Annotated in this window: 48 protein-coding genes and 1 pseudogene (1 of these 49 cut by a window edge); 13 read left to right on the top strand and 36 right to left on the bottom strand. The window is 61.6% G+C overall.

Features of this window, described 5'->3' with window-relative positions:
* The 4 genes from F753_RS43620 to F753_RS43605 all read left to right on the top strand — a co-directional run.
* The coding region (locus tag F753_RS43620) for an ATP-binding protein (RefSeq protein WP_023446464.1) at positions 1-2226 on the top strand (2226 nt) is incomplete at its 5' end.
* Entirely contained in the window at positions 2226-2699 is a 474-nt protein-coding gene (locus F753_RS43615; RefSeq protein ID WP_023446463.1) for a response regulator, read from the top strand. The genes F753_RS43620 and F753_RS43615, both read left to right, overlap by 1 nt.
* A 66-nt stretch (positions 2700-2765) precedes the next feature.
* On the top strand, positions 2766-5171 hold the full coding sequence (locus F753_RS43610; protein WP_023446462.1) for a response regulator: 2406 nt from the start codon (positions 2766-2768) through the stop codon (positions 5169-5171).
* Positions 5164-5718 (top strand): biliverdin-producing heme oxygenase, encoded by a 555-nt coding sequence (locus F753_RS43605; RefSeq protein WP_023446461.1) that lies wholly within the window; start codon positions 5164-5166, stop codon positions 5716-5718. The genes F753_RS43610 and F753_RS43605 overlap by 8 nt, the downstream gene beginning before the upstream one ends.
* Positions 5719-5785: 67 nt before the next feature.
* On the opposite strand, the gene glmS is transcribed toward F753_RS43605, so the two are convergent.
* From glmS to rpmH, 21 genes are all read right to left on the bottom strand, one after another.
* Positions 5786-7636, bottom strand: coding sequence for a glutamine--fructose-6-phosphate transaminase (isomerizing) (gene glmS, locus F753_RS43600; RefSeq protein WP_023446460.1), 1851 nt, complete (start codon positions 7634-7636; stop codon positions 5786-5788).
* 2 nt (positions 7637-7638) lie between these two features.
* Positions 7639-8421: a DeoR/GlpR family DNA-binding transcription regulator gene (locus tag F753_RS43595; RefSeq protein ID WP_023446459.1), complete on the bottom strand. Its 783-nt coding sequence runs from the start codon at positions 8419-8421 to the stop codon at positions 7639-7641.
* Positions 8422-8551: 130 nt separating this feature from the next.
* A complete protein-coding gene (glmU, locus tag F753_RS43590) occupies positions 8552-9913 on the bottom strand; it encodes a bifunctional UDP-N-acetylglucosamine diphosphorylase/glucosamine-1-phosphate N-acetyltransferase GlmU (protein WP_023446458.1) in 1362 nt (453 codons plus the stop codon).
* Between the two features lie 142 nt (positions 9914-10055).
* Entirely contained in the window at positions 10056-10484 is a 429-nt protein-coding gene (locus F753_RS43585) for a F0F1 ATP synthase subunit epsilon (RefSeq protein ID WP_003303687.1), read from the bottom strand.
* 74 nt (positions 10485-10558) lie between these two features.
* Positions 10559-11935 (bottom strand): F0F1 ATP synthase subunit beta, encoded by a 1377-nt coding sequence (atpD, locus tag F753_RS43580; RefSeq protein WP_003303688.1) that lies wholly within the window; start codon positions 11933-11935, stop codon positions 10559-10561.
* Between the two features lie 30 nt (positions 11936-11965).
* Complete coding sequence (gene atpG / locus F753_RS43575; protein WP_014822269.1) at positions 11966-12832, bottom strand: F0F1 ATP synthase subunit gamma; 867 nt, start codon at positions 12830-12832, stop codon at positions 11966-11968.
* 50 nt (positions 12833-12882) lie between these two features.
* Positions 12883-14427, bottom strand: coding sequence for a F0F1 ATP synthase subunit alpha (gene atpA, locus F753_RS43570; RefSeq protein WP_003291823.1), 1545 nt, complete (start codon positions 14425-14427; stop codon positions 12883-12885).
* A 15-nt stretch (positions 14428-14442) separates the two neighbouring features.
* Positions 14443-14979, bottom strand: coding sequence for a F0F1 ATP synthase subunit delta (locus tag F753_RS43565; protein ID WP_003291824.1), 537 nt, complete (start codon positions 14977-14979; stop codon positions 14443-14445).
* A gap of 12 nt (positions 14980-14991) precedes the next feature.
* A complete protein-coding gene (locus F753_RS43560) occupies positions 14992-15462 on the bottom strand; it encodes a F0F1 ATP synthase subunit B (RefSeq protein ID WP_014822271.1) in 471 nt (156 codons plus the stop codon).
* A gap of 92 nt (positions 15463-15554) precedes the next feature.
* A complete protein-coding gene (gene atpE / locus F753_RS43555; protein WP_003290909.1) occupies positions 15555-15782 on the bottom strand; it encodes a F0F1 ATP synthase subunit C in 228 nt (75 codons plus the stop codon).
* A gap of 57 nt (positions 15783-15839) precedes the next feature.
* The gene (gene atpB / locus F753_RS43550) at positions 15840-16694 is read right to left on the bottom strand and encodes a F0F1 ATP synthase subunit A (RefSeq protein ID WP_023446456.1); all 855 of its coding nucleotides are present in this window, start codon (positions 16692-16694) and stop codon (positions 15840-15842) included.
* Between the two features lie 14 nt (positions 16695-16708).
* Positions 16709-17113, bottom strand: coding sequence for a F0F1 ATP synthase subunit I (locus F753_RS43545; protein ID WP_371104282.1), 405 nt, complete (start codon positions 17111-17113; stop codon positions 16709-16711).
* Between the two features lie 127 nt (positions 17114-17240).
* The gene (locus tag F753_RS43540) at positions 17241-18113 is read right to left on the bottom strand and encodes a ParB/RepB/Spo0J family partition protein (RefSeq protein WP_014822274.1); all 873 of its coding nucleotides are present in this window, start codon (positions 18111-18113) and stop codon (positions 17241-17243) included.
* 9 nt (positions 18114-18122) lie between these two features.
* Entirely contained in the window at positions 18123-18911 is a 789-nt protein-coding gene (locus F753_RS43535; RefSeq protein WP_014822275.1) for a ParA family protein, read from the bottom strand.
* Positions 18912-18929: 18 nt separating this feature from the next.
* Entirely contained in the window at positions 18930-19577 is a 648-nt protein-coding gene (gene rsmG / locus F753_RS43530; RefSeq protein ID WP_014822276.1) for a 16S rRNA (guanine(527)-N(7))-methyltransferase RsmG, read from the bottom strand.
* Positions 19577-21469 carry a tRNA uridine-5-carboxymethylaminomethyl(34) synthesis enzyme MnmG gene (gene mnmG, locus F753_RS43525; protein ID WP_023446455.1) on the bottom strand — a complete coding sequence of 631 codons (1893 nt, stop codon included), beginning with the start codon at positions 21467-21469 and terminating at the stop codon, positions 19577-19579. Before mnmG ends, rsmG begins: the two co-directional genes overlap by 1 nt.
* A 485-nt stretch (positions 21470-21954) precedes the next feature.
* Complete coding sequence (gene mnmE / locus F753_RS43520; RefSeq protein WP_023446454.1) at positions 21955-23322, bottom strand: tRNA uridine-5-carboxymethylaminomethyl(34) synthesis GTPase MnmE; 1368 nt, start codon at positions 23320-23322, stop codon at positions 21955-21957.
* 72 nt (positions 23323-23394) lie between these two features.
* Positions 23395-25065, bottom strand: a complete 1671-nt coding sequence (yidC, locus tag F753_RS43515; RefSeq protein WP_023446453.1) for a membrane protein insertase YidC — start codon at positions 25063-25065, stop codon at positions 23395-23397.
* 2 nt (positions 25066-25067) lie between these two features.
* Positions 25068-25313 carry a membrane protein insertion efficiency factor YidD gene (gene yidD, locus F753_RS43510; protein WP_023446452.1) on the bottom strand — a complete coding sequence of 82 codons (246 nt, stop codon included), beginning with the start codon at positions 25311-25313 and terminating at the stop codon, positions 25068-25070.
* Positions 25306-25701 carry a ribonuclease P protein component gene (rnpA, locus tag F753_RS43505; RefSeq protein ID WP_023446451.1) on the bottom strand — a complete coding sequence of 132 codons (396 nt, stop codon included), beginning with the start codon at positions 25699-25701 and terminating at the stop codon, positions 25306-25308. Before rnpA ends, yidD begins: the two co-directional genes overlap by 8 nt.
* Before the next feature lie 14 nt (positions 25702-25715).
* Positions 25716-25850: a 50S ribosomal protein L34 gene (gene rpmH / locus F753_RS43500; RefSeq protein WP_003290924.1), complete on the bottom strand. Its 135-nt coding sequence runs from the start codon at positions 25848-25850 to the stop codon at positions 25716-25718.
* Between the two features lie 515 nt (positions 25851-26365).
* Between rpmH and dnaA the strand changes: the two genes are divergently transcribed.
* Genes dnaA through gyrB form a run of 4 tightly spaced genes read left to right on the top strand, consistent with a single transcriptional unit; the run spans position 26366 to position 32481 of the window.
* Positions 26366-27811, top strand: coding sequence for a chromosomal replication initiator protein DnaA (gene dnaA / locus F753_RS0125200; RefSeq protein ID WP_031298177.1), 1446 nt, complete (start codon positions 26366-26368; stop codon positions 27809-27811).
* 33 nt (positions 27812-27844) lie between these two features.
* The gene (gene dnaN / locus F753_RS43495; RefSeq protein ID WP_023446449.1) at positions 27845-28948 is read left to right on the top strand and encodes a DNA polymerase III subunit beta; all 1104 of its coding nucleotides are present in this window, start codon (positions 27845-27847) and stop codon (positions 28946-28948) included.
* A gap of 9 nt (positions 28949-28957) precedes the next feature.
* Positions 28958-30070 (top strand): DNA replication/repair protein RecF, encoded by a 1113-nt coding sequence (gene recF, locus F753_RS43490; RefSeq protein WP_014818480.1) that lies wholly within the window; start codon positions 28958-28960, stop codon positions 30068-30070.
* Positions 30067-32481, top strand: coding sequence for a DNA topoisomerase (ATP-hydrolyzing) subunit B (gene gyrB / locus F753_RS43485; RefSeq protein ID WP_023446448.1), 2415 nt, complete (start codon positions 30067-30069; stop codon positions 32479-32481). The genes recF and gyrB overlap by 4 nt, the downstream gene beginning before the upstream one ends.
* A gap of 285 nt (positions 32482-32766) precedes the next feature.
* Here the strand turns inward: gyrB and F753_RS49625 are convergent.
* Positions 32767-33141 (bottom strand): annotated as a pseudogene (locus F753_RS49625) (Mu transposase domain-containing protein); the annotation flags it as partial.
* A 238-nt stretch (positions 33142-33379) separates the two neighbouring features.
* A protein-coding gene (locus tag F753_RS43480; RefSeq protein WP_156924045.1) for an IS3 family transposase occupies positions 33380-34530 on the bottom strand; the annotation gives its coding sequence in 2 pieces (ribosomal slippage) (positions 33380-34287 and positions 34287-34530; 1152 coding nt in all).
* Positions 34531-34566: 36 nt separating this feature from the next.
* Here F753_RS43480 and F753_RS50325 point away from each other — a divergent pair.
* Complete coding sequence (locus F753_RS50325) at positions 34567-34770, top strand: OST-HTH/LOTUS domain-containing protein (protein ID WP_209320153.1); 204 nt, start codon at positions 34567-34569, stop codon at positions 34768-34770.
* Positions 34771-35425: 655 nt separating this feature from the next.
* Positions 35426-36988: an alkyl hydroperoxide reductase subunit F gene (gene ahpF / locus F753_RS43470; protein ID WP_023446446.1), complete on the top strand. Its 1563-nt coding sequence runs from the start codon at positions 35426-35428 to the stop codon at positions 36986-36988.
* 66 nt (positions 36989-37054) lie between these two features.
* Here ahpF and F753_RS43465 read toward each other — a convergent pair whose 3' ends face one another.
* Genes F753_RS43465 through glyQ form a run of 5 tightly spaced genes read right to left on the bottom strand, consistent with a single transcriptional unit; the run spans position 37055 to position 42778 of the window.
* Positions 37055-38434 (bottom strand): GGDEF domain-containing protein, encoded by a 1380-nt coding sequence (locus tag F753_RS43465; protein ID WP_023446445.1) that lies wholly within the window; start codon positions 38432-38434, stop codon positions 37055-37057.
* Positions 38435-38486: 52 nt separating this feature from the next.
* Entirely contained in the window at positions 38487-39236 is a 750-nt protein-coding gene (locus tag F753_RS43460) for a lysophospholipid acyltransferase family protein (protein WP_023446444.1), read from the bottom strand.
* Positions 39233-39775 (bottom strand): D-glycero-beta-D-manno-heptose 1,7-bisphosphate 7-phosphatase, encoded by a 543-nt coding sequence (gene gmhB, locus F753_RS43455; RefSeq protein ID WP_023446443.1) that lies wholly within the window; start codon positions 39773-39775, stop codon positions 39233-39235. Before gmhB ends, F753_RS43460 begins: the two co-directional genes overlap by 4 nt.
* A 4-nt stretch (positions 39776-39779) precedes the next feature.
* Positions 39780-41834 (bottom strand): glycine--tRNA ligase subunit beta, encoded by a 2055-nt coding sequence (glyS, locus tag F753_RS43450; RefSeq protein ID WP_023446442.1) that lies wholly within the window; start codon positions 41832-41834, stop codon positions 39780-39782.
* Positions 41831-42778, bottom strand: coding sequence for a glycine--tRNA ligase subunit alpha (gene glyQ, locus F753_RS43445; RefSeq protein ID WP_003284253.1), 948 nt, complete (start codon positions 42776-42778; stop codon positions 41831-41833). The genes glyS and glyQ overlap by 4 nt, the downstream gene beginning before the upstream one ends.
* Before the next feature lie 107 nt (positions 42779-42885).
* On the opposite strand from glyQ, the gene F753_RS43440 reads away from it, so the two are divergent.
* The 3 genes from F753_RS43440 (at position 42886) to F753_RS43430 (ending at position 44738) form a co-directional block, all read left to right on the top strand.
* Complete coding sequence (locus F753_RS43440) at positions 42886-43458, top strand: DNA-3-methyladenine glycosylase I (protein WP_023446441.1); 573 nt, start codon at positions 42886-42888, stop codon at positions 43456-43458.
* 92 nt (positions 43459-43550) lie between these two features.
* Entirely contained in the window at positions 43551-44438 is an 888-nt protein-coding gene (locus F753_RS43435) for a lysophospholipid acyltransferase (protein WP_014818497.1), read from the top strand.
* Positions 44439-44471: 33 nt separating this feature from the next.
* Complete coding sequence (locus F753_RS43430; RefSeq protein WP_023446440.1) at positions 44472-44738, top strand: PilZ domain-containing protein; 267 nt, start codon at positions 44472-44474, stop codon at positions 44736-44738.
* Between the two features lie 22 nt (positions 44739-44760).
* On the opposite strand, the gene F753_RS43425 is transcribed toward F753_RS43430, so the two are convergent.
* The 8 genes from F753_RS43425 to fmt form a co-directional block, all read right to left on the bottom strand.
* A complete protein-coding gene (locus F753_RS43425; protein WP_023446439.1) occupies positions 44761-45078 on the bottom strand; it encodes a tetratricopeptide repeat protein in 318 nt (105 codons plus the stop codon).
* A 145-nt stretch (positions 45079-45223) separates the two neighbouring features.
* The gene (gene ehuA, locus F753_RS43420; RefSeq protein WP_023446438.1) at positions 45224-46060 is read right to left on the bottom strand and encodes an ectoine/hydroxyectoine ABC transporter ATP-binding protein EhuA; all 837 of its coding nucleotides are present in this window, start codon (positions 46058-46060) and stop codon (positions 45224-45226) included.
* Complete coding sequence (gene ehuD, locus F753_RS43415; protein ID WP_023446437.1) at positions 46057-46716, bottom strand: ectoine/hydroxyectoine ABC transporter permease subunit EhuD; 660 nt, start codon at positions 46714-46716, stop codon at positions 46057-46059. The genes ehuA and ehuD overlap by 4 nt, the downstream gene beginning before the upstream one ends.
* Positions 46713-47372, bottom strand: a complete 660-nt coding sequence (ehuC, locus tag F753_RS43410) for an ectoine/hydroxyectoine ABC transporter permease subunit EhuC (RefSeq protein WP_023446436.1) — start codon at positions 47370-47372, stop codon at positions 46713-46715. Before ehuC ends, ehuD begins: the two co-directional genes overlap by 4 nt.
* A 120-nt stretch (positions 47373-47492) precedes the next feature.
* Positions 47493-48350, bottom strand: a complete 858-nt coding sequence (ehuB, locus tag F753_RS43405) for an ectoine/hydroxyectoine ABC transporter substrate-binding protein EhuB (RefSeq protein WP_023446435.1) — start codon at positions 48348-48350, stop codon at positions 47493-47495.
* Between the two features lie 334 nt (positions 48351-48684).
* The gene (gene trkA / locus F753_RS43400) at positions 48685-50058 is read right to left on the bottom strand and encodes a Trk system potassium transporter TrkA (protein WP_014818504.1); all 1374 of its coding nucleotides are present in this window, start codon (positions 50056-50058) and stop codon (positions 48685-48687) included.
* Positions 50059-50133: 75 nt separating this feature from the next.
* A complete protein-coding gene (rsmB, locus tag F753_RS43395) occupies positions 50134-51456 on the bottom strand; it encodes a 16S rRNA (cytosine(967)-C(5))-methyltransferase RsmB (protein ID WP_023446434.1) in 1323 nt (440 codons plus the stop codon).
* A protein-coding gene (fmt, locus tag F753_RS43390) for a methionyl-tRNA formyltransferase (RefSeq protein WP_023446433.1) crosses the window boundary here: on the bottom strand, positions 51453-52200 show its 3' portion. 197 nt of this gene lie beyond the right edge of the window; 748 of the gene's 945 nt are visible here — the last part of the coding sequence; its start codon lies beyond the right edge, outside the window; it ends in the stop codon at positions 51453-51455. The genes rsmB and fmt overlap by 4 nt, the downstream gene beginning before the upstream one ends.

Raw genomic sequence — 52200 nt, 5'->3', positions numbered from 1 at the left:
GGCGCCGGGGAGCCGATCCATATCCCCGGTAGCATCCAGCCCCACGGCTTCCTGCTGGTGGTCAGCGAACCCAAGCTACACGTGCAGCAGGCCAGCGAAAACGTTCAGCACTGGCTCGGAATCGACGCTCGTTCACTGCTCGGCCAACCACTGTCGGACCTGTTGCCCACCGCGCGCATTGAAGCCGGTCTCGAGGCACTGAGCGCAGACGATCACAATCCCTTTCACCTGAGCGATGTGAGCATCGGCCTGGCCGGAGCCGCCGGCCAGACGTTCGCCCTGCTCGGCCATCGCCATCGCGGACAGCTGATCCTCGAATTCGAACGCGCGGAGAACCCCGCCCAGGCCTACGACACTCTGTATCCGCTTATGCGCACCTTCGTCGCCCAGCTGCAGGACAGCCGCGAACTCGAAGCGCTCTGTCAGCTGGCGGTTCGGGAAGTCAAACGCATCACCGGGTTTGGCCGGGTCAAGGCCTATCGCTTTGATGCCGAAGACAATGGCGTGGTGCTGGCCGAAGCGGCAGACCCCGGCTATCCGAGCTATCTGGGTCTGTGCTTTCCGGCAGCCGACATCCCGCAACAGGCGCGCCGGCTGTATCGCGAGAACCTGATCCGGGTGATTCAGGACGCTAACTATCAACCCTCGCCGCTGATACCGGCGCTCAACCCAGGCTCCGGCGCGCCGCTGGACCTGAGCTTTGCCGCTTTGCGCAGCGTTTCCCCGGTGCATCTGCAGTACATGCGCAACATGGGCACGCTGGCGTCGATGTCGATTTCCATCGTCATCCGCGATCGGCTGTGGGGGCTGATCTCCTGCCATGATGCCGAACCGCGAGCAGTCACTTACCAGACGCGCACCGCCTGCGAGCTGCTCGGTCGTATCCTCTCACTGCAGATCGAGGCACGGGAAAGCGAGACCCTCGCGCAACGCAAGCTGGACCTGCGCCACCAGATCGTCCATCTGCTTGCGGCGATGGCCGATCGCGACAGCGTGGTCGAGGGTTTCCGCCACCTCCCCGAGGTCGTGCTGGGGTTCGCCGGTGCCGACGGCGCGGCGATCATCTCCGCCGACAAGTGCGAAACCGTCGGCGACACGCCGGACCATGAACAGATCCTGCAGCTGGCGCAGTGGCTGGGCGAACGGCGCGACGAACTGGTGTTTCACAGTGACTGCATCAGCCGCGACATTCCCGACATGCCGGCGCTCGCCGAGCACTGTGCCGGGGTCATGGCCATCTCCATCTCCCGCCTGCACGCGCACTATCTGATCTGGTTTCGCCACGAGCAGATAAAGACCGTCAACTGGGCCGGTCAGCCGGAAAAACAGATCGACCGTCAGAGCGGCGCGCTCAGTCCGCGGCACAGCTTCGAACAATGGCAGGAAACCCTGCGCGGTTATGCGCAGCCCTGGGATCAGGTGGTGATCGAAGGCGCGCTGGAATTGCGCAACGCGGTGCTCGGCATTGTCTTGCGCAAAGCCGAGGAGATGGCCCAGCTGGCCGGCGAACTGCGCGCCAGCAACAAGGAGCTGGAGGCCTTCTCCTACAGCGTTTCCCACGACCTGCGCGCTCCGCTGCGGCATATCGCCGGCTACACCGAGCTGCTCAGCGAGATGGAAAGCAAGCAACTGAGCGAACGCGGTATGCGCTTTCTCGACAACATTGCCGACGCCGCGCGCTTTGCCGGCACGCTGGTGGACAACCTGCTGAGCTTCTCGCAAATGGGCCGCTCCGCATTGCGGCTGTCGGATGTCGACCTCGGTGCATTGGTCGCCTCGATTCGCGAGGAGCTGGCGCCTGACTGCGAAGGTCGGCAGATCGAATGGCACCTGCTGCCGATGCCGATCGTCGTCGCCGATGCCGCCTTCATTCACATGGTGCTGCGCAACCTGATCGACAACGCGGTCAAGTACAGCCGCACCCGTGAGGTGGCCGTCATTGAAGTGGGTGCCGAGCAACGCGCCGGCGAGGTGGTGGTCTATGTGCGCGATAACGGCGTCGGCTTCGACATGCAGTACTCGAACAAGCTGTTCGGCGTGTTCCAGCGCTTGCACCGCATGGAGGAGTTCGAAGGCACCGGCATCGGCCTGGCGAGCGTGCGCCGCATCATCGAGCGCCACGATGGCCAGGTCTGGGCCGAAGGCCAGCTGGACAAGGGCGCCACGTTCTACTTCTCACTCCCCAAACTGTCCTACACATCGTCCCTCCTGGACCGAGACATCTGATGCTGAAACCGATACTGCTGGTCGAAGACAACCCCCACGACCTGGAACTCACCCTGATCGCGCTGGAGCGCAGCCAGCTGGCCAATGAAGTGGTGATCATGCGTGACGGCGCCGAGGCGCTGAACTACCTGCAGCGCACCGGCGCCTACGCCGATCGCGCCGATGGCAATCCGGCAGTGCTGCTGCTGGACCTGAAGCTGCCCAAGGTCGACGGTCTGGAAGTGCTCAAGACCGTCCGCGAGACCGCCGAGCTGCGCAGCATTCCGGTGGTCATGCTGACTTCGTCGCGGGAAGAACCCGACCTGATGAAAGCCTATGAGCTCGGGGTGAACGCTTACGTCGTCAAACCGGTCGAATTCAAAGATTTTGTCGCCGCAATCTCCGACCTCGGCATCTTTTGGGCCGTTCTCAACGAGCCGCCACCTGGTTCCCTGCGACTCAAGCGCGCGCGCAACAAAGACGAAAAGAACTGAACGAGCACTGCCGGCCCGCGCCTGGCGGGCCGTCTCGATGATTCCTGCTTCCTCGACAGGATGGATATGCCAGCGTCAAAGAACATCAGCGTCCTGTTCATCGAGGACAGCCCGCACGACGCCGAACTCGCCCAGCTAGCGCTGGAGCGCAGTGGCTACACCCTGCACACCGAACTGGTCTACAGCCATGCCGGCGTCGTGGAAGCGCTACAGCGACGCGCCTTCGACCTGATCCTGGCTGACTTCATCCTGCCAGGCTTCTCCGGCAGCCAGGCGTTGCAGGAAGCGCGTCGACTGGCACCGCAAACACCCTTCATCTTCCTTTCCGGCGTGTTCGGCGAGGAGCATGCGGTCAACATGATGCGCTCCGGCGCCGTCGACTACGTGCTCAAGCAGAACCTCGGCTTTCTGCCCAAGGCAGTGGAACGGGCCCTGGCCGAAGTCAACGAACGACGCCGCCGCCTGCAGGCCGAGCAGGCTTTGCGCGAAGTCGAGGTACGCGCACGCCTGGCGATCGACGCGGCACGCCTGGGCATGTGGGACTACGAACCGCAGAGCGGCACGTTGATCTGGGACCAGCGTTGCCGGGCCATGCTCGGCATCGGCGCACAGGACCCGGTGGACATGCCGCTGTTCGAACGCCTCTGCCACCCGCAGGACCGCGAGCGGATACGCGAGGAAATCGCCCGTGCCATCGCCGGTGAAGACGGTGGTGAATTCTGCACCACCTATCGCGTGCTCTTCGATGACGGCAGCCTGCGTTGGATGGAAACCCGCGGCCAGGCGTTCTTCGAAGGCGAGCAGTGCTCGCGCTTCGTCGGCGTGGTGATGGACATCACCGAACAACAGCTGGCGACCCAGACCCTCAGGCAGATGAACGAAACCCTGGGCGAGCGCGTGCAGGAACGCACCCGCGAACGTGACCGCACCTGGGAGCTGTCCCGCGACCTGCTGGCCGTTACTCGCCTGGACATGATGCCGGTCGCGCTCAACCCGATCTGGGAAGAGGCTTTCGGCTGGCCGCTGGAACAGCTCATGCAGCACCCACTGACCTGGCTTGTGCATCCGGACGATCTGCAGGCGACCCAGGACGAAAATGCCCGTGTCGGCCAAGGCAAGGTCACCAACCGCTTCGTCAATCGCATGCGTCATCGCGACGGCAGCTATCGCTGGCTGTCCTGGTCGGTGGTCGCCGATGGCGGTCGCATCTACTCGGCGGCGCGGGACATCACCAGCGAAATCGCCGCGGTCGACAAACTGGCCGAGGCCAACCGCGAGCTGCGCGCGCAGATCCAGGAGCGCGAACGCGTCGAGGCCACGCTGCAGCAGATGCAGCGCCTCGAAGCCGTCGGCCAGCTGACCGCCGGCGTCGCCCATGACTTCAACAATCTGCTGACGGTCATCCTCACCAGCGCCAGCTTTCTGCAGAGCGATCTGGAGCAGGGCGCCCCGGCAGAACGCAGCCTGCGACGTCTGCAGTACATCCGCGAATCCGGCGAACGCGGTGCCACGCTGACTAGCCAGCTGCTCGCCTTCGCCCGGCGCCAGCAGCTCACGCCCGCGGCGATCGACCTCAACGACACCCTGGTCAGCCTGCTCAGCCTGCTGAAAAGCACCCTCGGCGGCAGCGTCAGCATCGAGACCGACACTCAGGCCAACATCTGGCACGCGCTGGTGGACCCGACCCAAATCGAGATGATCATCCTCAACCTGGCGATCAATGCCCGCGATGCCATGGGTGACAGCGGACGTCTGACGCTGGGCACGCGCAACGTGGTGATCAGCGAACCGGCACTGCGCGCCGAAGATCCCGGCCCAGGCGAGTACGTGGTGCTTTCAGTGACCGACACCGGCACCGGCATGAGCGAGGAAGTGCTGAGCAAGGCGTTCGAACCCTTCTTCACCACCAAGGAGGTCGGCAAGGGCTCGGGCCTCGGGCTGGCGCAGGTTTTCGGTTTCGCCAAGCAATCCGGTGGCGGTGCCCGTATCGAAAGCCGCGAGGGCGTGGGTACCACGGTCAAGGTATTCCTGCCGCGCACCACGGCACCGCAGCAGCTGGAGCCGATCCTGGCGGTGAGCGCCGGGACGCGCGAGGACAATGCACAGCACAGCATCCTGCTGGTAGACGACGATCCCAGCGTGCGTGAGGTGACCGCGCTGATGCTGCAGGACCTCGGCTTCGCAGTGACCGAGGCGGATAGCGGCGACCATGCCTTGCAGCTGCTGGCCGGTGATATCGAGGTCGATCTGCTGCTGGCCGATTTCGCCATGCCCGGCATGAACGGCGGCGAACTGGCCCGTGCCGTGCGCACGCGCTACCCCGAGCTGCCGGTGATTTTCGTGACCGGCTACGCCGAGCTGTGCGAACTGGGTCTGGCCGGCTACTCGATCATCCAGAAACCGTTCCGCGAGGAACAACTGGCGAGCAAGATTCATCTGGCTTTGAACGAAGGCAGCCTGACCGATGGCTGAGCTGCGCGCACGCCTCAGACAGGCCACGGCGCCACTACATGAGCAAGTAGATGCCGCCTTCTCGGACTTCAGCCTCGAGCAGCCAGACGATTATCGTCGCTTCCTGCGTGCCCACAGCCGGGTCCTCAGCGCCGCGGAGATCGCGCTGGAGCGCGCCGGTTTCGCCGCTCTGCTCGACGACTGGCCGATGCGGGTGCGCCGTCATGCCTTATGGGCCGATCTGGCCGAACTGGAATGCCCGTCTCCAGCAGCGCTGTCGATACCGTCATTGAACGATTTCGCCAGCTGCTGGGGCGTCGCCTACGTGCTGGAAGGGTCTCGCCTGGGTGGCCGCGTGCTCGCACGGCGTGTACGTCAGGCCAACCAGACCGTCCCCATTCGTTACCTCGAGCATGGTGAGGTCGCCAGGCTCTGGCCGGCCTTCCTCGCCCGTCTCGAACAGCATGCTGCCAGTTACGCCTGGGAACCGATGCTGCTCGCCGCCGAACAGACCTTCGCCCTGTTCGCCGAAGCTGCCGCGCTGGAACACGACTGCGAATACGGCTGAAAGCACAAAGGCCCCGCAGGGCCTTTGCTTTACACAACAACAACACGCTCTCTGGCGCGCTCGCCGGTCACTCCACCGTGACGGACTTGGCGAGGTTACGTGGCTGGTCGACATCGGTACCGCGCAGCACGGCAACGTAGTACGACAGCAGTTGCAGCGGCAGGGTATAGAGGATCGGCGCAAGAACATCGTGGATATGCGGCATGTTCACCACGAAGATCCCTTCAGCATTGTCGAACCCGGCTTCACGGTCGGCAAAGACGATCAGCTCACCACCACGGGCGCGCACTTCCTGCAGGTTGGACTTGAGCTTTTCGAGCAACTCGTTGTTCGGCGCCACCGTGACCACCGGCATGTCGGCGTCCACCAGCGCCAGCGGGCCGTGCTTGAGCTCACCGGCCGGGTAGGCCTCGGCATGGATATAGGAAATTTCCTTGAGCTTGAGTGCACCCTCCATCGCCACCGGATATTGAGCGCCGCGGCCGAGGAAGAGGGTGTGATGCTTCTCGGCGAAGTGCTCGGAAATCTTCTCCACCGTAGCGTCCATCGCCAGCGCCTCGCCCAGGCGGGTCGGCAGCCGGCGCAGCTCGTCGACCAGTTCGGCCTCCAGCGCAGGGGAAAGCGTGCCCCGGACCTGGCCCAGCGACAGCGTCAGCAACAACAGGCCAACCAGCTGGGTGGTGAAAGCCTTGGTCGAAGCCACGCCGATTTCCGGGCCGGCCTGGGTGAGCAGGGTCAGGTCCGACTCGCGCACCAGCGAACTGATGCCGACGTTGCAGATCGCCAGGCTGGCGAGATAGCGCCCTTCCTGCTCGGTGCGCGCCTTGGCGTTACGCAGCGCTGCCAGCGAATCTGCCGTCTCGCCGGACTGGGAGATGGTGACGAACAGGGTGTCCGGCTGCACCACTACCTTGCGGTAGCGGAATTCGCTGGCAACCTCGACCTGACAGGGTATGCCGGCCAGTTCCTCCAGCCAGTAACGCGCGACCATGCCGGCGTGATAGCTGGTGCCACAGGCGACGATCTGCACATTGCGCACTTTGGCGAACAGCTCGGCGGCTTGCGGTCCGAACGCCTGCACCAGGACCTGATGATCGCCTAGCCGGCCTTCCAGAGTGCGCTGCACCACCTTCGGCTGCTCGTGAATCTCCTTGAGCATGAAGTGGCGGTACTCGCCCTTGTCCGCCGCCTCGGCACCTTCGTGGTACTGCACGGCCTCGCGCTGCACCGGCTGGCCGTCGACATCCCAGATCTGCACCGCATCGCGGCGGATTTCGGCGATGTCGCCCTCTTCCAGATACATGAAACGGTCGGTGACCTGACGCAGCGCCAGCTGGTCCGAGGCGAGGAAGTTTTCGCCCAGGCCCAGACCGATCACCAGCGGGCTGCCGCTGCGCGCGGCGAGCAGGCGATCCGGTTGCCGCGCACTGATCACCGCCAGTCCGTAGGCGCCATGCAGTTCCTTGATCGCCGCCTTCAGCGCAGCGGTGAGGTCGCCGAGCGATTCGAGCTTGTGGTGCAGCAGGTGCACGATGACTTCGGTGTCGGTATCCGAGACGAATACGTAACCCATCTCCTTGAGCTGAGCCCGCAGCGCCTCGTGGTTCTCGATGATGCCGTTGTGCACCACGGCCAGATCATCACCGGAGAAATGCGGATGGGCATTGCGCTCGCAGGGCGCGCCATGGGTTGCCCAGCGGGTATGCGCAATGCCCAGGCGGCCGGCCAGCTGCGTGTGTTGCTGAGCCTGCTCCAGTTCGGCGACCTTGCCATTACGGCGCAGACGCTCGAGTGTGCCGTTCTCGTCCAGCACGGCAACGCCGGCACTGTCATAGCCACGGTATTCCAGGCGCTTGAGGCCCTCGAGAAGGATCGCGGTGATGTTGCGTTCGGCGACGGCGCCAACGATGCCACACATGCTCAGGTCTCCAGATTGGTTTCGACGGCCACGCAGATCAGTTTGACGCCGCGGGCCAGGATGCTGCTGCGCGCCTCGTCGCTGAGGCGCTCATCGGTGATCAGGGTGTGCACGCTGCTCCAGGGCAGCTCAAGATTGGGGATGCGCCGACCGATCTTGTCGGCCTCGGCGAGCACGATGACTTCCCGCGCGACGTCGGCCATCACTCGGGACAACCCTAGCAGTTCGTTGAAGGTGGTGGTGCCCCGCTCCAGATCGATGCCATCGGCACCGATGAACAGTTGGTCGAAGTCATAGGAGCGCAGCACCTGCTCGGCGACCTGGCCCTGAAAGGACTCCGAATGTGGATCCCAGGTGCCGCCGGTCATCAGCAGCACCGGTTCATGCTCCAGCTCACGCAGGGCATTGGCCACGTTCAGCGAGTTAGTCATCACCACCAGGCCATGTCTGTGGCCCAGTTGCGGAATCATCGCCGCCGTGGTGGTGCCGCTGTCGATGATGACCCGCGCGTGCTCGCGAATGCAGCCGACCGCGGCGGCGGCAATTGCCTGCTTCCAGGGCGACACCGGCTGCACGCTGTCGCCGATCAGCTCCTGTGGCAACTGTACCGCCCCGCCGTAACGGCGCAGCAGCAGGCCGTTCTTCTCGAGTGCGGCGAGGTCCTTGCGGATGGTGACTTCCGAGGTTTCGAAGCGCCGCGACAGCTCGTCCACACTGACCTCGCCGAGCTCGTTGAGCAAGGCGAGGATCGCGTGGCGACGTTGTGGAGTGTTGCGCTTCGACATAGATATGTTTCGATTCGAAAGATAACGGCGCGAATCAAAACATAAGTGCTTACGGGCTGCAAGCTGCTGGCGATCCGGCGTCACCCACCAACAGCGGGAAGCACGCCGGCATCCCGCGCCGAACGCGGATCTACGACTGCTTCTTCGGTCGCTGCCAGCCTTCGATATTGCGCTGGCGACCGCGGCCGAGGCCCAGGGTATGGGACGGCACGTCCTCGGTGATCGTCGAACCGGCGCCGGTCGTTGCACCATCACCGAGATTCAGCGGTGCAACCAGCGAACTGTTGGAGCCGATGAAAACGTCCTCGCCCATCACCGTCCTGAATTTGTTGGCGCCATCGTAGTTGCAAGTGATGGTACCGGCACCGATATTGGTCCGCGCGCCGATCTCGGCGTCACCGAGGTAGCTGAGATGCCCGGCCTTGGCGCCATCACCGAGGGTCGCGTTCTTCAGCTCGACGAAGTTGCCGACATGCGCCTTGGCGCCGAGCACGCTGCCTGGACGCAGCCGCGCGAACGGGCCGCAATCGGCACTCTCGCCGACTACCGCACCCTCAAGATGGGAGTTGGCCTTGACGATCGCACCGCGACGCAACGTGCTGTCCTTGATCACGCAGTTCGGTCCGATCTGCACGTCGTCTTCGATGACCACCGTGCCTTCGAGCACCACATTCACGTCGATCAGCACGTCTCGCCCGACCTCCACCTCGCCACGCAGATCGAAACGTGCCGGGTCGCGCAGCGTCACGCCCCGGGCCATCAAACGACGAGCGGCACGCTGCTGGTAATGGCGTTCCAGCTCGGCCAGCTGGATACGGTCGTTGGCACCTTGCACTTCCATAGCGTCCAGCGGCTGCTCGGTGGCCACGCGCAGGCCGTCGGCCACAGCCATGGCGATGACGTCAGTCAGGTAGTACTCGCCCTGGGCATTGCTGTTGGACAGGCGACCCAGCCATTCGCCGATACGGCTGCCCGGTACGGCGAGAATCCCGGTATTGCCCTCGCGGATCGCCTTCTGCTCGTCGCTGGCATCCTTGTGCTCGACGATAGCCTGCACTTCGCCGCGCGCGTCGCGGACGATGCGTCCATAGCCGGTTGGGTCGTCAAGCTTCACCGTCAGCAGCGCGAGCTGCTCCGGCCCGACCTTCTGCAACAGGCGCTGCAGGGTGTCGGCTTCGATCAGTGGTACGTCACCGTAAAGGATCAGCACGCGCTCGGCCGACAGATTCGGCAACGCCTGGGCTACAGCATGGCCGGTTCCCAGCTGCTCGGCCTGAACGACGAAGGCGAGATCATCGCCGGTCAGTCGCTGGCGCACCTGCTCGGCACCGTGGCCAATAACCACCTGGATGCTTTTCGGCTGCAATGCACGCGCGGTGTCGATCACGTGCCCGAGCATGGATTTTCCGGCGACCGGATGCAGAACCTTGGGCAGCGCCGAACGCATGCGCGTGCCCTGGCCAGCGGCGAGAATGACGATATCGAGAGACATGAAGCGATTCCTGAGCGGTATCGGCCCGTCAGCTCACCCGTACGTCAGAGTGCAGCTGGTATCAGCGCCGACAAATGGCAGAAAAAGAAAAAGGGTAGCCAAGGCTACCCTTTTACTCGTGCGCGATGAAGTCGCTTGCCGATCAGTGTCGGCCGTACTTCTTGCGCATTGCCTCGATGGTTCGCAGCTGGGCTGCGGCCTCGGCCAGGCGAGCGGCGGCGGAGCCGTAATCGAACTCCGCGCCCTTCTCGTGCAGGGCCTTCTCGGCAGCTTTGACGGCAGCCTGAGCGGCAGCTTCGTCGATGTCCTTGGCGCGCGTAGCGGTATCGGCGAGAACCTTCACCATGTTCGGCTGCACTTCGATGAAGCCGCCGGAGATGTAGAAGATCTCCTCGTCACCACCCTGCTTGATCACTCGAACCGGACCCGGCTTGAGATCGGTCAGCAGCGGCGCGTGACCCGGCAGAACGCCGATGTCACCCAGGTTGCCGTGGGCGACGACCATTTCCACCAGCCCCGAGAACAGCTCTTCTTCCGCACTGACGATGTCGCAATGCACTGTCATAGCCATGTTCATGCCTCGGTAATCAGCCTGACCAGCAGCTGCCGGTCAGGCTGGTTGGCGCCCGCGAACGGGCGCGCCAGTTACAGTTTCTTGGCTTTCTCGATGGCTTCGTCGATGCTGCCGACCATGTAGAACGCCTGTTCCGGCAGATGGTCGTAGTCGCCATTGAGGATGCCGGAGAAACCACGGATGGTTTCCTTCAGCGGAACGTACTTGCCTGGCGAGCCAGTGAAGACTTCGGCCACGAAGAACGGCTGAGACAGGAAGCGCTGGATCTTACGAGCGCGGGATACCAGCTGCTTGTCGGTCTCGGACAGTTCGTCCATACCGAGGATCGCAATGATGTCCTTCAGCTCTTTGTAGCGCTGCAGCACGTACTGAACGCCGCGAGCGGTGTCGTAATGCTCCTGGCCGATCACCAGCGGATCCAGCTGACGCGAAGTCGAGTCGAGCGGGTCGACCGCCGGGTAGATACCCAGGGAGGCGATGTCACGCGACAGTACGACGGTGGCGTCGAGGTGGGCGAAGGTGGTCGCCGGGCTCGGATCGGTCAGGTCGTCCGCAGGTACGTATACGGCCTGTACCGAGGTGATCGAGCCGTTCTTGGTGGAGGTGATACGCTCCTGCAGAACGCCCATCTCTTCGGCCAGAGTCGGCTGATAACCTACCGCGGACGGCATACGACCCAGCAGCGCGGATACTTCGGTACCGGCCAGGGTGTAGCGGTAGATGTTGTCGACGAAAAGCAGAACGTCACGACCTTCGTCACGGAACTTCTCGGCCATGGTCAGGCCGGTCAGTGCAACGCGCAGACGGTTTCCCGGCGGCTCGTTCATCTGGCCGTAAACCAGGGCAACCTTGTCCAGAACGTTGGAGTCCTTCATCTCGTGATAGAAGTCGTTACCTTCACGAGTACGCTCACCCACACCGGCGAACACGGAGTAACCGCTGTGCTCCATCGCGATGTTACGGATCAGCTCCATCATGTTTACGGTCTTGCCTACACCGGCACCACCGAACAGACCGACCTTACCGCCCTTGGCGAACGGGCAGACCAGGTCGATAACCTTGATGCCGGTTTCCAGCAGCTCGTTGCCGCCAGCCTGCTCTGCGTAGGACGGAGCAGCGCGGTGGATGGTCCAGCGCTCTTCTTCGCCGATCGGGCCGGCTTCGTCGATGGGGTTACCCAGGACGTCCATGATGCGGCCCAGGGTCTGCTTGCCGACCGGTACGGAGATACCGGTGCCGGTGTTGACGACGTCCAGGCCACGCTTGAGGCCTTCGGTCGAACCCATGGCGATGGTACGGACAATGCCGTCGCCCAGCTGCTGCTGGACTTCCAGGGTGGTCTCGGCGCCTTGAACTTTCAGCGCATCATAGACGTTCGGTACCACATCGCGCGGAAATTCCACGTCGATAACGGCGCCGATGATTTGAACGATACGTCCGCTACTCATGTTTGGTTCCTCTGAATATTTGAACCGTTCTTAAACCGCGGCAGCGCCGCCGACGATTTCCGAAATTTCCTGAGTGATCGCAGCCTGACGGGCCTTGTTGTAGACCAGTTGCAGGTCGCCGATCAGCTCACCGGCGTTGTCGGTTGCGTTCTTCATGGCAATCATCCGCGCGGCCTGTTCGGCTGCGCCGTTCTCAACCACCGCCTGATAGGCCTGGGACTCGATGAACCGTACCAGCAGAGCATCCAGCAGCTGCTGGGCGTCCGGCTCGTAGAGGTAGTCCCACTGACCTTTCTTGACCGGCTCGGCGTTCTCGTCTGCGGCCAGCGGCAGCAGTTGGTCGACCGTGGGCTTCTGGGTCATGGTGTTGATGAACTTGTTGGATACCAGGTACAAGCGATCGATACGGCCATTGTGGAAGCCGTCCAGCATGACCTTGACGCTGCCGATCAGATCATTGATCGACGGCTCTTCGCCGAGGTTGCCGATCGCTGCGACGACGTTGCCGCCGAAGCTGCGGAAGAAGCTCGCGCCTTTGTTGCCGATCACGCAGAGGTCGACTTCGACCTTCTGATCGTGCCACTCCTTCATGTTCTTGATCAGGACCTTGAACAGGTTGATGTTCAGGCCACCGCAAAGACCACGATCGGTCGACACGACGATGTAGCCGACACGCTTGACCGGACGCTCTACCATGAACGGATGACGGTATTCCGGGTTGGCAAAGGCCAGATGGCCGATTACCTGCCGGATCCGCTCCGCATAAGGGCGGCTGGCAGCCATGCGCATCTGTGCCTTGCGCATCTTGCTGACCGCCACCTTTTCCATGGCGCTGGTGATCTTCTGCGTGCTTTTGATGCTCGCAATCTTGCTGCGAATCTCTTTTGCGCCTGCCATTTGACACCTATCGGGTTAGCAGGCGGGAGCCTCACGGCTCCCGCTGCGGCTTACCAGCTTTGAGTGGCCTTGAACTTCTCGATACCGGCCTTCAGGCCTGCGTCGATTTCGTCATTGAAGTCACCCTTCACGTTGATCTTCGCCATCAGATCGGCGAACTCGCGGTTGAAGAAGGCGATCAGGGCCTGCTCGAAGGCGCCAACCTTGGCCACTTCCACGTCCGTCAGGAAACCGCGCTCGGCGGCGTACAGGGACAGGGACATGTCGGCGATGGACATCGGCGCGTACTGCTTCTGCTTCATCAGCTCGGTAACGCGCTGACCATGCTCCAGCTGCTTGCGGGTCGCTTCGTCGAGGTCGGAAGCGAACTGCGCGAACGCAGCCAGTTCACGGTACTGAGCCAGAGCGGTACGGATACCACCAGACAGCTTCTTGACGATCTTGGTCTGAGCAGCACCACCAACACGGGATACCGAGATACCGGCGTTGACGGCCGGACGGATACCTGCGTTGAACATGGCCGATTCCAGGAAGATCTGACCGTCGGTGATGGAAATCACGTTGGTCGGAACGAACGCGGAAACGTCGCCCGCCTGGGTTTCGATGATCGGCAGAGCGGTCAGCGAGCCGGTCTTGCCAGTTACGGCACCGTTGGTGAACTTCTCGACATACTCTTCGGAAACGCGCGACGCACGCTCCAGCAGACGGCTGTGGAGATAGAACACGTCGCCCGGATAGGCTTCACGTCCCGGCGGACGACGCAGCAGCAGGGAGATCTGGCGGTATGCCACGGCCTGCTTGGACAGATCGTCATACACGATCAGCGCGTCTTCACCGCGGTCGCGGAAGTACTCGCCCATGGTGCAACCAGCGTAAGGCGCCAGGTACTGCAGGGCAGCGGATTCGGAGGCGGACGCAGCAACAACGATGGTGTTGTGCAGCGCGCCGTGCTCTTCCAGCTTGCGAACCACGTTGGCGATGGTCGACTGCTTCTGACCAATGGCAACGTAAACGCAGCGGATGCCGCTGTTCTTCTGGTTGATGATGGCGTCGATGGCCAGGGCGGTCTTGCCGATCTGACGGTCGCCGATGATCAGCTCACGCTGGCCACGGCCTACCGGGATCATGGCGTCGACCGACTTGTAACCGGTCTGCACCGGCTGGTCGACGGACTTACGCCAGATCACGCCCGGCGCAACCTTCTCGACCGCGTCAGTTGCCTGAGCGTTGATCGGGCCTTTGCCATCAATCGGGTTACCCAGTGCGTCGACAACGCGGCCCAGCAGTTCCGGACCAACCGGAACTTCAAGGATGCGGCCGGTGCACTTGGCGCTCATGCCTTCGGTCAGGCCCAGGTAGTTACCCAGAACCACGGCACCTACGGAGTCCTGCTCCAGGTTCAGTGCCATACCAAAGATGCCGCCAGGGAACTCGATCATTTCGCCGTACATGACGTCGGCCAGACCGTAGATACGTACGATACCGTCAGAAACGCTGACGACGGTGCCCTCATTACGGGCTTGAGCAGCGACATTCGATTTCTCGATGCGCTGCTTGATGATTTCACTAATCTCGGAAGGATTCAGTTGCTGCATGCCATGACCCTCAAATCAGGATTTCAACGATTCGGCCAACTGGCTCAGTTTGCCGCGGACCGAACCGTCGACAACCACATCACCGGCGCGAATCAACACGCCGCCGATCAGCGCAGGATTCACGGCCTGCTGGAGGTTGACGGTGCGATCTAGCCGCTTCGACAGGGCGGCAGCCAAAGTTTGGAGTTGCTCGTTGCTGAGCTCGAAGGCGGTTTCAACTTCTGCCTCGAGCGTTTTCTCGGCTTGCGCCTTGATGTCCTCGTACAGCTCCCACACGGTCGGCAGTACCGACAGGCGATCGTTCTCGCCAAGGGTCTGGACGTAGTTGCGGAAAGCTTCGTCGGCGTCGTCACCGAGTAGACGCACCAGCCCCTGGACCTTGCTTTCGCTGGTCAGGCGGGGGTCGTTCAGCAACGCTGCGACTTCTGGGACTTCAACAGCGATGGCGGCCAGGTTCAGCATTTTCGACCAGGACTCGGTCGTTCCTGCGGCGCTGGCAAACTCGAAAGCGGCTTTCGCGTAAGGCCGAGCAAGCGTCTGGGTATTGATCATCGCTTGCCTCGCTTAGAGTTGGGAGGCCAGTTTTTCGACCAGCTCGTTGTGCACCTTGGCGTCCACCTGGGACTCCAGGATCTTCTCTGCACCGGCGACGGCAAGAGCCGCTACCTGATTGCGCAGTTGGTCCCTGGCACGGTTCACTTCCTGTTCGATCTCGGCGCGGGCGCCGGCGACCAGTCGCTCGCCTTCGACACGTGCCTGCTGCTTGGCTTCCTCGATGATCGCATTGGCGTGCTTGTTCGCCTGCTCGATGATCTGGGCTGCCTGCTCCTTGGTCTCGCGGAGGGTGTTGGACACCTTGTCCTGAGCCAGTTTCAGGTCTTGCTGCGCACGGCCTGCCGCATCCAGTCCTTCAGCGATCTTCTTCTGGCGTGCTGCCATGGCTGCCGTGATTGGCGGCCAGACGAGCTTCATGCAGAACCAGACGAAGATAGCGAAGGCGAGCGTTTGACCGAACAGCGTCAAGTTAATGTTCACAGCGATTTACCTCGTGCTATCTCGTTCAACGCGGGAGTCATTCCACGGCGACGGGGCTCGCCCGGCGAACCCCATCTCAAACCGGAAAGTGATTAACCGGCGACAACGAAGATGAGGTACATCGCGATACCAACGCCGATCATCGGCACGGCGTCGAGCAGGCCGGCCATCAGGAAGGTTTTGGTTTGCAGCTGGGGAGCCAGCTCAGGCTGACGAGCAGTGGATTCCAGCAGTTTGCCGCCCAGCAGGGCGAAGCCAATACCGGTGCCCAGGGCACCCAGACCGATCATGATGGAGGCGGCGATGTAGACGAGTTCCATGTAAAGCTCCTGAAGCTAAGGGGGGTTAAGGTTTTTCGGTTAAAGCGTTAGCGGTTTTCAGTGATGTTCTTCATGGGCAGAGCTCAGGTACACCACCGTCAGTACCATGAAGATGAAGGCCTGAAGCGGGATCACCAGGATATGGAAGATCGCCCAAGGCACATTCAGGGTCCACTGCACGTAGAACGGCAGCAGAGCGATGAGGATGAACACCACCTCACCGGCATACATGTTGCCGAACAGACGCAGCGCGAGGCTGAGCGGCTTGGTCAGCAGGCCGAGAATCTCGAGGAACAGGTTGAACGGCACCAGCGACCAGTGGTTGAACGGAGTGAACGCCAGCTCCTTGCTGAAGCCACCGAAACCCTTGACCTTGACGCTGTAGAAGAGGATCAGGATGAACACGCCGAGCGACAGACCGAAGGTACCGTTCGGGTCGGCGGTTGGCACGATCTTGAACGCCGGAAGGCCCAGCAGGCTGGCCAGCCCAGGGATGTAGTCGACCGGAATCCACTTCAGGCTGTTCATCAGGAACACCCAGACGAAGATGGTCAGCGCCAGCGGAGCGATCAGAGCATTGCGGCCGTGGAAGGTGTCCTTCACCACGCCTTCGACGAATTCGACGCACATCTCGACGAAGTTCTGCAGCTTGCCCGGTACACCGGTCGTGGCGGACTTGGCGGCGCTGCGGAACAGCAGGATGAAGATGGCGCCCATCAGCAGCGACCAGCCGAGGGTATCCAGGTGGAATGCCATGAAGCCCATGTCACGAGCTTCCAGACCCGTCTGAGCGATGGTCCAGGTGGCCTGATCGAGAACGGAGCCATCAGCACGCTCGTAACCTGCCGGCAGCTTGCCGTAGGTGAGGTTTTGCAGGTGGTGCTGGATATATTCAGCGGGGGTACTCGCCATAAACGCCTCAATGCTCAATGCTTCGGATTGTTTTTCATCAGCAGGAGCGCGCTTGCTCCGACACCCAGAACCAGCAGATAGCCGGCAAACAAGGCGATCGGTTCCAGCGGTTTCACTCCCACGAACACCAACGCAAAAAGCGCTGCTGCCAGAATCTGTTTACCCATCTCGCCAGACCAGAACGACTGGATGATCGCCTGAGTCGAACGTGCGCCAAAGTAACGAAAGGCCTTGTACGCGAAATACACGTTCGCTGACAGCGCAATCAAACCACCGCACAGCGCGGAGTAGCCGGCGACCATACCAAAAACCAGGCCACATGAGACAGCGGTCACTACTACGACCATTGCCTGCATCAGCAATACGCGAAATGCCGGAAGGCGATGGAAGGGTGTTCTGTTGCGTATGTTCACCTGAATTCCATCGCTGTAGCAGGCCGCGTAAATAATTGTCCGCAGTCAAAAAAGCGCGGCGAGTATAGGAGCAGGCCAGCCAGGGTTCAACTCTCCGGTAGTATTTTCCGACCGGCACTACAAACAATTTGTATCAGCGGATGTGGGCCAATACACCCTGCAGTTCATCCAGCGAACTGTAGCGGATCACCAGCTGCCCTTTGCCCCTCTGTCCGTGCTTGATCTGCACCGGAGAGCCCAGGCGTTCCGCCAGGCGCTGCTCCAGACGGCTGATGTCCGGGTCGACCTTGACTTCGGCTTTCGGTGTTTCCTTGCTGCTCAACCACTGACGCACCAGGGCTTCGGTCTGGCGCACGGTCAGCCCACGTGCGACAACGTGCCGCGCGCCCTCGACCTGCTGTTCCGCCGGCAGACCTAGCAATGCTCGCGCGTGGCCCATCTCCAGGTCGCCGTGTGACAGCAGCGTCTTGATCTCTTCCGGCAGCGCAATCAGGCGCAGCAAATTGCTTATCGAGACACGCGACTTGCCTACCGCGTCGGCAACTTGCTGTTGGGTCAGCTGGAACTCCTGTTGCAAGCGCTGCAGCGCGACGGCTTCCTCGATCGGATTCAGGTCTTCGCGCTGGATGTTCTCGATCAGCGCCATGGCAATGGCCGCCTCGTCCGGCACTTCGCGAACCAGCGCCGGCACCTTCTCCAACCCGGCCTGCTGGCTGGCGCGCCAGCGACGTTCACCGGCGATGATCTCGAAACGGCCACCGCTGACGGGACGCACCACTATCGGCTGCATCACGCCGTGGTTCTTGATCGACTGGGCCAGCTCCTCCAGGGCCTGCGGGTCCATATCGCGGCGCGGCTGGTACTTGCCGCGCTGGATCAGGTCCAGCGGCAGGTGCTGGAGTTCACGGGTATCGACCTTCGCAGCCTCTTCCTGCATTGCCGAAACGCTGGCGCCGCCGAGCAGGGCGTCGAGTCCACGGCCTAGGCCTCTTTTCTTGGTCGCCATGAGTAGTCCTTATGCGGGGGCGCCACGCGCCGACTGGCGCTGGCGTCGCGACAGTTCACCGGCCAGGGCCAGATAGGCCAGAGCGCCCTTGGATTGCTTGTCGTAGACCAGCGCCGGCATGCCGTGGCTGGGGGCCTCGGCGAGCCGGACGTTGCGCGGGATAACGGTGTCGTAGAGTTTGTCGCCGAAATGCGCCTTGAGCTGTTCGGATACATCGTTGGTCAGACTGCTGCGCGGGTCGTACATGGTGCGCAGCAGGCCTTCGATCTTCAGGCTGGGGTTGAGCGCCTGGCCGATACGCTGGATCGAATTGACCAGATCGGTAAGCCCTTCGAGCGCGTAATACTCGCACTGCATGGGAATGATGACGCCGTCCGACGCAGCCAGTGCGTTGATGGTCAGCATCGACAGCGACGGCGGGCAATCGATGAGGATGTAGTCGTAGTTCTCCCGCACCGGTGCCAGTGCTTCACGCAGGCGTTTTTCCTTGGCCGGCAGATTCAGCAGGGCCACTTCCGCCGCGGTCAGGTCGCGATTGGCCGGCAGCAACTGATAGCCGCCATGCTCGGAGAACTGCATGGCATCCACCAGGCTGCATTCGCCGATCAGTACGTCGTAGATCGAGTACTCCAGCCCGAGCTTGTCCACACCGCTACCAGTGGTGGCGTTGCCCTGGGGGTCGAGATCGATCAGAAGCACGCGACGGCGCGTGGCAACCAGCGAAGCCGCAAGGTTGATGCAGGTGGTGGTCTTGGCGACACCGCCCTTCTGGTTGGCAATGGCGAAAACTTTAGCCATGGTCAGTGTCTGTCCGGGTCATGAAGTGCGGCGCAGTATCAGCAGATGGCGCTGGCCTTGGCAACCGGGAACCTTGAGTACGTGACAGGCATCGAGGCGGAAGTCGGCGGGCAGCCGTTGCAGTTCGTCGTCCGGCTGCACGCCCTTCATCGCCAACCAGCGCGTCTGGGTATTGCCCAGATGCCGCGTCCAGCTGGCGAAGTCCTCAAGGGAACTGAAGGCGCGCGAGGTGATGCCGTCGAAGGCTTCCGCCGGCTGGAACTGCTCGACGCGGCTATGCACGACTTCGAGGTTGGCCAGTTTCAGCTCCAGCTTCACCTGCGTCAGGAATCGCGTTTTTTTCCCATTGGAGTCCAGCAGCGTGAAGCTGCGATCAGGAAACATGATTGCCAGCGGCACGCCAGGCATGCCACCACCGCTGCCGACGTCCAGCCAGGTCTGTCCGGACTCGGCAACGAAGGACACCACGCTCAGGCTGTCGAGCAGGTGTCGCGAAACCATTTCGTCGGGATCGCGCACCGCGGTGAGGTTGTAGGCCTTGTTCCACTTGATCAGCAGTGCCAGGTAGGCCAGCAACTGCTGCTGTTGCCCTTCACTCAGCTCGACGCCGAGCGCCTGGGCGCCGCGCACGAGTTCGGCGGCATGGGATTCGCTGACCAGACTCATCAGGCGCTCTGCTCCAGCTGCTGGCCGGCATTGCGCTTCTTCAGATGAATCATCAGCAGCGACACCGCAGCGGGAGTGACTCCCGGAATACGCGAGGCCTGCCCGAGCGTCTCAGGCCTTGCCTGACCGAGCTTGTGCTGAATCTCCTTCGACAAGCCCGGAATCGTCGTGTAGTCGAGATTCTCCGGCAAGGCGATGTTTTCGCTGGCACGCAGTCGTTCGATCTCGTCCTGCTGCCGTTCGATGTAGCCGGCGTACTTGGTCTTGATCTCGACCTGCTCGGCGACCTGAGGATCCTGCGCACCGTCACCGGTCAGTTCGATCAGGCTCTGGTAATCGATTTCCGGGCGGGCCAGTAGATTGAGCAGGTTGTACTCGCGAGCCAGCGGGCTGCCGAAGCGCTCGGCGATGGCATCGCCCTGTGGTGTGCCGGGACGAACCCAGCAACTCTTCAGGCGCTGCTCCTCAAGCTCGATACCTTCGCGCTTGTCGCAGAACGCAGCCCAGCGGGCATCGTCCACCAGCCCCAGTTCGCGGCCCTTCTCGGTCAGACGAAGATCGGCATTGTCCTCGCGCAGGATCAGCCGGTATTCGGCACGCGAGGTGAACATCCGATAGGGCTCCTGGGTACCGAGGGTAATCAGGTCATCGACCAGCACGCCTAGGTAGGCCTCATCGCGACGCGGACACCAGCTGTCCTTGCCCTGCGCCCGCAGCGCAGCGTTGGTTCCGGCGAGCAGTCCCTGGGCACCAGCTTCTTCGTAACCGGTGGTGCCATTGATCTGGCCGGCGAAGAACAGCCCGCCGATTACCTTGGTCTCCAGGCTGTACTTGAGATCGCGCGGGTCGAAGTAGTCGTACTCGATGGCATAGCCCGGCCGCACGATGTGGGCGTTCTCCATGCCACGGATGCTCTGCACGATCTGCAGCTGCACATCGAACGGCAACGAGGTGGAGATGCCGTTGGGATACAGCTCATGAGTGGTCAGGCCTTCGGGCTCGAGGAAGACCTGATGGCTGTCCTTGTCGGCAAAACGATGGATCTTGTCTTCGATCGACGGGCAGTAGCGCGGGCCGACGCCCTCGATCACGCCGGAATACATCGGCGAACGATCGAGGTTGGCGGCAATGATTTCGTGCGTTCGCGCGTTGGTGTGAGTGATCCAGCAGCTGACCTGCGGCGGGTGTTGCTCACGATTGCCCATGAATGACATCACCGGCAGCGGTGTGTCGCCCGGTTGCTCGGTCATAAGAGAAAAATCCACCGAACGACCATCGATACGTGGCGGCGTACCGGTCTTCAGCCGACCGACGCGCAGCGGCAACTCGCGCAGCCGGTTAGCCAAGGCGATCGAAGGCGGATCGCCTGCGCGCCCGCCTGAATAGTTCTGCAGGCCAATGTGGATAAGTCCACCGAGGAAAGTCCCGGTGGTCAGCACCACGGAATCCGCGAGGAAACGCAGACCCATCTGGGTCACGACACCCCGGACCTGATCCTGCTCGACGATCAGGTCGTCCGCCGCCTGTTGAAATATCCACAGGTTCGGCTGGTTTTCCAGAGCGTCACGAATAGCAGCTTTGTAGAGCACGCGGTCAGCTTGCGCTCGGGTAGCTCGAACGGCTGGCCCCTTGCGGCTGTTGAGCACGCGAAACTGGATGCCACCCTTGTCGGTAGCCATCGCCATGGCCCCACCCAACGCATCGATTTCCTTGACCAGATGACTCTTGCCGATGCCACCGATGGCTGGGTTGCAGCTCATCTGGCCAAGGGTTTCCACATTGTGGCTGAGCAGCAGGGTCTTCACGCCCATGCGTGCCGCTGCAAGCGCAGCCTCGGTGCCGGCATGGCCGCCGCCGATAACGATCACGTCAAAACGGGAAGGGAAGTCCACCACGCACCTCGTGCCTGTTCAGATGGGAATTCGGGAAGCCGCGAAGTATAGGGATTTAGCCAGTGCTAAAGAAGGGCTCTGAGCAAAAAATGACCAACCATCTGGCGGAGGCGAGTCGGTGGATAAACATTAGAAATAGAGAAGAAATATATAAGAAGCTTATTTATGTGTTTATAAATGGTGAAGCTCATTTCTGTGGATAAGCACGTGGAGCCCTCGGCAGGCCTTCCTTGTGGCGAAGGATAAACCTGTGCTGCGGCTGGGCGCTGACGGTGTGAATACCGTCAGCATCCTGTGGATTAAAGTTAATCTTATGCACAGAGGGGTTTTTCACCAGCTTACGCCATGACTTTTCTACTGCCCTTAGGCGGCCTTTTCCACAGGGCTCATGGCGGGAATTTTCGGCAGCCGAATGCCATCGCCACGAATTTTCAGCGTAGCGTTGTGCATGAAAGGGGGCGGGCGTGGTTAGCGCCCGTGCAGTGTCATTTGCCGATGCAGAAGCTCGAGAAGATTCGCCCGAGCAGGTCGTCTGAGCTGAACGCGCCTGTGATCTCACCGAGTGCTTGTTGTGCCAGGCGCAGATCCTCTGCCAGCAGCTCACCGGCGCCGGCCAGCGTCAGTTGGGCATGGCCATGCTCCAGATACTGATCAGCCAGACGCAGTGCGTCCAGATGGCGACGTCGGGCGCTGAAGCTGCTTTCAGCGGTCTGCTCGTAGCCCATGCACTGCTTGAGGTGTTCGCGCAACAACTCGATACCTTCGCCGGATCGTGCGCACAGGCTCAGGGTTGCCTGTCCGTTGTCGTCGAAGCGAATCGAGATCGGCTCACCGCTCAGGTCAGCCTTGTTCCGAATCAGCGTCACCCGGTTCGGCGCAGGGTTGGATTCGAGAAACTCCGGCCAAAGGGCTAGTGGGTCCTGCGCCTCAGGCGCACTGGCATCGACCATCAGGAGTACCCTGTCCGCTTCGCCGATGGCGCTGAGCGCGCGCTGCACACCGATCCGCTCGACCTGATCTTCGGTATCGCGTAGGCCCGCGGTATCGACGACATGCAGCGGCATGCCGTCGATCAGGATGTGTTCGCGCAGGACATCGCGGGTGGTGCCGGCAATATCGGTGACAATGGCGGCCTCACGGCCCGCCAGTGCGTTGAGCAGACTGGACTTGCCGGCGTTGGGGCGCCCTGCGATCACCACGGTCATTCCGTCGCGCAGCAAGGCGCCCTGCCCGGCTTCGCGCAGCACTGTGGATAACTCGGCTTTCACGGCATCCAATTGTGCCAGGACATGCCCATCGGCGAGGAAGTCGATCTCTTCTTCGGGAAAATCGATCGCCGCTTCGACATAGATACGCAGCTGAATCAATCTTTCGGTCAACTGATGCACGCGGCGAGAGAATTCGCCCTGTAGCGAACGCACCGCATTGCGCGCGGCCTGCGCCGAACTCGCTTCGATAAGGTCGGCGATCGCCTCGGCCTGGGCAAGATCGAGCTTGTCGTTAAGGAATGCGCGTTCACTGAATTCGCCTGGCCGAGCCAGACGAACGCCGAGTTCGACGCAGCGCTGCAGCAGCATATCCATGACAACCGGGCCGCCATGCCCCTGCAGTTCGAGTACGTCCTCACCGGTGAACGAATGCGGTCCCGGAAAGAACAGTAGCAGGCCTTCGTCGATCACCTCGCCGTCGTCTGCGTGAAATGCACCGTAATGTGCATGCCGCGGCGTTGGCTCACGGCCGGTCAGGGTAATGGCGATAGCCTTGGACCGTGGCCCTGATACCCGAACGATGCCTACTCCTCCGCGCCCCGGCGCGGTAGCGACGGCGGCAATGGTGTCGCGAACTGGATTCATGCGGCCTCCTTTCTGGACGGCAGATAGCAGAACGCCCCAATCAAGGGGCGTTCTGCATTGGCGGTTGAGGCGTCAGGCGGGCTTCGCCGCGGCCTCGATCTTGCGGGTAATGTACCACTGCTGGGCGATGGACAGGACGTTGTTGACCACCCAGTACAGCACCAGACCGGCAGGGAACCAGAGGAAGAAGAAGGTGAAGATCACCGGCAGCAGCTTCATCACTCGCGCCTGCATCGGATCCGGCGGTGTCGGGTTCAGCTGCTGCTGGATGAACATGGTCACGCCCATGATGATCGGCAGGATGAAGAACGGGTCTTTGATCGAAAGGTCGGTGATCCAGAACATCCAGGGCGCCTGGCGCATCTCGACGCTTTCCAGCAGGACCCAGTACAGGGCCAGGAATACCGGCATCTGCACCAGGATCGGCAGGCAGCCGCCCAGCGGATTGATCTTTTCCTTCTTGTACAGCTCCATCATCGCCTGGGACATCTTCTGGCGGTCGTCGCCATGCTGTTCCTTCAGCGCCTGCATTTTCGGCGACACCGCGCGCATGCGCGCCATCGACCTGTAGCTCGCCGCGGAGAGCGGGAAGAAGGCGAGCTTGATGACGATGGTCAGAACGATGATCGACCAGCCCCAGTTGCCCAGCAGCGCGTGGATGTTTTCCAGCAGCCAGAAGATCGGCTGAGCGATGAACCAGAGGATGCCGTAGTCGACGGTCAGACGCAGACCGGGGGACAGTTCTTCCAGCTTGTCCTGGCTCTTCGGGCCGGCATACAGCGTGGCGCCTGTCTCGCCCTGTGCGCCGGCAGGTACGGTAACAGCGGGGCCGGTGAAGCCGATGATGTAGTTGCCCTGGCTATCCTTGCGCGTCTGCACCTGGTTGGTATCGTCCGGCTGAGGAATCCAGGCGGTGACGAAATAATGTTGCAGCCAGGCGATCCAGCCACCCTGCACGCTTTCACGCAGGTTGCTTTCATCCATGTCGCCCATGGAGACCTTACGATACGGCTCGTCCTTGGTCCACAGCGCAGCGCCAAGGTAGGTAGCGGTGCCAGTGGCGGTGCTTGAGGAGGGATCGCCGCTGTTGTCGCGCTTGAGCTGACCGAACAGGTAACCGGTCCAGGGTTGACCGCTCTGGTTGTCGATCAGGTAGTTCACCTTCAGCGCATAGTTACCGCGCTCGAGGGTGAAACGCTTGATGTAGTTGACGCCATCAGCATTGTATTTCAGATCGACGACCACCTGATCCTGACCTTCGGCCAGTTGGTACTCGCTTTTCTCACTGCTGTACTGAGGACGCCCGCTGGCCTTGTCCGGGCCGTCGCCGATCAGGCCGCTTTGTGCTTCATAGACTCGCTCACCACTACGCTCGAACAGTTGGAACGGCACATCGGGACGATCCTGACGACGCGGGTACTGCGGCAGATGCAGTTCGACGATGTCGCCACCGCGCGGATCGATGGCCACGTCAAGCACGTCGCTGCGCACACGAATCAGCTGGCTGCTCGGCGCATTAGCCGGCAGGGCGCTGGCCTGTTGCTGGCCGGCAACCGCGGGCACATCGCCAGCGGTGCTTTCGCTGTTGGCGGCGGGGCTATCCGGAAGAGCCGGTACGCCCGGCTGGCTTTGCGCGGTTTCGGTCGGCAGGGCAGCCTGACCGTAGTCCTGATTCCATTGAAGAACCATCAGGTAGGCAACGACTGCTAGAGCGACGAGCAGTATCGAGCGTTTGATATCCATGGTTACTCGGCCATCGGAGATGAATTGGAAGTGTTATGAGAAGGCACGGGATCGTAGCCACCGGGATTCCACGGATGGCAGCGCCCCAACCTGCGCAGGCTCAGCCAGCCGCCACGCAACAGGCCATAAGTTTCGATGGCCTCGAGTGCATAGCAGGAGCAGCTTGGATAGAAACGGCAGTGACTGGCCATCATCGGACTGATGGCGTACTGGTAGACCCTGATCGAAGCGATGGCCAATTTACGCATGGGTGCTGTTGGCGGCTCCAGGTTCGACGGAGGTCTTGGATGGGCTGCGTGACAGTCGCTTCCAGAGCTTGGCGAATTGCTTCGCCAGTTCGGGATTGTCCAGATCAGCCAATCCCTTGCGGGCGATGATCACGATGTCCCAGCCCACCAGATCCGACTGGTGATGGCGGAAGGTCTCACGTATCTGCCGCTTGATGCGGTTACGTTCGACCGAGAGCTTGACGCTTTTCTTGCCGATCACCAGCCCAAGGCGGGGGTGTTGCAGATCGTTCTCGCGTGCCAACAGCAGGACGTTCCTGCCAGGCACCTTACCGGAAGGGGAGTCGAAGACTGCCTTGAATTGGCGGGGAGTCAGCAGACGCTTTTCCCGGCCGAAGCCCCGACTCACTACCTGTTCCGATATCAGACGGTCAGACGCTTACGGCCTTTGGCGCGACGACGCGACAGAACCTGACGACCGTTCTTGGTGGCCATACGTGCACGGAAACCGTGAGTACGAGCGCGCTTGATGGTGCTGGGCTGGAAAGTGCGTTTCATGGTGCGTTTACCTGGTGATCCATTGCGGGCCGGAATGGCCCCCTTTTAAGAGACCGGCGATTGTAGAGAAGCTATCGAGCCAGGTCAATTTCCAACCAGCCCTGCATGGATGAAAAAAATAAGAAGAAAAGAAATATAAGCTCTTAAGATGTAATGCTTATATATGTGCAGCACCTTTTCTGTGGATAGATGGCTACAGACCTTAGGAGACGGGCGCTCCCGCGGATGCAAACTTGGTGCGAAAGCGGTGCTCACCCCGTGCAGAGGCTCTGCGCAAACTGGGGATTAAAACTCAAGATATCCACAGGCGGTGTTAATCAGTGCTTTTGAACAGGCTTGACCACTGCCCTCAGGGGTATTTATCAACAGACTTGGCGACAATGCTTTTCCATGCGTTGAGTGGTTGACCAGACCTAGGGTATTCCGTCCTGCGCTTCAGGTTTGTTGTGGATAACCTGAGGGCGTGCCGTTACAATGGCCGCCGTCTTACCTCGACTGAGTCGATAGGAGCTTCCGTGTCGGTGGAACTTTGGCAGCAGTGTGTTGAGCTTTTGCGCGATGAACTGCCTGCTCAGCAATTCAACACATGGATTCGTCCACTACAGGTGGAAGGCGATGGTGATGAGCTGCGCGTCTATGCGCCCAATCGCTTCGTGCTCGACTGGGTCAACGAAAAGTACCTTTCCCGATTGTTGGAACTGCTGTCGGAGCGTTCAAGCGGAATCGCTCCGGCGCTTTCTCTCCTTATAGGCAGTAAACGGACGTCATCCGCCGCTCTTCCTTCGGCTGCTGCTGCACGTGCTCAGCCACAGCAAATGGCAGTAAGCGCGCCTGCGCCGGCCATGCAGGCGCCACGCTTCGAGCCGTTGTCGGCTGACACCAGTGAACCCGAGCAGCCGCGTGTCGAGCGTGCCGTGCAGGTCGAGGGTGGGCTCAAGCACACCAGCTACCTGAACCGGACCTTTACCTTCGAAAACTTCGTCGAGGGCAAGTCCAACCAGTTGGCACGAGCCGCTGCCTGGCAGGTTGCCGACAATCCCAAGCATGGCTACAACCCGCTTTTTCTGTACGGCGGTGTTGGCCTGGGTAAGACTCACCTGATGCATGCAGTGGGTAATCACCTGCTGAAGAAGAACCCCAACGCCAAAGTGGTTTACCTGCACTCCGAGCGCTTCGTGGCCGATATGGTCAAGGCACTGCAGCTCAATGCCATCAACGAGTTCAAGCGCTTCTATCGCTCGGTCGATGCGCTGCTGATCGACGATATCCAGTTCTTCGCCAAAAAAGAGCGTTCGCAAGAAGAGTTCTTTCACACCTTCAACGCGCTGCTCGAAGGTGGCCAGCAGGTCATTCTCACTAGTGACCGCTATCCCAAGGAAATCGACGGCCTTGAGGAACGTCTGAAATCGCGTTTTGGCTGGGGTCTGACCGTTGCCGTCGAGCCGCCCGAGCTTGAGACTCGTGTAGCGATCCTGATGAAGAAGGCGGACCAGGCGAAGGTGGACCTGCCCCACGACGCGGCTTTCTTCATTGCCCAGCGGATCCGTTCGAACGTCCGTGAACTCGAAGGAGCGCTGAAGCGGGTCATCGCCCATGCTCACTTCATGGGGCGCGATATCACGATCGAACTGATTCGCGAATCGCTGAAGGACTTGCTGGCGTTGCAGGATAAACTGGTCAGCGTCGACAATATCCAGCGCACCGTGGCCGAATACTACAAGATCAAGATATCCGACTTGCTCTCGAAGCGGCGATCGCGATCGGTCGCCCGACCGCGGCAGGTGGCCATGGCCCTGTCCAAGGAGCTGACCAACCACAGCCTCCCTGAGATCGGCGACGCGTTCGGTGGGCGGGATCACACCACGGTTCTGCATGCTTGCCGTAAGATCGCCGAACTACGGGAAACTGACGCGGATATACGTGAAGATTACAAGAATTTGCTGCGAACTTTGACAACCTGAGTGCGACCTAATCTATAGGCAAGGGACCAGACCATGCATTTCTCCATTCAGCGCGAAGCCCTGTTGAAACCCCTGCAGCTGGTTGCTGGCGTCGTTGAGCGCCGTCAGACCTTGCCGGTGCTGTCCAACGTACTGCTTGTGGTGCAAGGACAGCAATTGTCGCTGACCGGTACCGATCTCGAAGTCGAACTGGTCGGCCGTGTTGTCCTTGAAGAGGCCGCCGAGCCAGGCGAGATCACCGTTCCGGCGCGCAAACTCATGGACATTTGCAAGAGCCTGCCGAGCGATGCGCTGATCAATATCCGTCTCGATGATCAGAAGGTTGTTATCAAGTCCGGCCGCAGCCGCTTTACCCTTTCAACTTTGCCGGCCAATGACTTCCCTACGGTTGAAGAAGGCCCAGGTTCGCTTTCCTTCACCGTCGAACAGGGCAAGCTGCGCAAGCTGATCGAGCGCAGCAGCTTTGCCATGGCGCAGCAGGACGTTCGCTACTACCTCAACGGTATGCTCATCGAAGTTTCAAGCGGAATGCTGCGCGCGGTAGCGACGGACGGCCACCGCCTGGCGATGTGCTCGATGCAGGCGGGGATCGAGCAACCCGATCGGCATCAGGTCATCGTGCCGCGTAAGGGTATCCTCGAGCTCGCGCGGCTGCTCAACGATCAGGACGCCGAGGTCAGCATCGTTCTGGGCCAGCACCATATTCGCGCCACCACTGGCGAGTTCACCTTCACCTCCAAGCTGGTGGACGGCAAGTTCCCGGACTATGAGCGCGTACTGCCGCGTGGTGGCGACAAGCTTGTGGTAGGAGATCGTCAGTTGCTGCGTGAAGCGTTCAGTCGCACGGCGATTCTCTCCAACGAAAAGTACCGCGGCATTCGTCTGCAGCTGGAAAGTGGGCTATTGAAGATTCAGGCGAACAACCCCGAACAGGAAGAAGCTGAGGAAGAGGTTGCGGTCGACTACAACGGCAGTTCGTTGGAGATCGGTTTCAACGTCAGCTATCTGCTCGATGTGCTGGGCGTGATGACCACCGAACAGGTGCGTCTGATTCTGTCTGACGCGAACAGCAGTGCTCTGGTTCAGGAATTCGATAACGACGATTCCGCATATGTCGTGATGCCGATGCGTCTGTAAACCAGCTTCATGTCCCTCAGTCGTCTTTCCGTCACCGGGGTCCGCAATCTGCACCCGGTGACGTTATCTCCCTCCTCTCGAATCAACATCCTGTTCGGCGATAACGGTAGCGGAAAAACCAGCCTGCTCGAAGCCATTCACCTGCTCGGGCTGGCGCGCTCGTTTCGTAGCATTCGGCTGAACCCCGTCATCACCTATGAACAATCAGCGTGCACCGTTTTTGGTCAAGTTGAACTGCCAGATCAGCACAGTCGTGCGTTGGGGGTTTCCCGGGATCGTAGCGGTGATGTCCGGATCCGTATCGATGGGCAAGGGGTCAGGTCAGCCGCGGAGCTTGCCGATACGCTGCCTTTGCAACTGATCAATCCGGATAGTTTTCGCCTTCTCGAAGGCGCACCGAAATTACGTAGGCAGTTTCTTGATTGGGGCGTGTTCCACGTGGAACATCGGTTCATGCCAGCCTGGCTGCGCATGCAGCAGGCACTCCGGCAACGGAACTCGTGGCTGCGGCATGGTACACTGGACGGCGCTTCGGATGCGGCCTGGAGCCGAGAACTGACACTGGCCAGCGATGAAATTGACGGATATCGACGGGCCTATATTCAGGCACTTAAACCCGTATTTGAATCGACCCTCGCGGCCTTGCTCGACTTGGACGGCCTGAAGCTGAGTTATTACAGGGGATGGGATAAAGACCGCTCCTTGGCTGATGTGCTGGCGTCTTCGCTGGAACGGGATAGGTCGTTAGGGCACACCCAATCCGGGCCGCAGCGTGCGGATCTGCGATTGAAGGTTGGCAATCACAACGCGGCTGAAGTGCTATCGCGCGGCCAGCAGAAATTGGTGGTGTGTGCATTGCGTATTGCTCAGGGCCATCTGGTTAGCGAAACCAAGCGCGGTCAGTGCATCTATCTTGTCGACGACCTGCCGTCAGAACTGGACGCCCAACATAGGTTGGCGCTGTGCAAGTTGCTTGAGCAACTTAACTGTCAGGTGTTTATCACCTGCGTAGATTCATCCATTTTGCAAGAAGGCTGGCATGAACAGACGCCAGTCTCAATGTTTCACGTGGAACATGGGCAAATTACCCAGATCCACGGCCCCTCGGGAGTGAAGGCATGAGCGAAAACCACACGTACGATTCGTCGAGCATCAAGGTACTCAAAGGCCTTGATGCAGTGCGCAAGCGCCCTGGCATGTACATCGGCGATACCGACGACGGCACAGGTTTGCATCACATGGTCTTCGAGGTCGTCGATAACTCGATCGACGAAGCGCTGGCCGGGCATTGCAGCGACATCTCCATCACCATCCATACCGATGAATCCATCACCGTTCGCGACAACGGTCGCGGCATTCCGGTGGATATCCATGAGGAAGGTGTTTCGGCGGCAGAGGTCATCATGACCGTGCTGCACGCCGGCGGTAAGTTCGATGACAACTCCTACAAGGTATCCGGTGGACTCCACGGCGTAGGTGTTTCGGTGGTCAATGCGCTGTCCGAGGAGTTGATGCTGACCATCCGCCGCGAGGGCAAGGTCTGGGAACAGCTCTACCGTCATGGCGTGCCCCAGGCACCTCTGGCTCCGGTAGGTGAAACTGATACCTCGGGTACACAGATTCACTTCAAGCCGTCGTCCGAGACCTTCCAGAACATCCATTTCAGCTGGGATATTCTAGCCAAGCGTCTGCGCGAACTGTCATTCCTGAACTCGGGGGTCGGTATCGTCCTGCGGGACGAGCGTACCGCCAAGGAAGAGCTGTTCAAGTACGAGGGCGGTCTGAGCGCGTTCGTTGCTTACCTGAACACAAACAAAACCCCCGTCAACGAGGTATTCCACTTCAACGTTCAGCGTGACGACGGCGTTGGTGTCGAGGTGGCGCTGCAGTGGAACGACAGCTTTAACGAGAATATTCTCTGCTTTACCAACAATATTCCCCAGCGTGACGGTGGTACTCACCTGGCCGGCTTCCGCTCCGCGCTGACGCGAAACCTGAATTCCTACATCGAGCAGGAAGGTCTGGCCAAGAAGCACAAGATCGCCACTACCGGCGACGATGCCCGCGAAGGCCTGACTGCGATCATTTCGGTGAAGGTTCCGGATCCTAAGTTCAGCTCGCAGACCAAGGACAAACTGGTTTCCTCGGAAGTGAAAACGGCCGTGGAACAGGAGATGGGCAAGTACTTTGGTGATTTCCTCCTCGAGCATCCGGGCGAGGCCAAGGCCGTGGTCGGCAAGATGATTGATGCCGCCCGTGCTCGCGAGGCTGCGCGCAAGGCTCGGGAAATGACCCGTCGTAAAGGCGCTCTGGATATCGCCGGCCTGCCGGGCAAACTTGCTGACTGCCAGGAAAAGGATCCCGCGCTTTCCGAACTCTACATAGTGGAGGGTGATTCTGCGGGTGGCTCGGCCAAGCAAGGTCGTAACCGCAAGACTCAAGCAATTTTGCCGCTCAAGGGCAAGATCCTTAACGTCGAGAAGGCGCGTTTCGACAAGATGATCTCATCCCAGGAAGTGGGCACCCTGATTACTGCTCTGGGCTGTGGTATCGGGCGTGAAGAGTACAACATCGACAAGCTGCGCTATCACAACATCATCATCATGACCGACGCCGACGTCGACGGTTCGCACATCCGGACGCTGCTGTTGACCTTCTTCTTCCGTCAGCTGCCTGAGCTGATCGAGCGCGGCTATGTATATATCGCCCAGCCGCCGCTCTATAAGGTCAAGCGTGGCAAGCAGGAGCAGTACATCAAGGACGACGAGGCGATGGAGGAATACCTCACCCAGTCGGCCCTGGAAGACGCCAGCCTGCACGTCAATGAGCATGCCCCAGGCCTTTCTGGTGGAGCGCTGGAGAAGCTGGTCAACGATTACCGTACGGTGATGAAAACTCTGCAGCGCCTATCGCGTCTGTATCCGTTGGAGTTGACTGAACACTTCATCTACCTGCCGCGTGTTTCAGTAGAGCAGTTGGCCGATCACACCGCGATGCAGGCCTGGCTGGAGCAGTACAGCGCGCAACTCAAGGTCGGTGAACGCTCCGGTTTGATCTACAACGTCAGCTTGCGTGAAGACAAAGAGCGCCACCTGTGGCTACCGGAAGTCGAGATTAGCTCCCACGGCCTGGCCAGCTACATCACCTTCAACCGTGATTTCTTCGCCAGCAACGATTACCGGACGGTAACTGCTCTCGGTGAGAAGCTGAACAGCCTGCTCGAAGAGGGAGCCTATGTTCAGCGCGGTGAGCGCAAAAAGCAGGTATCCACCTTCAAGCAAGCGCTGGAATGGTTGATGACCGAAGGCACGCGCCGCCACAGCGTTCAGCGATACAAGGGACTGGGCGAGATGAACCCGGATCAACTGTGGGAAACCACCATGGATCCAAACGTACGGCGCATGTTGAAAGTGACGATCGAAGATGCCATTGGTGCAGATCAGATCTTCAATACCCTGATGGGCGATGCAGTTGAACCGCGCCGCGACTTCATCGAAACCAACGCTCTGGCAGTGTCTAATCTGGACTTCTGATCCGCTGGAGGTCGTTGAAGTTAATAGGCACTTTCTCCAAAGTTAGCCGACATCTGCAAAGTTAACCGGCAACGGATTGTTGACCTGAAACCCCGCAGTCTCTGGGCTTGCGGGGTTTTTATTTGTGAATATGCAAGTGGCATAGGTGTAGGTAAGGGAGGAAGAGCGGGTATTTGGTGTGCCAGCTTTGCACCATTCGCATTGTTAACCCTGTTAGTTTTTGGCGCTGATCGAAAATATATCCAGTAAAGGCCCTTGTGCGGCGAGCACAACTGGCCACCCAGGATTGGCGTGGAAGCACTCCACTGTGCGGAACGACAGGCGCACCTCAGCTGCTTCTCCACCGACTGATTCGGCACCGAGTAGTAATGGCCGTCGACCTCAAAGTGGTAGTCGATGTGCGCTCGGGCCTTTTCCCCACGGTATAGACATAGGGCTGCTCCGGTAGCGGATGCAGTACCGGGATATCCAGGGCCTCGAAAGCCGAATACCGGGTTCCTGGTAGTTTGCGAAACGGTCGCCGATTGAGCTGCTCAAGCTGGCCGAGATGGCGCTGCTGAGTTCGTCCAGGGAGAATAATTGGCGGTTGCGCAGGACAGCGAGTATCCAGTGCTAAACCACCTGAACACTGACCTCTGCTATGGCCTTGTCGAGTGGTTTAACGCTCTACCCGCCGACCTCTTCGCTTCGAAAAATAGGCCGATGGTAGGAAGAGTCCTGCGTAGCTGCCTGTCTGAAAAGTCTTCGAATGGCTGTGGATTGGGTGTCCGAGTCGGCGTGGAATCCACAGATTGGTGAATAAAAGCTTTGTCGCCCGTCGAAACCTAGCTAGAGCTAAGAACTAGCTGGTTCTGAAAAATATCGTTAAACACTAGAAATGTGAATCGCCCCGGATTTCTTAGACACTTTCCAGGCTCAGTAAATGTCGCTTCTCAAACTCTACCGGTGACAGCTGGTTGTTGAAACCGTGTCGGCGTTTTGGGTTGTAAAACATCTCGATGTAGTCGAACACATCAGCGCGTGCGTCTTGCCTGGTGCTATAGATTTTTCGCCTGATCCGTTCCCGCTTCAGCAGCTGGAAAAAGCTTTCCGCTACTGCGTTGTCATGGCAATTGCCGCGCCGACTCATACTGCCAAGTAAGTTGTTGGCTTTCAGGAAGCTCTGCCAGTCGCCGCTGCTGAACTGGCTCCCCTGATCTGAGTGAATCATCACCTCCTGCTTTGGCTTACGCCGCCAAACTGCCATCAGCAACGCATCAATAGCCAGATCGCTGGTCATCTGCGGTTTCATTGACCAACCGATTACCTGTCGCGAGAACAGATCGAGCACCACCGCCAAATACAACCAGCCCTCATAGGTGCGGATGTAGGTGATGTCCGTTACCCAGACCTTGTTGGGTTCGGTGACATTGAATCGGCGCTCCAGATGATTCGGTGAGGCCGCTGGAGGCTTACCACCATAGCGGCCCGGTCGACGACGATACCCTGTCTGTGAGCGCAGCCCTTCCAAGCGCATCAGTCGAGCAACACGATGTTTGCCGCATGCTTCTCCAAGCTCACGCAGGTCGTCGTGGATTTTGCGGTAGCCGTACACACCGCCGCTCTCTAGCCACGCGTGCTTGATCAGTCCAAGCAGGCGTTGATCATCCTTGGCTCGTGCCGACTTCGGTTCAGCCAGCCACGCGTAGTAACCGCTGGCATGTACTTTCAGCGTTAGGCACAGGCGGCGAACCGAATAGTCAGCGGATAGCCGGTTGATGAAAGCGTACTTCAGCCGCACTCCTTGGCAAAGTACGCGGCGGCCTTTTTTAGGATGTCTCGCTCTTCAGTCACGCGCTTGAGTTCAGCACGCAGACGGCGTAGTTCAGCGTGTTGATCGTCCTCTTGCGCGCGCTGCTCTTGAGGCTTGCTGTAGCGTTTAACCCAGGCATACAGGCTGTGGGTCGACATGCCCAAACGAGCAGCGACCTCAGCCACTGGCAGACCTCGTTCGGTCACCTGTTTGACTGCTTCGATTTTGAATTCTTCGGGATAACGCGGGTTGCTCATGGCACCTCCTAATAGGCCATATTATGAGGTCTGGAGGTGTCTACGAAACTAGGGGCGATTCAGGCTTCTCTAGCGACAGTGGGTAGTCGGATTGGTAATCAGGCATCGTTCGATGCCCGGAACTACGGCTATCCAAGGCTGGTAGACCTTTTTGCGGCCATCGATCTTTTCGAGATGAAGCGAGTCAACCATCACCCTCAGATTCGGTACAAGAGACGATTTGTCACTTCAGTGGCCTGACCTATTGGCTGAGGCCACTTCAGCTTGAATCGCTGAGCGCTGTAGATGATTCGAGAGCCAGGGATACAGCTAGCCGTATCAGTCATCCATAGTCAGGTGCCTGGGCATGCCTCAAGCTTTAGCGGCGTGCGACTGTCCCATCTTTGGGGTGAAGGCCAAGGGACGATAGGCCTGAAGCCCTCGACGGACGGGGCTTCCATCAATTTGCCGTCCTCCCTAAGCTGAGTTTCATTGACACGGTGTCAATCCATACCGACCCGCGCCAGGTGGCGGTTACCTTGGTTTGTAGTGCTCTCCTGTGAGGGCTTACGGAAAATGCCATTTATTCCGGTCATTTCGACGAAAAATGCCACTTTATCTGGCTCAATCATGCCAATAATCGTGCCCATTTCGCGCGTAAGTCATTGATTTTACTGTGTGGTGAATGACAGGTTTGTTGCCCGTCGACATTCGCCGCCGTTCCAGACCAAGGCAACAAAACACAACCCCGACTCACAAGGTCGGGGTTTTTGTTTTTAGGGATAGGTTGTCTAAATCGAACTGACTGTTTTAATCAATTTCGAAATAGACCCCTTCCGGCGTAAGGTTGCCTCATTCGAGGTTCATCACCTTACCGAGCCCTCCGGGCCACCATAGTTCACGAGGACAGTTGCCAATGTTGGACACCAATCTCAAGACCCAGTTGAAAGCCTACCTGGAGAAGGTCACCCAGCCCTTCGAGATCGTCGCGTCCCTCGATGACGGCGAGAAATCCCGGGAAATGCTGAGCCTGCTGCAGGACATCGCCGGCCTCAGCGACAAGATCACCCTCAAGACCGACGGTGACGATGCACGCAAGCCGTCGTTCTCGCTCAATCGCATCGGCGGCAACATCAGCCTGCGTTTTGCCGGCATCCCCATGGGCCACGAATTCACCTCGCTGGTGCTGGCCCTGCTGCAGGTCGGCGGCCACCCGTCGAAGACGGCGCCGGAGGTGATCGAGCAGATCAAGGCGCTGGATGGCGACTACAGCTTCGAAACCTACTTCTCGCTGTCTTGCCAGAACTGCCCGGACGTGGTCCAGGCGCTGAACCTGATGGCCGTGCTCAACCCGAACATCAAGCACGTCGCCATCGACGGCGCACTGTTCCAGGACGAAGTCGAAGCCCGTCAGATCATGTCGGTGCCGAGCATCTACCTCAACGGCGAGCTGTTCACCCAGGGTCGCATGAGTGAGGAAGAGATCCTCGCCAAGCTCGATACCGGCTCCAGCGCCCGTGACGCCGAGAAGCTCAAGGCCAAGGACGCCTTCGACGTGTTGGTGGTCGGCGGTGGCCCGGCCGGCGCCGCAGCGGCCATCTACGCGGCGCGCAAGGGCATCCGCACCGGTGTCGCCGCCGAGCGCTTCGGCGGTCAGGTGCTCGACACCATGGCCATCGAGAACTTCATCTCGGTGAAGGAAACCGAAGGCCCGAAACTGGCCCGCGCGCTGGAAGAGCACGTGCGCGAGTACGAGGTCGACATCATGAACCTGCAGCGCGCCAGCCAGCTGATCCCGGCCGGCGACGACGGCCTGCATCGCGTGCAGTTCGAGAACGGCGGCGAGCTCAAGGCCAAGACCCTGATCCTCGCCACCGGCGCGCGCTGGCGCGAAATGAACGTGCCCGGCGAGCAGGAATACCGCGGCCGTGGCGTCGCCTACTGCCCGCACTGCGACGGCCCGCTGTTCAAGGGCAAGCGCGTGGCAGTGATCGGTGGCGGTAACTCCGGCGTGGAAGCGGCCATCGACCTGGCCGGCATCGTCGCTCACGTGACCCTGCTCGAGTTCGGCGAGGAACTGCGTGCCGACGCGGTGCTGCAGCGCAAGCTCAACAGCCTGCCCAACGTCCGCGTGCTGAAGATGGCGCAGACCACCGAGGTCAAGGGCGACGGCCAAAAGGTCACCGGCCTGGTCTACAAGGACCGCACTAACGACGAGCTGCACAACGTCGAGCTGGAAGGCATCTTCGTGCAGATCGGCCTGCTGCCCAACAGCGAATGGCTCAAGGGCACCCTGGAGCTGTCACGCTTCGGCGAGATCATCGTCGACGCCAAGGGCCAGACCAGCATCCCCGGTGTGTTTGCTGCCGGCGACGTGACCACGGTGCCGTACAAGCAGATCGTGATCGCCGTCGGCGAAGGCGCCAAGGCCTCGCTGAGCGCCTTCGATCACCTGATCCGGTCGTCCGCGCCGGCCTGAATCGAAGCGCAATAAAGAAGGGGAGCAGCCGCGAGGTTGCTCCCCTTTTTCATTGCGTGCCGTTTGCTAGGCGAGCGTCGGACTGTGAAGCACGCAGCGATTGCGCCCTTCGTGTTTTGCCTGATACAGCGCCTGATCGGCTTGTTGCAGCAGACGTTCGTAATCCGGATGGCCGTCATGCACTGCCATACCGATGCTGACGGTGACCTGCAGAACTGCTCCATTGGATAGACGGAACTGCTCACGGGCGATGCGCTCGCGCAACTTCTCTGCCGCGGCAAACGCCTTGTTGGCATCTATGTCCACTAGTACCAGCAGGAACTCTTCGCCGCCCAGGCGGAACGCATAGTCGCCACCGCGGGTGTTGCTGGCCAGCAGCGCACCGACCTGCTGCAGAATCTGGTCACCGCCGTCATGGCCATGGGTGTCGTTGATGCGCTTGAAGTGGTCGACATCGATGGCGAGCACGCCGAAGGTGTTGTTCGACTGGCGCGCGTAAAGCACTTCCTTGGCCATCACCACCGGCAGGAACTTGCGGTTGAGTAGCCGCGTCAGCACGTCTCGGCCGGCCTCCAGGTCGTTGGCCTGTTCGAACAGGCTGTCGAGCAAAAACTTGATCGAGCGGGTCTGTTCGCGGATCTGATGCAGCTTGCCCAGCCGCGCACTGGCGTCCTGCAGCCCGCCAATGGCTTTGAGCTCCTGATCGATGCGCTCGATATAGTCGAGGATACTGGCGCTTTCCGGCGAACCCTGGAACGCGTGGGAGGCCTTGTGGCGGAACCACAGGCCGAACTCGGAACCCGCCAGTTGCGGCAGCGCGCCGGTCAGGTTGCCGATCGCCAGGTCGAACATCAGCTGATTCTCCCAATCGAGCAGTGCCGCGCGCTGTCGCTCTTTTTCGACGCCGATGTTCTGCGAGACGGAGAACAGCCGATAGGCCTCCTCGGCGCGGGAGTTGCGATCGTGAGACTGGGAATAGGCGAAGCAGATGATCTCCACCGCCAGGTCGATCAGGTCGGAACCCATGCGTGCCGCTTTGCGTCGCACTGGCTCGGCGAGATCGCGCTGTTCCAGCAACTGGCGCAGGCGGCCCTTGAGCGAGCGGGAGCCGCGCAGCACCAGGCTGACCGGAATCTCGATGCGGGCGTGGATGTCGCCGACCTTGCGCTGCAGGTCTATGACGGCGTCGAGGTCGCTATGGGCCGTCGACGAACATACCGTGACGATCCACTTCTGCATCGATTTGCCGAGGCGGTTCTTCACCTGATCGTGGGACAGGAAGCTGGCCGAATGGGGATCGGCAAGCATCTGGGAATAGAAATGCTCGGCCAGCTCGGCGCTCTTTTCTTCGGCAACGGCCTGCAGTGCGATAGCCGCTTCGGCAGGATAGCCGTCCAGCAGGCGCAGCCATTCGGCGACCAGCTGGTGGTTGGGTATTTGCTGCATAGGGGACTCGTGAAGCTGAGGCGCGCGTCCCTGCCCTGCCTCAGCGTAGTGATCAGAGGGTCGGGCGACCCTGAGCTTCGAGCTGGCTGACTTGCGCGTTGATCCAATCTTCGGCGCGTTGATTGAGCTCGGCGATGGCCCGCGGGCTTTCGCTGTCGGCGAACATGGCCGGGCCGATCACCACCTGGATAGTGCCGGGACGCTTGCCCCAACCGGCCTTCGGCCAGAACATGCCGGCGTTGTGCGCGATGGGCAGCACTGGCAGACCGGCGTTGACTGCCAGGGCCGCGCCGCTGCGGGAGAACTTGCCCTGCTCACCCACTGGTACGCGGGTGCCTTCCGGGAATATCAGCACCCAGGCGCCCTGCTCCAGACGCTCGTGACCCTGCTTGGCGACCTGGCGCAGCGCCGCCTTGGGGTTGTCGCGATCAATGGCGATCGGCTTGAGCAGCATGACCCCCCAGCCGAAGAACGGCACCCGCAACAACTCACGCTTGAGCACCTGAGTCAGCGGCTCGAAATAGGCCGAGAGAAAGAAGGTTTCCCAGGTGCTCTGGTGCTTGGCCAGGATCACGCAGGGACGCGCCGGCACATTCTCGGCGCCATGCACCTCGTAGCGCAGGCCAACCAGCGTCTTGCCCAACCACACGGCGCAGCGACACCAGTTCTGTACCACGAAGCGATAGCGCGCGCGGAACGCCATGAACGGGGCGAACACCAGGCTCACCAGGCACCAGGCGAACGCGGTGAACGCCAGCATGAAGTAGAACAGGGCGATACGAACGGGTAACAGGAGGCTCATCGAGAACTCTCGAGTAGATGATCGACAACAGCGGCAAGGTCATCGAAGACCCGAGTGCCCGGCGGCAGAGTACCCTCCAGGGTGCGCAGGCCTTTGCCGGTCCTGACCAGATAAGGCACGCCGCCGAGCAGCATGCCGGCGTGTAGATCGCGGTGACTGTCGCCTACCACCGGTACGCCCTTCAGGTCCGCCAGGCCGAAATGCTCGGCGATGCTGCGGAACATTCCAGGCTTCGGCTTGCGGCAGTTGCAGCCGTCGTCCGGGCCGTGCGGGCAGTGCACGATCAGGTCGATACGTCCGCCCTGCTCCATCACCAGCTGCTGCATCTTGAAATGCATGTCACCGAGGGTGCTGAGGTCGAACTTGCCGCGCGCGACACCGGACTGGTTGGTGGCAACCGCCACCGTCCAGCCGGCTTTGCACAGCCGCGCGATGGCTTCCAGCGACCCGGGAATGGGGATCCACTCCTCCAGCGACTTCACGTACTCGTCGGAGTCCTCGTTGATTACCCCATCGCGGTCCAGCACGATCAGCTTCACGGGCTTAGCCAAGTGCGGAAATATCGGCAACGCCAAGGAACAGTCCTCTCAGCCGGGCCAGCAAGGCATAACGATTGGCACGTACCGAAGCGTCTTCGGCATTTACCAGCACCGCCTCGAAGAAGGCATCCACCGGGCCACGCAGGTGCGCCAAACGCTCCAGCGCCTCGCGGTACTGACGCGCGGCGGCCAACGGTTGTACCGCCTGCTCGGCCTGCTGAATCGCCGAGTACAGCGAGAACTCGGTGGCGTTGTCGAACCAGCGTGGCTCTACCGCTTCCGGCAGCTTCGCATCGAACTTGCTCAGCAGGTTGGAGACACGCTTGTTGGCGGCAGCCAGGGACGCCGCTTCCGGCAATGTGCGGAACGCCTGCACGGCCTGCACGCGCTGGTCGAAGTCCAGCGCCGAACCAGGCTGCACGGCACGCACCGAGAGGTAGGCAGCGACGTCGACGCCTTCGTCCTCGTAGCGCGCACGCAGGCGATCGAAGATGAACTCCAGGACCTGATCGGCGAGGCCGGCCGACTTGACCTGCGTACCGAACTGGTCGATGGCGAAGTTCACTGCCTCGACCAGATTCAGGTCCAGCTGCTTCTCGATGAGGATGCGCAGCACGCCAAGGGCGGCGCGGCGCAGGGCGTAGGGGTCCTTGGAGCCGGTCGGCAGCATGCCGATGCCGAAGATCCCGACCAGGGTATCGAGCTTGTCCGCCACGGCCACAGCTGCGCCAGTGAGTGTGCTCGGCAGCTCGCCGCCGGCACCGCGCGGCATGTACTGCTCGTTCAGCGCCAGCGCCACGTCTTCCGGCTCGCCGTCGTTGAGCGCGTAGTAGTAACCGGCAACGCCCTGCATTTCCGGAAACTCGCCAACCATCTCGGTGGCCAGGTCGGCCTTGCTCAGCAGGCCGGCACGCATGGCGCGCGCCTTGTCGCCGCCGGTGCGCTCGGCGATCAGCCCGGCCAGACGCGAGACACGCTCGGCTTTGTCGTACACGGTGCCGAGCTGGGCCTGGAACACCACGTTCTTCAGACGATCGTTGAAGCGTTCCAGCGGCTGCTTCTTGTCCTGCTTGAAGAAGAACTCGGCGTCGGTCAGACGCGGACGCACGACCTTCTCGTTGCCGGAGACGATCTGCGCCGGGTCCTTCGATTCGATATTGGCCACGGTGATGAAGCGTGGCAGCAGTTTGCCGTTGGTATCCAGCAGGCAGAAATACTTTTGGTTGTCCTGCATGGTGGAGATGAGCGCCTCCTGCGGCACCTCGAGGAAACGCTCCTCGAACGAGCAGACCAGCGGCACCGGCCACTCCACCAGGGCGGTGACCTCATCGAGCAGCGCCGGCGGCACGATGGCCGTACCGTTCTGCTCGGCAGCCAGCTGCTCGACGCGCTTGGCGATCAGCTCGCGGCGCTCGGCGAAGTCGGCGATCACATGGGCGCCACGCAGGTCTTCCAGATAGCTGGAAGGCTTGGAAATATGCACCTGGCCCGGGCTGTGGAAGCGGTGGCCGCGGGATTCGCGCCCGGCACGCTGGGCGAGTATCTCGCAATCGATCACATGCTCGCCGAAGAGCATCACCAGCCACTGGGTCGGACGGACGAATTCTTCCTTGCGTGCGGCCCAGCGCATGCGCTTCGGGATCGGCAGATCGTTCAGCGAGGCCTCGACGATGCCTGGCAGCAGCTGGGTGGCCGGCTGGCCCTCGATGGTACGGCTGAACTTGAGCTTCGGCCCGCTGCGATCGATCTCGGCAAGGTCGACGCCACACTTGCGGGCAAAGCCCAGGGCAGCTTGAGTCGGCTCACCGTCGGCGTCGAAGGCGGCCTGCATCGGTGGGCCGTCGAGGTTGATGCTGCGATCAGGCTGCTGAGTCGCCAGCTGCTCGACCAGCACCGCCAGGCGGCGCGGCGCGGCGTAGGCCTGTGCTTTCACGAAGTCCAGGCCGGCGTCCTTCAAGCCCTTCTCGATACCGGTGCAGAAAGCTTCGGCCAGCTTGGCGAGCGCCTTCGGTGGCAGTTCTTCGGTACCCAGTTCGACGAGAAAATCCAGTGCACTCATTCTGCAGCCTCCAGCTTGGCCAGCACTTCGTCACGCAGTTCGGGGGTGGCCATGGGGAAGCCGAGTTTGGCCCGGGCCAGCAGGTAGCTCTGGGCGATCGAGCGGGCCAGGCTGCGCACGCGCAGGATGTACTGTTGGCGCGCGGTGACCGAAATGGCACGGCGGGCATCGAGCAGGTTGAAGGTGTGCGACGCCTTGACCACCATTTCGTAGGCCGGCAGCGGCAGCTCGGCAGCCATCAAACGGTTGGCCTCGCTCTCGTAGAAATCGAAGAGTTCGAACAGCTTCGGCACGTTGGCGTGCTCGAAGTTGTAGGTCGACTGCTCCACCTCGTTCTGGTGGAACACATCGCCGTAGGTCACGGTGCCGAACGGACCATCGGCCCAGATCAGGTCGTAGACCGAGTCGACGCCCTGTAGGTACATGGCCAGGCGCTCGAGACCGTAGGTGATCTCGCCGGTGACCGGATAGCACTCGACGCCGCCGACCTGCTGGAAGTAGGTGAACTGAGTGACTTCCATGCCGTTGAGCCAGACTTCCCAGCCCAGGCCCCAAGCACCGAGGGTCGGCGATTCCCAGTTGTCCTCGACGAAGCGTACGTCGTGCACCGAGGTGTCGACGCCGATGCGGCGCAGCGACTCCAGGTATAGGTCCTGGATGTTGTCCGGGTTGGGCTTGAGCACCACCTGGAACTGGTAGTAGTGCTGCAGGCGGTTGGGGTTCTCGCCATAGCGGCCATCGGCCGGGCGGCGCGAAGGCTGAACATAGGCGGCGTTCCAGGTCTCGGGACCGATGGCGCGCAGGAAGGTGGCGGTGTGGAACGTACCGGCGCCCATTTCCATGTCATAGGGCTGCAGGACCACGCAACCCTGCTCGGCCCAGTAGCTTTGCAGGGCGAGGATCAGGTCTTGGAAGGTGCGCACGGCAGGCGTAGTCTGGCTCAAAATTTCACCTGTGCTGGGCTTCGACAGAAAGCCTCGAAGTATACCCCCCGCATGGTCGCGCTTGCGATGGTTTCGGCCATCGGACGAGGCCTGCGCAAGGAGACCACATGCCACGTTGCGCCTGGTGCGGCACGGACCCGCTGTACATCGACTACCACGATCGCGAATGGGGCGTACCGGCCCGCGATCCGCAGGTACTGTTCGAATTCCTCTTGCTCGAAGCCTTTCAGGCCGGGCTCTCCTGGATCACCGTGTTGCGCAAGCGCGAGCGCTACCGGCAGGTGCTGTTCGGTTTCGATGCCGAACGTCTGGCGCGCATGAGCGATGCCGAGATCGACGAGCGCATGCTGGACCCCGGCATCATCCGCAACCGTCTCAAGCTCAAGGCGGCGCGGCAGAATGCCCGCGCCTGGTTGCAGCTGGAGGATCCGGTGGGTTTCGTCTGGTCGTTCGTCGGCGGCGAGCCGAAGATCAACCGCTTCGAGCGCATCGATCAGGTGCCGGCGGTCTCCCCCGAGGCCGAGGCTATGAGCCGCGCGCTGAAGAAGGCTGGCTTCAGCTTCGTCGGCCCGACCATCTGCTACGCCTACATGCAGGCCTGCGGCATGGTCATGGACCACCTGACCGATTGCGAGCGCCACGCCGAGCTGGCCGGGATGCTTGAAACACTGCACGCCTGAGCTGCCAGGATGTGTGTCGTTGCCGCCGCTGCGCCTGAAAGCTGGCGACGGTTGCAGGTAGACTAGGCAACCTGAAAATTTCGGAGTGCGGTGTGGAAAAGCTCAAAGGTGCCATCGTCGTCGGCTCCCTGCGACTGTTCGCTCGACTGCCCTGGCGCATGGTCCAGGGCCTGGGCTCGATGATCGGCTGGCTGATGTGGAAGCTGCCGAACCGCTCGCGGGACGTCGCGCGAATCAACCTGCACAAGTGCTTCCCCGAGCTGAGCCCGGCGGAACTCGACGCCCTGCTCGGCCGCACCCTGCGTGAAACCGGCATGACCTTCACCGAAAGCGCCTGCGCCTGGATCTGGCCGGCGGAAAAGACCCTGAAACTGGTCCGCGAAGTCGAAGGCCTGGACGTGCTGCAAGCGGCGCTGGCCTCGGGCAAGGGCGTGGTCGGCATCACCAGTCACCTGGGCAATTGGGAAGTGCTCAATCATTTCTACTGCGCGCAATGCAAGCCGATCATCTTCTACCGACCGCCGAAACTGAAGGCGGTGGACGATCTGCTGCGCCAGCAGCGTGTGCAGCTGGGCAATCGCGTCGCGCCCTCGACCAGGGAAGGCATTCTCAGCGTCATCAAGGAGGTTCGGCGCGGTGGTGCGGTGGGTATTCCGGCGGACCCGGAGCCGAGCGAAGGCAGTGGCATCTTTGTGCCCTTCTTCGCCACCCAGGCGCTGACCAGCAAGTTCGTGCCCGGCATGCTCGCCGGCGGCAAGGCGGTTGGGGTGTTCCTTCATGCATTGCGTCTGGAGGACGGTTCGGGCTACAAGGTCGTCCTCGAGGCCGCACCCGAAGGGATGTACAGCGAAGATGCGGAAACTGGCGTAGCGGCGATGAGCGCAATGATCGAGAAGTATGTGCGCGCCTATCCCAGCCAGTACATGTGGACCATGAAGCGCTTCAAGAAACGCCCCGCCGGCGAGAAGCGCTGGTACTGATCAGGCTCAAACAACAACAACAGGGACGAGCGCATGCAAAACCAGAGACAGCATCCGCGTACCAACATGAAGTGCCGCATCCGCATTGCGCATCCGGCCTTTGGCGAGGTCTTCGCGCAGACCCGTGATCTATCCGATGGTGGCGTCTACGTCCGGCATCCGGAGCTGGTGGTGCTGCATCCCGGCGACGAGGTGACCGGCCAGGTCCAGGCCCTGCCGATTCCGGCGCCGGAACTGCGAATGGTGGTGATGCGGGTGGATGCCGAAGGGGTCGGCCTGCAGTTCGTGCACGAAACCTGACCGCTGGCCGCGGCGCGCCGGTTCAGTCGGGCGTCAGCCGGTCGAGCCGGCGCAGGAATACGGTCATTTCCTTTTCCGCCTGCTTGTCGCCCTGGGCGTTCGCCGCGGCGATTCCGCGCTCCCACGTCTGATGGGCGCCGGGCTTGTCGCCGTCGGCCTGCAGCGCCTTGCCCAGCAGTTTCCAGGCAGCGGAGTATTTCGGATCGAGTTCGACGCAGCGGCGCAGGTGCTCCGCCGCCCGCCCCGGCTGCCCGGCATCCATGTAGCCCTTGCCGAGGCCGAAACGCAGCATCGGATTGTCCATGCCTTGGGAAAGCATCTTTTCCAGCGATTCGAGCATCTTGAAGACCTTTTCGGTGCAGCGCTCCGGGGCGTTTCCTCACTTTAGTGCATCGCCGCCGTCGGGCAATAGCGGCAGCATACGCCATTGGTCTTAGCTGTTGCGGGGCGTTCGCCGTCTTCGTGTGGGCTGGGTTGCAAGCGGCTCAGTGGGCCTCGTTGACCGCGCTGAGAAACTCCCGGGTGCGTTCCTCGCGCGGGTTGTTGAACAGCTCGTCCGGGCTGCCCTGCTCGTGAATCCGGCCCTGATGGAAGAAGCACACGCGATCGGCGAACTCACGGGCAAAGCCCATCTGGTGGGTCACCATCAGCATCGTCAGGTTGTGCGCCTCGCCGAGGCGGCGGATGACATTGAGCACTTCGCCGCAGAGCTCCGGGTCCAGCGCCGAGGTCACTTCGTCGAACAGCATCACCTTCGGCCGCATCGCCAGTGCGCGGGCAATCGCCACGCGCTGTTGCTGACCGCCGGAGAGTTGCGCCGGGAAGTGCTCCAGCTTGTCCTCCAGGCCGACCATGGCCAGCAGCTCCTCTGCCCGCTCGCGGGCCTCGCGCTTGCTCAGCCCGAGCACCTGTACCGGCGCTTCCATGACGTTCTGCAACGCGTTCATGTGCGGGAACAGGTTGAAGCTCTGGAACACCATGCCGACCTTGCCACGCACACGTCGCAGGTGACGGGCATTGGCCGGGACCAACTGGCCGCTGGTGTCGGGCATGTGCGTCAGCGGCTCGCCGTCGACCTCGATCACGCCTTCGTCAATGCCTTCCAGGGTCATCAGCACCCGCAACAGGGTGGATTTGCCCGAGCCGCTGGGGCCGATGATCGCGACCTTCTCGCCTTCCTCGATCTGCAGGTCGAGCCCGTCGAGCACGGTCAGTTCACCGTAGCGCTTGGTCACGCCGGCGAAGCGCACCAAAGGTTGCGCCTGCTCCGGTTGTTGCGGCGTCGGGTTCAGGGTGTCCGTGGACTGCATCGGCGTATTCATCGGGCCAGCTCCATGCGGTTTTCCAGACGGCGCACGCACCAGGCGAGGCCGAGGCTGAGAATGAGGAAGAACAGGCCGACCATGGTGATCGGCTCCAGATAGCGGAAACTCTCGGAGCCGATGTTCTTGGCCCGCTGCATGATTTCCACCACGGTGATCGCCGACAGCACTGGCGTGTCCTTGAGGATCGAGATCAGGTAGTTGCCCAGCGCCGGCAGCACCGGACGCAGCGCTTGCGGCAGGATCACGTCGCGGTAGGCGGTCCAGGGCTTCATGTTCAGCGCGGTGACGGCTTCCCATTGCGAACGGGGCACCGCATCCAGGCCGGCACGGTAGACCTCGGCGGTGTAGCAGGCGTAATGCAGGGCGATGCCGATGATGCCTGCCTGCATGGCGCTGAAATTGAGGCCGTAGTTGGGGAACACGTAGAACAGGAAGTACACCTGGATCAGCAGCGGTGTGCTGCGGATGAACTCGATCAGCCCGGTGATCGGCCAGGATAGCCAGCGCAGGCGGCTGCGGCGGCCAATGGCGAGGAACAGGCCGAGCACCACGGCGATGGCGAAGCCGGCCAGGGCGATGCCGATGGTGGTCAGCGAGGCATCCAGCAGGCGCGGCAGGATCTCGCGGGCGAACTGCCAGTCGAAGAAATTCATGACAGGCCTCCGCGCATCCGCCCGCGGGCCAGCCGGTGTTCCAGCTGGCGCATGCCGAAGTTGATCGCCTGGGCCAGGACGAAGTAGATCACCAGCGCCAGGCCGAAGATCTCCATGGTCATCAGCGTCGCCTGATCCAGCTGGCGGGCGCGGAAGGCCAGATCCGACAGGGTGATCAGCGACACCAGCGAAGTGTTCTTCAGCAACTCGATCAGCAGGTTGGTGCCGGGCGGAATTGCCGCGAGCAACGCCTGCGGCAGGATGATTCGGCGCATGCGTGTCAGCGGCGTCATGTTCAGCGCCTGACAGGCTTCGTGCTGGCCCTGGTGTACCGAGCGGATCGCGCCGCGCAGTACCTCGGCCCCATAGGCGCCGATGTTCAGGCCCAGGCCGACCACTGCCACGGCGAAGGCACTCATTTCGACATTGAACGGTGGCATCGGCAGCACGAAGTACAGCCAGAACAGCTGCACCAGCAGCGACGAGCCGCGGAAGACCTCGATGTAGGTGATGGCCAGCCAGCGCAATGGCGCCACCGGCGAAAGCCGCGCCAGCGCGGCGATCAGCGCGCAGGCGATGGCCAGCAGGGAGCCGAAGAAGGTCACCTTCACGGTGACCCAGGCACCCTGCAGCAGCAGAGGAAGCAGTTCGATCATGATGGCGCTATCCGGTTTTCCGGAGCGCTGAGCGAGGCTGCGCAAACAGCGGCGCAGCCTTGGTCAGCGTTCACAGGCGGGACAGCGGTCGGCGGCGCCAACCAGCCGCCCCGACGGGCTTCAGGCGCCGCAGAGCTCGGCGGCAGTCTTGTCGGTGATGTTGGAGCGATCGAAGCCGAATGGCTCGATGGTCTTCAGATGCTCCTCGCTGCCCAGCCACTGCTTGAGCTCGGCATTGACCGCGTCACGCAGCGCCTTGTCCTGCGGACGGAAGGCCAGCGCGCCATAACCGGCACGGGCTGGATCGTCCTTGAAGTCGGCGATGGCCTCGACATCGTCACCGGCCTTGTCCGCCAGCCCCTTCATGGTCAGCTGGGTGCCGATGGCGGCATCGGCGCGACCACCGCGCACGGCCTGCAGCTGCGAGGTGGTATCCGGGACCTGCAGAATCTGCGAATCCTTGATGCCGGCCTTGCGCGCATAACCGAGGTTCACGGTGCCGGACATGATGGCGATCTTCACGTCTGGGTTGTTGGCGATGTCTTCGTAGCTGCGCAGGTTCTTCGGGTTGCCTTCGGCCACCAGCAGGGTGTCGAGCAGGCGGTAGTGCGGATCGGTGAACAGCACCTGCTTGCAGCGTTCAGGCGTGATGTACATGCCCGCTGCGATGAGGTCGAAGCGCCCGGCGCGCAGGCCGGGGATCAGCGAGCCCCACTCGGTCAGTACCGGTTTGATGGTGTCGATCTGCATGCGCTCGAACACCTTGCGCACGATCTCTGGCGATTCGCCGGTGACACTGCCGTCGAGAGCGGTGTAGGCGAAGGGGGTTTCATTGGCGTAGCCGATGCGGACGCTGCTGCTGTCCTTGATGTCTTCCAGGGTATCGGCCTGGGTCAGGCTGGCGAAACCGATGCTGGCCAGGGCGGCGCAGCCGATCAGCAGCCGGCGGGAGCGTGTCGGGATGGTGCTGTTCCTCATGGAGTTTCTCCTGTTCCTTGTAGAGACCCGAGGAATCGGATCGTTATTTGTCTAGGAGGGGCAAACTGCTCGAGCTCAGTTGGGGACTCTTCTGACGACGATGGTGCGGTGAAACCGAGCGACGATAGCTTGGCTCAATCGTCAGGCCGCGCGGGCGGCAAGCCAGGAGGGTACAAAAGCTGGCCATAAAATGGAAATCGGAGGGCATCGGGATCGAATGGAGGCGATCGGAGGGAATGCCGTCTATTCCAGCTGATCGGGCCGGGAGTCGTGGGTAATTGAAAAAACGAAACGGCCCGCCGGTGGCGGGCCGTCCATGCAGTCGCAATGATCGCTAGAAGAAGGTCAGGCCGGCCTGGAAGAGGCGCTCGACGTCGCGAATGTGCTTCTTGTCGACGAGGAACAGGATGACGTGATCGCCGGACTCGATCCGTGTGTCGTCATGGGCGATCAGCACCTGGTCGTCGCGAATCACCGCGCCGATGGTGGTACCCGGGGGCAGCGCGATCTGCTCGATGGGGCGCCCGATCACCTTGCTCGAACGCGGATCGCCGTGGGCGATCACCTCGATGGCTTCGGCCGCGCCACGGCGCAGCGAGTGGGCGCTGACGATGTCGCCGCGGCGTACGTGGGTCAGCAGGGTACCGATGGTGGCGAGCTGCGGGCTGATGGCGATGTCGATCTCGCCACCCTGAACCAGATCGACGTAGGCCGGGTTGTTGATGATGCACATCACCTTACGCGCGCCCAGCCGCTTGGCCAGCAGCGACGACATGATGTTGGCCTCGTCGTCGTTGGTCAGCGCGAGGAACACGTCCGCCTCGCTGATGTTCTCCTCGACCAGCAGGTCGCGGTCGGAAGCGCTGCCCTGCAGGATGATCGTGCTGTCCAGCGTGTCCGACAGGTAGCGACAGCGCGCCGGGTTCATCTCGATGATCTTCACCTGGTAACGGCTCTCGATCGCTTCGGCCAGCCGCTCGCCGATGTGGCCGCCACCGGCGATGACGATGCGCTTGTAGTTCTCGTCGAGCCGGCGCATTTCGCTCATCACCGCGCGGATATGGCCCCTGGCGGCGATGAAGAATACCTCGTCATCGGCCTCGATCACCGTGTCGCCACGGGGCAGGATGGCCTGGTTGCGACGGAAGATGGCGGCCACACGGGTATCGACGTTGGGCATGTGGCGGCGCAGTTGGCGCAGCTCTTGGCCGACCAGCGGCCCGCCGTAGTAGGCGCGCACCGCCACCAGCTGCGCCTTGCCTTCGGCGAAGTCGATTACCTGCAGCGAGCCGGGATGTTCGATCAGGCGCTTGATGTAGTTGGTGACCACCTGTTCCGGGCTGATCAGCACGTCGACCGGAATCGCCTCGTTGGCGAACAGACCGGAGCGCACCAGGTAGGCCGCTTCGCGCACGCGGGCGATCTTGGTCGGCGTATGGAACAGGGTGTAAGCGACCTGGCAGGCGACCATGTTGGTCTCGTCGCTGTTGGTCACCGCCACCAGCATGTCGGCGTCGTCTGCGCCGGCCTGGCGCAGCACCGTCGGAAACGAGCCGCGGCCCTGGATGGTGCGGATGTCCAGGCGATCACCGAGATCGCGCAGGCGGTCGCCGTCGGTGTCGACCACGGTGATGTCGTTGGCTTCGCTGGCGAGGTGTTCGGCGAGGGTGCCGCCGACCTGGCCGGCGCCGAGAATGATGATCTTCACGCGATCACTCCTGAAAGGCGGATGTTTGCCGCCGCTTCCATGTTGGGCCCGCGCGCACTGCGCCGGGGTTTCGACTCACCCACTGACACCACGTGGCTGCGCCGCGATCTTGATCAGCTTGGCATAGTAGAAGCCGTCGTGGCCGCTCTCCTGCGGCAGCAGCTGGCGACCATGCGGCTGCTGCAGGCCGAAGCCGTCCGGGAGGTCCAATTCGCGCGCGCCGGGCGTGCGTTCGAGGAAGGCGCCGATCACCTCACGGTTCTCGGTCGGCAGCACCGAGCAGGTGGCATAGAGCAGGATGCCGCCGACGTCCAGGGTCGGCCACAACGCATCGAGCATTTCGCCCTGCAGCGTGGCAAGGGGGGCAATGTCATCGGCCTGGCGCGTCAGCTTGATGTCCGGATGGCGGCGGATCACGCCGGTGGCCGAACAGGGTGCGTCGAGCAGGATGCGCTGGAACGGCTTGCCGTCCCACCAGCGCTCGGTGGCGCGGGCGTCGTCGGCGACCAGTTCGGCCTGTAAATGCAGACGCTCGAGGTTTTCCCGAACGCGCACCAGACGCTTGGGTTCCAGATCCAGCGCAATCAACCCGGCCAATTGCGGCTCGCGTTCGAGCAGGTGACAGGTCTTGCCACCCGGTGCGCAACAGGCGTCCAGCACACGTTGGCCCGGCGCCAGGTCGAGCAGCGAGGCGGCCAGCTGTGCGGCCTCGTCCTGCACGCTGACCCGCCCTTCGGCAAAGCCCGGCAGCTGATGCACGTCGCACGGCGCAACCAGGCGAATGCCGTCCTCACTGAACTCGCACGGATGGGCGTCGATTCCAGCGGCCTGCAACTCAGCCAGATAGGCGTCGCGGCTGACCTGGCGGCGATTGATCCGCAATATCATCGGCGGATGGGCATTATTGGCCGCGCAGATGGCTTCCCAATGTTCGGGCCAATGCGCCTTGAGCGCCTTCTGCAGCCAGCGCGGATGGGCAACGCGAATCACCGGGTCGTGTTCCAGCTCCGCTAGCATCGCTTCGCCCTCACGCTGGGCGCGGCGCAGCACGGCGTTGAGCAGGCCCTTGGCCCAGGGCTTCTTCAGCTTGTCGACGCAGCCGACGGTTTCGCCGATGGCGGCATGGGCCGGGATGCGGGTATGGAACAGCTGATACAGACCGACCAGCAGAAGGGCTTCGACATCGCGATCGGCTGCCTTGAATGGCTTCTGCAGCAGCTTGTCGGCCAAACCTGCCAGGCGCGGATGCCAGCGCGCGGTGCCGAAGGCCAGGTCCTGGGTCAGGCCGCGGTCGCGCGCGTCCACCTTGCCGAGCACCTCCGGCAGGCTGCTGCCCAGCGAGGCCTTGCCCGAGAGCACGACACTCAGCGCACGGGCTGCGGCCAGGCGCGGGTTCATTGACCGAGCACCAGGCCAGGGGCGAAATGCTCGCGGCGGCTGTTGTACAGGTCGCCGAAGCCAAGCGACTTGCCGCCGGGCAGTTGCAGACGAGTCAGCGACAATGCGCCTTCACCGCAGGCAACGGTCAGCCCTTCCTTGCTCGCTTCGAGAATGCGTCCGGGCTCCCCCTGGCCTTCGCCGAGGCGTGCCGCGTGAATCTTCAGCGTTTCGCCATTCAGCGTGCTGTGGCAGATCGGCCAGGGGTTGAAGGCACGGATCAGCCGCTCCAGCTCGACGGCCGGGCGAGTCCAGTCGATGCGCGCCTCGTCCTTGCTCAGCTTGTGCGCATAGGTGGCGAGGCTATCGTCCTGCACGTCCCCTGTCAGCGCGCCGTTGGCCAGGGCGTCGATCGCCTGCACCACCGCCTGCGCGCCGAGAATGGCGAGACGGTCGTGCAGCGTGCCGCCGGTGTCCTCGGCGGATATTGGCGTATGGACCTTGAGCAGCATCGGCCCGGTGTCGAGGCCCGCCTCCATCTGCATCACGGTGACGCCGGACTCGCTGTCACCGGCCTCGATCGCACGTTGGATCGGCGCGGCACCACGCCAGCGCGGCAACAGCGAGGCATGGCTGTTGATGCAGCCCAGGCGCGGCAGGTCGAGCACCGCTTGCGGCAGGATCAGGCCGTAGGCGACCACCACCATCAGGTCCGCCTGCAGGTCCGCCAATTCCGCCTGCGCCGCCGGGTCACGCAGCGTCTGT

The organism is Stutzerimonas chloritidismutans AW-1, from assembly GCF_000495915.1.
Taxonomy (GTDB): Bacteria; Pseudomonadota; Gammaproteobacteria; order Pseudomonadales; family Pseudomonadaceae; genus Stutzerimonas; species Stutzerimonas chloritidismutans.
The sequence above is the reverse complement of the archived record's forward strand: the minus strand, read 5'-3'. Positions and strand labels throughout refer to the sequence as shown.

Coding starts and splice junctions, on each gene's coding strand:
- F753_RS43595 (WP_023446459.1), bottom strand. CDS start 8,421: ATGTCGAAGCGCAACACTCCACAACGTCGCCACGCGATCCTCGCCTTG.
- F753_RS43615 (WP_023446463.1), top strand. CDS start 2,226: ATGCTGAAACCGATACTGCTGGTCGAAGACAACCCCCACGACCTGGAA.
- gyrB (WP_023446448.1), top strand. CDS start 30,067: ATGAGCGAAAACCACACGTACGATTCGTCGAGCATCAAGGTACTCAAA.
- F753_RS43605 (WP_023446461.1), top strand. CDS start 5,164: ATGGCTGAGCTGCGCGCACGCCTCAGACAGGCCACGGCGCCACTACAT.
- ehuD (WP_023446437.1), bottom strand. CDS start 46,716: ATGAATTTCTTCGACTGGCAGTTCGCCCGCGAGATCCTGCCGCGCCTG.
- F753_RS43610 (WP_023446462.1), top strand. CDS start 2,766: ATGCCAGCGTCAAAGAACATCAGCGTCCTGTTCATCGAGGACAGCCCG.
- ahpF (WP_023446446.1), top strand. CDS start 35,426: ATGTTGGACACCAATCTCAAGACCCAGTTGAAAGCCTACCTGGAGAAG.
- yidC (WP_023446453.1), bottom strand. CDS start 25,065: ATGGATATCAAACGCTCGATACTGCTCGTCGCTCTAGCAGTCGTTGCC.
- F753_RS43535 (WP_014822275.1), bottom strand. CDS start 18,911: ATGGCTAAAGTTTTCGCCATTGCCAACCAGAAGGGCGGTGTCGCCAAG.
- atpE (WP_003290909.1), bottom strand. CDS start 15,782: ATGGAACTCGTCTACATCGCCGCCTCCATCATGATCGGTCTGGGTGCC.
- F753_RS43430 (WP_023446440.1), top strand. CDS start 44,472: ATGCAAAACCAGAGACAGCATCCGCGTACCAACATGAAGTGCCGCATC.
- rsmB (WP_023446434.1), bottom strand. CDS start 51,456: ATGAACCCGCGCCTGGCCGCAGCCCGTGCGCTGAGTGTCGTGCTCTCG.
- glyS (WP_023446442.1), bottom strand. CDS start 41,834: ATGAGTGCACTGGATTTTCTCGTCGAACTGGGTACCGAAGAACTGCCA.
- ehuA (WP_023446438.1), bottom strand. CDS start 46,060: ATGAATACGCCGATGCAGTCCACGGACACCCTGAACCCGACGCCGCAA.
- F753_RS43465 (WP_023446445.1), bottom strand. CDS start 38,434: ATGCAGCAAATACCCAACCACCAGCTGGTCGCCGAATGGCTGCGCCTG.
- ehuB (WP_023446435.1), bottom strand. CDS start 48,350: ATGAGGAACAGCACCATCCCGACACGCTCCCGCCGGCTGCTGATCGGC.
- ehuC (WP_023446436.1), bottom strand. CDS start 47,372: ATGATCGAACTGCTTCCTCTGCTGCTGCAGGGTGCCTGGGTCACCGTG.
- rsmG (WP_014822276.1), bottom strand. CDS start 19,577: ATGAGTCTGGTCAGCGAATCCCATGCCGCCGAACTCGTGCGCGGCGCC.
- recF (WP_014818480.1), top strand. CDS start 28,958: ATGTCCCTCAGTCGTCTTTCCGTCACCGGGGTCCGCAATCTGCACCCG.
- glmS (WP_023446460.1), bottom strand. CDS start 7,636: ATGTGTGGCATCGTTGGCGCCGTCGCCGAACGCAACATCACCGCGATC.
- F753_RS43565 (WP_003291824.1), bottom strand. CDS start 14,979: ATGATCAATACCCAGACGCTTGCTCGGCCTTACGCGAAAGCCGCTTTC.
- atpA (WP_003291823.1), bottom strand. CDS start 14,427: ATGCAGCAACTGAATCCTTCCGAGATTAGTGAAATCATCAAGCAGCGC.
- F753_RS43540 (WP_014822274.1), bottom strand. CDS start 18,113: ATGGCGACCAAGAAAAGAGGCCTAGGCCGTGGACTCGACGCCCTGCTC.
- dnaN (WP_023446449.1), top strand. CDS start 27,845: ATGCATTTCTCCATTCAGCGCGAAGCCCTGTTGAAACCCCTGCAGCTG.
- mnmE (WP_023446454.1), bottom strand. CDS start 23,322: ATGAATCCAGTTCGCGACACCATTGCCGCCGTCGCTACCGCGCCGGGG.
- glmU (WP_023446458.1), bottom strand. CDS start 9,913: ATGTCTCTCGATATCGTCATTCTCGCCGCTGGCCAGGGCACGCGCATG.
- yidD (WP_023446452.1), bottom strand. CDS start 25,313: ATGCGTAAATTGGCCATCGCTTCGATCAGGGTCTACCAGTACGCCATC.
- F753_RS43425 (WP_023446439.1), bottom strand. CDS start 45,078: ATGCTCGAATCGCTGGAAAAGATGCTTTCCCAAGGCATGGACAATCCG.
- rpmH (WP_003290924.1), bottom strand. CDS start 25,850: ATGAAACGCACTTTCCAGCCCAGCACCATCAAGCGCGCTCGTACTCAC.
- atpG (WP_014822269.1), bottom strand. CDS start 12,832: ATGGCAGGCGCAAAAGAGATTCGCAGCAAGATTGCGAGCATCAAAAGC.
- F753_RS43585 (WP_003303687.1), bottom strand. CDS start 10,484: ATGGCTATGACAGTGCATTGCGACATCGTCAGTGCGGAAGAAGAGCTG.
- F753_RS43460 (WP_023446444.1), bottom strand. CDS start 39,236: ATGAGCCTCCTGTTACCCGTTCGTATCGCCCTGTTCTACTTCATGCTG.
- atpD (WP_003303688.1), bottom strand. CDS start 11,935: ATGAGTAGCGGACGTATCGTTCAAATCATCGGCGCCGTTATCGACGTG.
- atpB (WP_023446456.1), bottom strand. CDS start 16,694: ATGGCGAGTACCCCCGCTGAATATATCCAGCACCACCTGCAAAACCTC.
- F753_RS43440 (WP_023446441.1), top strand. CDS start 42,886: ATGCCACGTTGCGCCTGGTGCGGCACGGACCCGCTGTACATCGACTAC.